The sequence below is a fragment of the Ottowia sp. genome (genome assembly GCF_035325765.1).
In the GTDB taxonomy this organism is placed as follows: Bacteria; Pseudomonadota; Gammaproteobacteria; order Burkholderiales; family Burkholderiaceae_C; genus Ottowia.
In genome coordinates, this window is sequence record NZ_DAOKZG010000006.1 from 57,247 (window position 1) to 101,258 (window position 44,012).

The following is a 44,012-nucleotide window of genomic DNA, read 5'->3' on the forward strand; positions in this document are numbered from 1 at the left end:
TTCAGGAACCAGTGCATGGTGCGGGTCGTGAGCACGAAGATGCTGGCCAGGCCCTGGGTGCGCGCGCGCTGCTCGATGCGCTTCAAGACCTTCTCGCCGTCGCCCTGGCCCTGGCTTTGCGGCGACACGGTGAGCGCCGCCATCTCGCCGGTCCTGGCCTGCGGGTAGGGATAGAGGGCGGCACAGGCAAAGATCACCCCGTCATGTTCGAGCACCGTGTAGTTGCCGATGTCGCGCTCGATCTCGGTGCGGTTCCTCTTGACCAGGGTGCCGTCCTTCTCGAACGGCTCGATCAGGGTCAGGATGCCGCCGACGTCGTCCGACGTCGCTTCGCGCAGGCTCTCCAGCTTCTCGTCCACCACCATGGTGCCGATGCCGTCGTGCATGTAGATCTCGAGCAGCACCGCGCCATCGGTGGCGTAGGGTAGGATGTGGCTGCGCTCGACGCCGTGCTCGCAGGCGTTGACGCAGTGGCGCAGGTAGTAGCTGGCATCGGTTGGCTGCTGCGGCGGTGCCAGGCGCGTCAGCAGCGCTCGCGCCTCGGCCAGCGGGATCTCGGTGTCGATCGGGTTGTCGTCGCCGGCGGGTTCCTGCGGGCGCAGGCGGATGCCCGGACGCTCGGTCAGGAACATCAGCTTGTCGGACTGCAGGGCGATCGCCACCGAGGTCGCGACCTCCTCCATCGAGAGGTTGAAGGCCTCGCCCGTGGGCGAGAAGCCGAACGGCGAGATCAGCACCATGGCGCCCGCATCGAGCGCGTGACGGATGCCGGCGGCATCGACCTTGCGCACCACGCCCGTGCTCTTGAAGTCGATGCCGTCGATGATGCCCAGCGGCCGCGCCGTGATGAAGTTGCCCGAGATGATGCGCACCGTCGAGCCGGCCATCGGCGTGTTGGGCAGGCCCTGGCTGAAGGCGGCCTCGATCTCGAAGCGCAACTGGCCGGCGGCCTCCTGCGCACAGTCGAGCGCGACCTCGTCGGTGATGCGCAGGCCGTGCGCGTAGTGCGCCGGGTGCCCCTTGGACTTGAGCTGCTCGGTCACCTGTGGGCGAAAGCCGTGGATCAGCACCACCTTGACGCCCATGCTCTGGATCAGCGCCAGATCGGTGGCGATGCCGGCCAGCTTGCCGGCTGCAATCGCCTCGCCCACCATGCCGATGACAAAGGTCTTGCCCCGGTGCATGTGGATGTAGGGCGCGACCGAGCGAAACCAGGGGACGAAGGTGAAGTCGAAGACAGTGGACATGCCGGGCGGGGTTGCAGAGCGGTGCGGGTGCGGCGCAGCGTCGAAGTGTAAGGCGGCGCCGCACGGCCGACCGGGCAGGCGCCAGTCCGATGCGTGACAGCGTGGCGCGCCCCTTGCCGCCATGCTTGCGCGGTGCGCCCCACGGCGCTTCTGGGTGGTTGACCAGCGATGTTCCTGCGCTTGCGCCAGCTCTGCCTCGTCGCCGAGCAACTCGATCCCGTCATCGCGGATCTCCGTGCGGTGTTCGACGTGCCGGTCTGCCACCGCGACCCGGCAGTGGCCTGCTTCGGCCTCCACAACGCCCTGGTGGCGCTGGGCCCGGGCTTCGTCGAGGTGGTGGCGCCGCTGCGCGCCGGGACTACGGCGGGTCGTTACCTGGAGCGGCGCGGAGGCCCGGGCGGCTACATGGTGATCCTCGAGACCGACGACCTCGGCCACTGGCGTGGGCACGTCGACGCGCTCGGCGTGCGTGTGGCGGCAGCGCTGGCGCAGGGGGACTACGAAGGCTTGCAGCTGCACCCGCGCGATACCGGCGGGGCGTTGCTCGAGATCAACACCACGCGTGGCAACAGTGCCGACCCGTACGGCCCGTATGGGCCCGCCGGCGTGCACTGGCAGGACAGCGTGCGCACCGGCCGGGTCCGGGCCATCACCGGCGCCGTGCTGCATGGCCGGGATCCGGCTCGCCTGGCGCAGCGCTGGGGCGAGATCCTGCAGCGACCGGCGCGGCTGGGCGCGGACGGCTGGCAGCTGGCACTCGACAACGCCGTGCTGCGCTTCGTCGAAGCGACCGAGGGCCGCGGCGAGGGACTCGGCGCCATCGAGATCGATGCCGTCGACGTTCCGGCCATCATCCGAACGGCGCGGGCGCGCGGTTGCGACGCGACCGAGCGCGGCGTCGTCGTTGGGGGCGTCGTGTTTCGCTGGCGCGCCGAGCGATGACGGGGCGCGACTTCCCGTCTTCCAGGTACTCCGCCGATGCCGCGACGCCCCGGGCTGGATGGATGAACCGCACGTGCCGGCGCCGACCCCGGGCCAGTCCGAACGGTGCAGCGCCCGTGCCGCCGCGCACGGACACCACGCTTTGCACATCGCCGACCACCCGGCCCTCCGCGAGGCACCATGAACCCCCAGGAAATCACCACCGAGCAAAGCGGCCACGTGCTCACGCTCACCCTCAATCGGCCCGAGCGCGTGGACGCCGGTGCTGGCGTCCGAGTTTCGCCGCGCGATCGAGCGACGCCGGCGTTACCGGTGAGATCACCGCCGATGACCCGCAGGTCAGTGTCCCCGCGCCCGTGGCAGCGGGGCTGCAAGCCAACCACCAGCACCGCTTCAGCTGGCTGCTGCGCACGGGCGAGCCGATCTTTGCCGCGATCAACGGGCCGGTGGCCGGTATCGGCCTGTGCATGACGCTGTTCTGCGACTTCCGCACCATGGCCGAGGGTCACAAGCTCACCACCGGACTTGGCCAGCCGCGGCCTGATCGCGGGGCATGGCGCGTGGTGGATGCTGCCGCGGCTGACCGGCCCGGCCCACGCCATGGATGTGCTGTTCAGTGCCCGCAAGGTGGCGACCAACGTGGTCGCGGGCGGCCAGGCCATCGCCGTGGCCTGCAACCGATCACCGGCACGACCGTGGAGGTCGACGGCGGGACGACCGTCGACGGGGAGTGACGGGCACGCGGGCCGGTTGACGGCGCCCCGCCATGCCGCCTTGCCCTTCCCGGCGCGCAATGGAGCAGGGCGCGCGCACCCTGCTGGAGGGCGCGGCGCGGAGGCGCGTGCACCGGATCGCTCTGCCCCGTGAAGCCGACCGTCAACCGGGCGACCGTCGGGTCGCCGCCAGGCGCCGATAGACGGTGGCGCGGCTCAGGCCCAGCGCCCTGGCGGCCTCGGCCACGCGGCCGCCGGCGTCGCGCACGGCCTGATGGATCAGTTCGGTTTCCAGCGTCTTGAGGGATGGACGCGATGCTGGCCCGCGGTCCGGCCGCGCCTGGGTGGCCGACGCGTGCGGTGGGCTGGCCGGCTCGGCGGCGACCTGCAGGCGCAGCCCGGACCACAAGGGCACCGTGCGCACTTCGCCGCGGCGCGCCAGGTCGAACAGTTCCATCCACGGCAGGGCGAACAGCGCTTCGGCGTGCAAGGCCTCATGCGCCAGGGCGTGCAGCGCGGGCAGCATCTGGCGCGCCGTCTGGTTTGCACCCGTCACGCAGCCTTCGGCGTCCAGGCACAGAAGGCCGTCGTCCACGCCGCCGCCGCTGACCTGCCAGCCTGCCGGCCAGGCCAGCCGCAGGCGCAGGCGGTGCGGCCGCGCCAGCACCAGCGCGTCCTCGATCTGGCGCGCCGATTGGGCCACCAGGTGCCGGAGCTCCGGGCGCTCGGGCGCTTCGACCCCCGTGACATCGACCATGCCGACGCACTGGCCGGCCGGATCGAACACCGGCGCGCCGGCGCAGCTGTAGATGCTGGTGCCGTGGAAGAAGTGCTCGCCCCGGTGCAACCAGACCGGGACGCGCTCGCCCAGCGCGGCGCCGATCGCGCTGGTGCCGATGCTCCGCTCCGACAGGTCCACGCCGATACGGGCGATCGCCTGCACGTGGCGGTCGTGGCGGTCGATCGCGCCAGCCGTCTCCAGCACGCGGCCCTGGGCGTCGGTGAGCAGGGCGAAATAGCGGATCGGGGCCACCGCGCTCGCGAGCTGGCGCAGGCTGGACTGGGCGGCTGCGCGCAGTTCGCCGTGGGATTCGCTCGCGTGCGCGGCAGCGGTGCGCGAGACGTGCTCGAGCGCAAAGGATTCGTCCGGGCGCGCTCCACGCGCAAGGCAGCGGCGCCAGCTCTCGATGATCCAGCCGCGGTCGCTCCAGAGGCCATCCACCATGGCCATCGGCTGCGGGCCATCGGAGAACACCGCACGGCGCACGCGCGCGATCTCATCGAGCCTGGCGTTGTTCCTCATGCCTGTCGTCACGGATATGGGTCGTGGCTGAATGCTGCCCGCTTGTCTCAAATTGAGAATTCTTGTCTGCGCCGGGATGAACTCAGGATTTCCCCCGAATCGATGCTTCGGCACGCCCCTGAAGAATAAGCCAATTCGTCCACCCGACCTTTTTGCTACACCAAGGAGGCGCTTGCAATGAGAGCTGGGTTTGTGTCGGCCGCCGGAAGGCCCGTCCCGGACTGGATGCACGGCGCGGCGCGTCTGCCGCGCCAGCGCCGCCAGGCGGTGCTCGCAGCCGCAAGCCTGGCTTGCTGGGTGGGGCAGGCTTGCGGGCAGGCGCCGGCGCAGCCGCCCGACAGCGCGCCCAGCCTGCCCGAAGTGACGGTCACGACGCCCGCCGGCGCGGTCCCGAGCTTCGAGCTTGCGGGGTCGGCCGACCGGGTGGAGGGCGAGGCGCTGCGCGAGGACCGCCTGCAGGTCAACCTGTCCGAGGGCCTGGCCGGCGTACCCAGCCTGCAACTGCTGAACCGCTCCAACTACGCGCAGGACCTGCAGTTGTCGATCCGCGGCTTCGGCGCGCGCTCGACCTTTGGCGTGCGTGGCGTGCGCCTGTACGTCGATGGCATCCCGGCCACGCTGCCCGACGGACAGGGCCAGACCTCCAACATCGACCTCGGTTCGGCGGACCGGGTCGAGGTGCTGCGCGGGCCGTTCTCGGCGCTCTACGGCAATTCATCGGGCGGTGTCGTTCAGGTGTTCACCGAGGAAGGGCGCGGCCCGCCCGCGCTCGATGTATCCACGGCCGTGGCCAGCCATGGCACCGGGCGGGCGGGCTTCAAGCTGGGCGGCAGCAACGGGCGCCTGAGCTATCTCGTCAGCGCCAGTCGCTTCCACACGGACGGCTGGCGCGCGCACAGTCGCGCCGACCGCGAGTTGTTCAATGCCAGGCTCGGCCTGGACCTGGGCGGCGGTGACAAGCTGAGCCTGGTGGCCAACCATGTGACCGTGCGCGCCCAGGATTCGCTGGGGCTGAACGCGCAGCAACTGCGCACCGACCCACGCCGCGCCAGCGCCGCGCTGGCGGACCAGTACGACACCCACAAGGACGTCGAGCAAACCCAGTTCGGTCTGACCTATGAAGGGCGCCTGGGCCACGCCAGCGCGCTGCGCCTGATGGCGTACGTGGGCCGGCGGGACATGCTGCAACTGCTGGCGATCCCGGTCGCGCCGCAGCGCAACCCGACGCATTCCGGCGGGGTGGTTGGCTTCGTGCGCGACTACGCGGGCGCCGATGCCCGCCTGAGCACGCGCGGCGACCTGGCCGGCCGGCCCTGGGACCTCGTTGCCGGGCTGGCCTGGGATGACCTGCGCGAGCGGCGGCGCGGCTACGAAAATTTCATCGAGAGCGGCGGGCAGACGGAGCTGGGCGTGGTGGGTGCGCTGCGGCGCGACGAGCGCAATCGGGTCAACAACCTCGACCCGTACCTGCAGGTCGGCTGGCGGCCCGCGGAGCCCTGGCGACTGGAGCTGGGCCTGCGCCGCAGCAGCGTGCGGTTCTCGTCACGCGACCACTATATCGTCGGGGCGAACGGCGACGACAGCTACGCCGCACGCTACCGGAAGCTGCTGCCCACGGCCGCGCTGCGCTGGCAGCCGAGCCGCGACCTGGCCGTGTACGCCGCCTTCGGCCGCGGCTTCGAGACGCCGACGCTGAACGAACTGGCCTACCAGGCCGGTGGCGCGGGCGGCATCAATGCCGAACTGCGGCCGGCGCGCAGCAACAACCTGGAACTCGGCCTGAAGGCCCGGCTGGGCGGCGGCCTGCTGACGGCGGCCGTGTTCCAGACCGGCACCCGGGATGAGATCGTCACCCTCGCCAATGTCGGGGGCCGTTCCACCTACCAGAACGCCAGCCGCACGCGGCGTCGCGGGCTGGAGCTGTCCTGGCAGCACGAGACGGCGCGGCACTGGCGCACCCAGATCGCCTATACGCTGCTGGATGCGACCTATCGTGCATCGTTCTGCGCGCCCGCGCCGTGCACGCCCGCCAGCCAGGTGGCCGCGGGCAATCGCATCCCCGGCATCGCGCGCCAGGTGCTGTATGCGAACGTGGGCTGGATGCCGCCGGAGGGTTGGCATGCGGGCGCGGAGTTGCGCGTGCTCTCCGGCATCCATGCCGACGACCGCAACAGCGCCCGCGCGCCCGGCTACGGCCTGGTCTCGCTGCACGCGGGCTACCGGCGCCAGCTCGCCCGCTGGCGCCTCGCCGTCTTTGTCCGGGTCGACAACGCGCTCAATCGGCGCACCGTCGGCTCGGTCATCGTCAATGAAGGCAACGCGCGCTACTTCGAGCCGGCACCGGGACGCAACTGGGTGCTGGGCCTGAGCGCCGTGCATGCCTTCTGACCACGGCCATTGCCACCCCTTCCAACCCGACCGAGGAGACACCGATGAGACGCTTTACCATCCCCGCTGCGCTGGCCAGTGCCGGCCTGCTGCTGGCCTGCGCGCCCACCGTGACGCAGCACAGGCAGGCCGCGCAGGTCGATACCCGGTTCATCGAGGCCAACGTGGCGCGTGGCACGCCCGAATGGCCTGCCGTCGGCCTGGACCACGGCGAAACCCGCTTCAGCCGCCTGGACCAGATCAACACCGGCAACGTCGACCAGCTCGGCCTGGCGTGGTCCTACAACCTCGAAAGCACGCGCGGCGTCGAGGCCACGCCGCTGGTGGTCGACGGCGTGATGTATGTCAGCGCCGCCTGGAGCGTGGTGCACGCGATCGACGCGCGCACCGGCCAGCGACTCTGGACCTTCGATCCCGGCATCAACAAGGAGGCCTGGGGCTACAAGGGCTGTTGCGACGTGGTGAACCGCGGCGTTGCGCTGTGGAAGGGCAAGGTCTACGTGGCAGCCTTCGATGGCCGGCTGATCGCGCTCGACGCCGCCAGCGGCAAGCCGGTCTGGCAGCAGGACACCTTCGCGGGCCAGAAGGGCAGCTACACCATCACCGGCGCGCCGCGCATCATCAATGGCAAGGTGATCATCGGCAACGGCGGCGCCGAGTACGGCGTGCGCGGCTACGTCACGGCCTATGACGCCGAGACCGGCAAGCAGGCCTGGCGCTGGTTCGTCGTGCCGGGCGACCCCGCCAAGCCGTTCGAGAACGCCGCCATGGCCCAGGCCGCCAAGACCTGGGATCCGGCCGGCAAGTGGTGGGAGGTGGGCGGCGGCGGCACCGTCTGGGATTCGATGGTGTACGACCCGCAGCTCAACCTGCTCTACATCGGCACCGGCAACGGCTCGCCCTGGGCGCGCGCCAAGCGCAGCCCGGCCGGTGGCGACAACCTCTACCTGGCCTCGATCGTCGCGCTCGATCCCGACACCGGCGAATACAAGTGGCACTACCAGGAGACGCCGGGCGACAATTGGGACTTCACCTCGACCCAGCCGCTGATCCTGGCCGACCTGAAGATCGAGGGCAAGCCGCGCAAGGTGATCCTGCACGCGCCCAAGAACGGCTTTTTCTTCGTCATCGACCGCACCAACGGCGCGTTCATCTCGGCCAAGAACTTCGTCGACGTGAACTGGGCCAGCGGTTATGACAAGCAGGGCCGGCCGATCGAGAACCCGGCGGCGCGCGACGGCAGCCAGGTGTTCGACATCCGGCCCAGTGCCTATGGCGCGCACAACTGGCATCCGATGTCGTTCAACCCCCAGACCGGCCTGGTCTACCTGCCGGCGCAGCACGTGCCACTGGGCCTGGTCGACGACAAGAACTGGAAGCCGAACCAGCCGGTACCGGGCGTTGCCATGCCGGGCCGCGGCTGGAACCTCGCGCGGAGCCCGAGCGGCTCGACGACCCAGCCCATGGGCCGGCTGCTGGCCTGGGACCCGGTGGCGCAGAAGGAAGCCTGGCGCGTCGAGTACATCTCGCCCTGGAACGGCGGCACGCTGACCACGGCGGGCAACCTGGTGTTCCAGGGCACGGCCGACGGCCGCATGGTTGCCTACGATGCCACCAACGGCAAGAAGCTGTGGGAGACGCCCACCGGTACCGGCGTGGTGGCCGCGCCTTCCACCTACCTGGTCGACGGCAAGCAGTACGTCTCGGTGGCGGTCGGCTGGGGCGGGGTGTACGGCCTGATGAACCGGGCTTCGGAGCGCCAGGGGCCCGGCACGGTGTTCACCTTTGCGATCGGTGGCAAGGCCAAGGCGCCGGACTTCGTCGCCTACCGCAATACCCGCCTGCTGCAGGGCGTCAAGTACGATGCCGCCAAGGCCCAGGCCGGAGGCGCCGTCTACCTGGCCAACTGCCTGTTCTGCCACGGCGTGCCGGCGGTGGACCGGGGCGGAGCGATTCCCAACCTGGGCTATTCCGATGTCTCGGTGATCCAGAACCTGGACCGCTACGTGTTCGATCGCGCGTCCGCCGAACGTGGCATGCCCAACTTCAGCGGCCAACTGACGAAGGATGACGTCGAAGCGCTGAAGGCCTTCATCCAGGGCACGGCCGACTCGGTGCGCACCGCGAAGAAGTGATGAGCCCATCGGTCGCCCGGCCCGGGCGGCCTCCTGCTTGGCGCCGGCGTCCGGGTTGGCCGCTGCGGGTGGCCGGGGCGTGCCCGACCCCGCCTGCCGAGACCCGGGCACGTCTCAATCTGAGAATATTCGAGCTCTCCGGGAGAAAACCAGGGTTTGTCCTAGGTGCAAGACCGCCACTTGTTTCAAGAATAGAAAAGTTTCCCCATCCACCTTCAACCCCCATGACAAGGAGACGCCCGCGATGAAAGTCGAGCTCAAGGTCAATGGCCAGGCGGTGACCGCCGACGTGCCACCCAACACGCTGCTGGTGCAGTTCATTCGCGAGCACCTGCGCCTCACGGGCACCCACGTGGGCTGCGACACGGCGCAGTGCGGCGCCTGCACGGTGCTGGCAGACGGCCGCTCGATCAAGTCCTGCAACACCCTGGTCGCCCAGATGCAGGGAGCCGAGATCACCACCATCGAGGGCGTGGCCGCTGCCGACGGCACGCTGCATCCGGTGCAGGCCGCCTTCAAGGAGCAGCACGGCCTGCAGTGCGGCTACTGCACGCCCGGCATGGTGATGAGCACGATCGACCTACTGAAGGATCATCCCAAGGCGAGCGAACAGGAGATCCGCGAACTGCTCGAGGGCAACCTGTGCCGCTGCACGGGCTACCAGAACATCGTCAAGGCCGTGCAGGCCGCCCAGCAGGCCATGGGCGCCTGAGGCCAACGAGAAGGAGACACACCATGGGTGCCAACGAATTTGCCAAGCTGCCGCACATCGGCGAGTCGATGAAGCGCAAGGAGGACGTGCGCTTCCTCACCGGCGTGGGCAACTACACCGACGACGTCGTCCAGGCGAACCAGAAGTACGCCGCCTTCGTGCGCTCGCCGCACGCGCACGCCATCATCAAGGGCATCGACACGGCTGCTGCCGCCGCCATGCCGGGCGTGGCGCGCATCTTCACCGGCAAGGACATCGAGGGCAAGATGGGCGGGCTGCCCTGCGGCTGGCTCATCAGCAACCCCGACGGCTCGCCGATGAAGGAGCCGATGCACCCGATCCTCGCCATCGGCAAGGTGCGCTACGTCGGCGACCATGTCGCCATGGTCGTCGCCGATACCCAGGAGCAGGCCAAGAACGCCGCCGAGGCGGTCGAGGTCGACTACGAGGTGCTCGGCGCCGTGATCGACATGAAGAAGGCCAAGGATGGGCCGGCCCTGCACGACGAGGCGCCCGACAACCACTGCTACAAGTGGACGCTGGGCGACAAGGCCGCCGTGGACGCGGCGTTCGCGTCGGCCGCGCATGTCACGAAGCTGGACATCACCAACAACCGGCTGATCCCCAACGCGATGGAGCCGCGCGCCGTCAACGCCAGCTACAACCGCGCCACCGACGAGTCCGTGCTCTACGTGGCCAACCAGAACCCGCACGTCGAGCGCCTGCTGATGACGGCCTTCGTGCTGCAGTGGCCCGAGCACAAGGTGCGGGTGATCGCGCCCGACGTCGGCGGCGGCTTTGGCTCCAAGATCTTCCTGTACGCCGAGGACGTGGCCGCCACCTGGGCCGCCAGGCAGCTGAACTGCGCCGTCAAGTGGACCGCCGAGCGCAGCGAGTCCTTCGTCAGCGACGCACACGGGCGCGACCACGTCACGCATGCCGAAATGGCGATGGACAAGGACGGCAAGTTCCTGGCCATGCGCGTGCACACCGACGCCAACCTGGGCTCGTACCTGTCCACCTTCGCCTCCAGCGTGCCGACCATCCTGTACGGCACGCTGCTGGCGGGCCAGTACACCACGCCGCAGATCTACGTGGAGGTGGATGGCTGGTTCACCAGCACGGCGCCGGTCGATGCCTACCGCGGCGCGGGTCGCCCCGAGGCCGCCTACCTGATCGAACGCCTGGCCACGCGCTGCGCCTGGGAGATGGGGCTGTCCCAGGACGAGATCCGCAAGCGCAACTTCGTCACCCAGTTCCCCTACCAGACGCCGGTGGCGCTGCAGTACGACACGGGCGACTTCCATGCCTGCATGAACGAGTCGCAGAAGCTGGCCGACGTGGCCGGCTTCGAGGCGCGCCGCAAGGCGAGCGAGGCCAGGGGCCTGAAGCGCGGCATCGGCTACTCCAGCTACATCGAGGCCTGCGGCCTGGCGCCGTCCAACATCGCCGGGGCCCTGGGCGCGCGCGCCGGCCTGTTCGAGGCTGGCGAGGTGCGGGTGCACCCCACGGGCAGCGTCACCGTGTTCACCGGTTCGCACAGCCACGGCCAGGGGCACGAGACCACGTTCGCCCAGGTGGTGGCGGCACGCCTGGGGATCGACCCGAGCCAGGTCGACATCGTGCACGGCGACACGGGCCGCATCCCGTTCGGCATGGGGACCTACGGCAGCCGCTCGCTGGCGGTGGGCGGCTCGGCCATCATGCGGGCGCTGGACAAGATCGAGGCCAAGGCCAAGAAGATCGCCGCGCACCTGATGGAGGCCTCGGACGCCGACATCGAATTCTCCGGTGGCGAGTTCAAGGTCAAGGGCACGGACAAGAAGATCCCGTTCGCCCAGGTGGCGCTGACCGCCTACGTGCCGCACAACTACCCGCTCGACAAGCTGGAGCCGGGCCTGAACGAGACCGCGTTCTACGATCCGACCAACTTCACCTATCCGGCCGGCACCTACATCTGCGAGGTCGAGGTCGATCCGCAGACGGGCGTGGTGCGCATCGACCGCTTCACCACCGTCGACGACTTCGGCGTCATCATCAACCCGATGATCGTCGAGGGCCAGGTGCACGGCGGACTGGCGCAGGGCATCGGTCAGGCGCTGCTGGAGCACGGTGTGTACGACCCCGATTCGGGCCAGCTGCTGACCGGCAGCTACATGGACTACCCGATGCCGCGCGCCGACAATTTCCCCGAGTTCAAGCTCGGCCACGTCTGCACGCCCTGCACGCACAACCCGCTGGGCAGCAAGGGCTGCGGCGAGGCCGGCGCCATCGGTTCGCCGCCGGCGGTGATGAACGCGGTGCTGGACGCGCTCGCCGGCCTGGGCGTGAAGGACCTCGACATGCCCGCCACCCCGAACCGGGTGTGGCAAGCCATCCAGAACGCCAAGGCCTGAAAGGAGCAGTCACATGTACGCATTCACCTACGAACGCCCCGCGACCCAGGCTGACGCGGCGAAGCTGGCCAAGGCCGGCGGCAAGCTGCTGGCCGGCGGCCAGACCCTGCTGGCCTCGATGAAGCTGCGCCTGGCCGCGCCCGAGCAGCTGGTGGACCTGGGCGCCATCCCCGAACTGGCCGGCATCCGACGCGAAGGCGGGCAACTCGTCATCGGCGCCATGACGCGCCATGCCGACGTGGCCGCCAGCGCCGAGGTGCGCAGCGCGATCCCGGCGCTGGCGCAGCTGGCCAGCCTGATCGGCGACAAGCAGGTGCGCCACATGGGCACCCTCGGCGGCTCGGTCGCCAACAACGACCCGGCGGCCGACTACCCGGCCGCCTTGCTGGCACTGGGCGCGACCATCCACACCACGGATCGCCAGATCAAGGCCGACGACTTCTTCCAGGGCCTGTTCGCCACGGCGCTGGAGGAAGGCGAGCTGATCACGGCCGTGAGCTTCCCGATTCCCAAGCGCGCCGCCTACGCCAAGTTCGCCCAGCCGGCTTCGCGCTTCGCCCTGGTCGGCGTGTTTGTCGCACAGTCCGATGGTGGCGTGCGCGTCGCCGTGACCGGAGGTGGCAACGGCGTGTTCCGCCATGCCGGCATGGAGGCGGCACTGGCGCAGAACTTCTCGGCCGATGCGGTCAAGGGAGTGGCGACCGACGAAAGCCAGATGTCGAGCGACCTGCACGGCAGCAGCGCGTATCGCGCCCACCTGGTCGGCGTGATGGCCGGACGCGCCGTGGCTCAGGCGCTGGCCTGACATCGGGCGTACCATGGCCCCAGGGCCGTCCGGCAGCGGATGGCACTGGGGCCTCGCGCTTTGCGGGCGGGCAGGTGGCGCCTCATCGGCGCATCCTGGCCCGTGCCCCTTCATTTCATTGCGTCTCGAATGCCCATGCCTGTACCTTCCGCGCCCGCGGCACCTGTCTCATTTGCCTCGATCGACGCCTTGATGGCCGCGCTCGAGGCCCAGGGCTACTTCCCCGACCGGCGCCTGGCCACGGCGGTGTTCCTGGCGCTGAAGCTGCAGCGACCGCTGCTGCTGGAAGGCGAGCCCGGGGTCGGCAAGACCGAGCTCGCCAAGACCCTGGCGGCCGTGCTGGGGCGCGAGCTGCTGCGGCTGCAGTGCTTCGACGGCCTGGAACAGCGCGAGGCACTCTATGAATGGAACTACGCCGCCCAACTGCTGCACCTGCGCGCCGCGGAGGGCAGGGCGCCCACGGCCGAGCTGGAACAGGAGGTCTATCAGCCGCGCTACCTGGTGCGTCGGCCCCTGCTGCAGGCGCTGCAGGCACCCGAACCCGGCGCGCTCCTGCTGATCGACGAGGTCGATCGTGCCGACGAGCCGTTCGAGGCCTTCCTGCTCGAATACCTGGGCGAATACCAGGTGAGCATCCCGGAGCTCGGCACGGTGCGGGCGGCCGTGCCCCCGGTCACCATCCTGACCAGCAACCGCACGCGCGAGCTCAACGACGCGGTCAAGCGCCGCTGCCTGTATCACTGGCTCGACTATCCCGAGCGCGAGCGCGAACTGGCCATCGTGCGCGCCCTGGTGCCCGAGGCACCGCAGGCGCTTGCGGCGCAGGTCGCGGCGTTCGTGCAGCAGTTGCGCAGCACGCCCTACGGCGGTCAGTTCCAGCGCGCACCCGGCATCGCCGAGACGGTGGAATGGGCGCGCGCCCTGGTCGCGCTGGACACCGTCAACCTCGACCCCGAGGTGGTGGTGGACACGGCGGGCATCCTGTTCAAGCAGCGCGACGACGTTGCAGCACTCGACCAGGCGCTGGCGGCCGAGGCCCTGCAGGCGGCGCGTGCGGCGGCCTGATCCGGGTGGTGCGGGAAGGAATCCGAGCATGACGCAGGAGCCCGGCGCCGCAGCCGCAAGCGCGGTCCCGCGCGTGTCGCAGCTGGGCGATGCACGTCGCGGCAAGCTGGCTGGCAACCTGAGCGCCTTCGGCCGGACGCTGCGCCGTGCCGGCGTGCGCGTGGACGCGGCGCGCATGGCGCTGGCACAGCAGGCATTGCAGCACGTCGGGTTGACGCACAAGGCCGACGTCGGCGCGGCACTGGAGGCCGTGCTGGTCAGCCGCGAGCAGGACCGCGCGGTGTTTCGCGAACTGTTCGACGCCTTCTTTCGCGATCCGGACCTGGCGCACAAGCTGCTCGCTCAGATGCTGCCGACCGCCGAAGGGCGGGCCAACCCGAGCCCGCAGCGCCCGCGCGTGCGCGAAGCGCTGGCGCCGCCCAGGGCGCGCCCGCCCGGCGAGGCGGCCAAGCCGGACCAGGAAATCGACCTTGATGCCGCCATGACGGCGAGCGAACTGGCGCGCCTGAAGTCGGCCGACTTCAATCAGCTCAGTGCCAGCGAATACACCCTGGTCGAACGCCTGGTGCGCGACATTCCGCTACCGCTGCCGACGGTGGCGGCGCGCCGCACGCGCGTCGGCAGTCGCGGCGCGCGCATCCACTGGAGCCGCACGCTGCGCGGCGCGGCCCAAAGCGGCGGCGACGTGATGGTGCTGCGCCGCCTGCAGCGGCGTCGCCAGCCGCTGCCGTTGCTGGTGCTGGTGGACGTGTCAGGCTCGATGGAGCGCTATGCGCGCCTGCTGCTGGCCTTCCTGCACGCCGCCACCGGGCGCGTGCGCGTGGGTGGGCAACGCATCGTGCTGCGGCGCGACGTGTTTGCCTTCGGCACGCGCCTGACCGATCTGAGCGCCGCGTTTCGCCTGGCGGACACCGACGCCATGCTGGTCGAGGCGGGGCGCGCGATCCAGGACTTTGCCGGCGGCACGCGCCTGGGCGAATCGCTGGCCACGCTGCGTGCTCGGCACGTGCGCCGGCTCGTGGGCCGCCGTACCCTGGTGCTGATCGTGAGCGACGGCCTGGACACCGGCGAGCCCGAGCTGCTGGCACGCGAACTGGCCTGGCTGAGGCTCCATTCGCGCCGCATCCTGTGGCTCAATCCCTTGCTGCGCTTCGATGCCTACGAGCCGCTCGCGCGCGGCGCCGCCGTGCTGCACCGCGCCGCCGACGGCATGCTGGCGGTGCACAACGTGACCAAGCTGAAGGAGCTGGCCAGCGCCATTGCCAGCCTGATGAAACAGTAACTTGAGAGGAGTGAACCCATGGACATGCAAGGCAGCCGCCAGCTTGCAGTGACCCAGCAACAGGCCTGGGACGCGCTGAACGATCCCGAGGTGCTCAAGGCCTGCATCCCGGGTTGCGACAGCATCGAGGCGACGGGCGAGAACGCCTATGCGCTCGTGAACGCGATCAAGATCGGCCCGGTGTCGGCCAGGTTCAAGGGTTCGATCCAGCTCGCCAACGTCAACGCGCCCACCAGCTACACGCTCAACTTCGAGGGCAACGGCGGCGCTGCCGGCTTCGGCAAGGGCAGCGCCGACGTCACGCTGACGCCGAGCGACGCCGGCTGCGAACTGGGCTACACGGTCACGGCCACGGTGGGCGGCAAGATCGCCCAGGTCGGCCAGCGCCTGATCGACGGCGTCGCCAAGTCGATGGCCGAGAGTTTCTTCAAGCGCTTCGACGAGGAAATGCAGGCGCGCCATCCGGCGCCCGCCGAAGCGGCAGCGGCGCCGGTGCAGGCCCCTGTGCCCAGTGGCGGCATTCCAGCCTGGGTCTGGATCCTGGTCGCCATCGTCGTCATACTGGCCATTGGCTACGCATTGCGCTGAACATCGCATCGGCGCGCGGGAACACCGGACCGCGTCGCAGAACCAAGGAGTTATCGGCATCGAGCGAAAGGAGTCGCGACATGGAAAACCTGGACGTCACCGTATTGCGCGCGCTGCGTGACTGGCGCCAGGGCGGCCGGCAGGCCGTGCTGGCCACCGTGGTGCGCACCTGGGGTTCCTCGCCGCGGCCGATCGGCTCGATCATGGCGCTGCGCGACGATGGCGCGGTGATGGGCTCGGTCTCCGGCGGTTGCATCGAGGACGACCTGATCGCGCGCTACCGCAACCCGGACGCCGCCGATGCCCTGCCGCACAGCGGGCCGCCGCAGTTCGTCAAATACGGCGTCACCGCGGACGAGGCGCACCGCTTCGGCCTGCCATGCGGCGGCACGCTGGAGGTCCTGCTGGAGTTCGACCCCGAGGCCGACCAGCTGGTGGCGCTGCTCGAAGCCCAGGAGCGTGGACGCCTCGTGCACCGGCGCGTCCGCCTGGCCGATGGCCATGTGACGCTGGAGCCGGCCGAAGTGCCGGCCGACCTGATCCTGACGCCGACCGAGCTCGTCAATACCTTCGGCCCGGTGTACCGCATGCTGATCATCGGTGCCGGCCAGATGAGCGAGTACCTGGCGACGATGGCGCAGTTCTGCGGCTTTGCGGTCACGGTGTGCGATCCGCGTGACGAGTACCGCAGCTCCTGGAGCGTGCCCGGCACGCGCGTGGTCTCGTCCATGCCGGACGATACGGTGACCGAGATGCAACCCGACGCCCGCACCTGCGTCGTGGCGCTCACGCACGATCCAAAACTCGACGATCTGGCACTGCTGCAGGCGCTCGACACCCCGGCCTTCTACATCGGTGCCATCGGCAGTCGGCGCAACAACGCCGCCCGCCACCAGCGCATGATCGAGCACCTGGGCCAGACCGAGGAATCGCTCCGGCACCTGCGCGGCCCGATCGGCATCTACATCGGCAGCAAGACGCCGCCGGAGATTGCTGTCAGCGTGATGGCCGAGATCCTGGCCGTGAAGAACGGCGTGCCGCTGCCGCGTGACATGGACGTGGCCTACGTGAAGGACCAGCAGGGGCTGCTCGCCTCCGAGGCGGTGTGCCTGCTGCCGCGGGCCGAGCAGGACGCAACGGTTGACGGCTGAGGTTCGCCCAGCCGGCGCGGCGGCCGACCCCGGCCCGATTGCCGCGGTCGTGATGGCGGCGGGTGCGGGGCGCCGCTTCGGCTTTCGGCCCAAGTGCCTGCTGCGGCGCGACGGCGAGGCGCTGCTGGCACGCCAGTTGCGCCTGCTGGCCGAGGGCGGGGTGGGGCGCCAGCAGGTCGTGCTTGGCCACCACGCGTCGGACATGGTGCCCCTGTTGCAAGCGCTGCGAAGCGAGCCGCGGCACGCCGGCTTGGCCTGGACGGTCAATCCCGCGCCGGACGAAGGTCCCGGCTCCTCGCTGCGCTGCGCGCTGGCGGCGCTGCCGGCCGATCTGGAAGGGGTGCTCGTGCTGCTGGGCGACCAGCCACTGCTCGAGGTCGGCGACATCCGCGCCGCCTTGCAGGCGTGGGACGCGCGCGCCCCGGGCATCGAACTGGTGCTGCCGGTCCATGCCGGCGAGCCCGGCCATCCGCTGGTGTTCGGTGCGCGGGCGCGGCAAGCCGTCATGGCCGCCTCCGGCGGCGCGGGCCTGCGCGAATGGCGCCGTGCCCACCCCGACCAGGTGCAGGCCCTGGCAGTCGACCACGCGCGCTGCACCACCGACCTCGACAGCGAGGAAGACCTGGCGCGGCTGGCAGCCCGGCAGGGCGTGGCACTGCTTTGGCCGCCCGAGCTGATCCGACCCGTCCAGTGATCCCGCCCGGGTCGTGGCCCGATCCCTCGAGTCGGAAGCTGCGAAACCGACGTGGCGTTTCATGTTGTCAGGTGCCTGGGACGAGCCCCGTCGCGGCACGGATCGGCGCATTCCGCCGCGGTTTCCAGGGTGAACGAATCCGGTGTGGCCGAGAGGGCCGTCAAGACCTGTCCGGGCGAGGCGCGAAGCGCCGCAACGGCCTCAGCCATTGCTCCGCCCTGTGTCTCGCGTTTGCGAGGCGACCGTCACCGGGGACCGGTTCAGCGCTGCCCCGATTTCCCGGTGCAGTCTCGCCAAAAAAGAGGGCCCTTGCGGGCCCTGTACCTTTGGAGGAGGTAAAAGCAGAATTCGGTTGCGCCGCCGGCCAGTGCCTGGCGTAGTGTTTCAGATGTTGCCAGATGCCGGAAATACCTCGGTCGACGGCAGCGGTGCCGGCGCCAGCGCGCCGCCCAGGCGTGGCACGGTGTCGTGCAGCACGGCCGGCGCAGGCGCGTCGGCCTCGTCCCGCGCCGGGGATGAGGCCGCCAGCAGCGCTGGCACGCGCGCGTGCAGGGCCCGGCGCGCGCCATTGAAGCGCGCCTTCCAGTAACGCGTATTCATGCTTTCGATGCGCACCGTGGCGCCGCGGCGTGGGGCATGGATGAACTGGCCATCGCCCAGATAGATGCCAACGTGGCTGTAGGCGCGGCGCAAGGTGTTGAAGAACACCAGATCGCCCGGCCGCAACTCCTCCTTGCCGATCTTGTCCGTCGCGGCCGCCTGTTCGACGGCGCGGCGCGGCAGCAGCAGGCCCAGGGCCTGCTCGAAGGTCGTGCGCACGAAGCCGCTGCAGTCGAAGCCGGTGTCCGCGGAGTTGCCGCCACGCCGGTAGGGAACCCCCAGGAACTGCATTGCGTTGCGCACCAGTTCGTGCGCGTGGTCGGTCGCCTGGTGAATCGCCTGCCCCAGTTGCGGCGCGGCGCTGGCGTGCGCGGGCGCCGGCATCAGCCGACCTGACGCTGGTTCGGCGTGTGCCAGTGGCAGGCTGGCGCTCAGTGCGATCGAGATGAAGAGGATCCTGCGCATGTCCCGAGAGTCGAGAGGAGTTCGGGTTCGCCAGCACGCTGGCCGCGAACCCCGGACAACGCTCGAAGACGGTGCCCAGCTGTTGCTTTCCGGCTGCAAGAGCCTTGCTGCCGCGAAGCATTGTAGTGTAGGGGTCGAAACGGGACAATGGGGCGCAGGCCCCCGATCTCTCGGGGGTTGATGCCGTGCAAGGCGGCCGAGGTTGGGCATGAGACGGACATGGCTGGGGCGTCGATTGATGCGGGCGGGTGTGATCGCCGCGCTCGCCGTGCCCTGGCTGGCAGGCGGGGCGCAGGCGGCGCCGCGGGTCGAGACGGTGGCCGGTGGCCTGGAGCACCCCTGGGCCGTGGCCTTCCTGCCGGCCGGGCGCTTCCTGGTCAGCGAACGGCCGGGTCGCCTGCGCGTGATCGAGGCCGACGGCCGCCTGGGCGCGCCGCTGCAGGGCCTGCCGCCGATGGCTGCCGGAGGCCAGGGCGGGATGCTCGACGTCGTCACCGACAGCGACTTCGAGCGCAATCGCACGATCTACTTCTGCTATTCCGAGCCAGGGCCTGGGGGCAGCAATGGCACGGCACTCGCGCGGGCGCGGCTGGGTGCCGACCTGAAGGAGCTGGAAGCGTTGCAGGTGATCTTCCGCCAACACCCCAAGGTTGCCAGCCGTCTGCATTTTGGCTGCCGCATCGTCGAGCGGCGCGTGGACGGCAAGCCGGACGGCACCCTGTGGCTGACCCTCGGCGAGCGCTTCTCGCGCCGCGACGCGGCGCAGCAACTCGACAACCACCTCGGCAAGATCGTGCGCGTGGGCAAGGACGGCCAGGTGCCGGCCGACAATCCGTTCGTCGGTCGCGCCGACGCCTTGCCCGAGATCTGGAGTCTCGGCCACCGCAATGGCCAGGGTGCGACCCTGGCGCCGGACGGCGCGTTGTGGATGACCGAGCACGGCCCCATGGGTGGCGACGAGATCAACCTGCCCGAGCCCGGCCGCAACTACGGCTGGCCCGTGGTGAGCTTCGGCGTCAACTACGACGGCAGCCCGGTGGGGACGGGTGCCAGCGGCCAGCCGGGCATGGCGGCGCCGCTGCATCACTGGACGCCGTCGATCGCGCCGTCGGGCCTGGCCTTCCTGGCCAGCGACCGTTACGGCCCCGCGTGGCGGGACAATCTGTTCGTCGGCTCGCTGAAGTTCCAGTACCTGGCCCGGCTCGAACTGCGGGATGGCCGCGTGGTGGCCGAGCACCGGCTGCTGGAGGATCTGGGCCAGCGCATCCGGGACGTGCGCCTGGGCCCCGACGGCCTGCTCTACGTGGTCACCGACAACGCGGACGGACGGCTGCTGCGACTGCTGCCGTGACGAACCGGGCGCGGGCGCGAAACCGTGGCCCGAGACCCGGGCACGGCCGGCACGCGGGCATTACTTGAAGCCGACGCGATCCAGCATCTGCTGCACCTGAACCTGATGCGGGCCGACCGAGGCCACGGGGATGGTCTCGGCCTTGAACTCGCCGCTGCCGCCGGTCATGGCCTTGAGCGCCGGGTTGTCGGAGGTCACGCCCTTGGCCACCGGCCACTCGTTGTTGCCGTTGGCGAAATAGTTCTGCGCCGTCGGGCTGGCCAGGTATTCGAGGAACTTGATGGCACCTTCGACGTTCTTCGAATGGCGCGCCACGGCAGCGCCGCCGATGTTGACGTGCGTGCCCCAGCTCGACTGGTTGGGGAACACCACGCCGACCTTCTCCGCCACCTGCCGATCCTCCGGCTTGCTGGAGCGGATCAGGCGCGCCAGGTAGTAGCTGTTGGTGACCGCGATCTGGCATTCGCCGGTGGCCACCGCCTTGATCTGGTCGGTGTCGCCGCCCTTGGGCGACCGCGCCATGTTGTCGACCATGCCCTTCAGCCAGGCCTCGGTCTTCTCCGGGCCCATGTGCTCGAGCATGGCGCCGAACAGGCTCAGGTTGTACGGATGCGAGCCGCTGCGGATGCATAGCTTGCCCTTGTTCTTCGGGTCCGCGAGCTCCTCGTAGGTGTCCACGTCCTCCCGCTTGACGCGCATCTTGTCGTAGACGATGACGCGGGCGCGCGTGGAGAAGCCAAACCAGGGAATGCCGCCGTCGGCATCCGGATGCGCGCGCAACTGGGTGGGAATCGCCTCTTCCAGCACCTTCGAGCGGATCGGCAGGAACAGGCCGTCGTGCTCGCCGCGCCACAGGCGCGCCGCATCCACCAGCAGGATCACGTCGGCCGGCGAGGCACTGCCTTCCGCCTTCAGGCGCGCGATGATGCCGGCATCATCGGCGTCGACGCGGTTGATCTTGATGCCCGTGGTCTTCGTGAAGTCGCTGTAGAGCTGTTCGTCGGAAGCGTAGTGGCGCGCAGAGTAGAGGTTGATGGCGGGTTCGTCGGCATGCACGGGACCGGTGAACAGGGCGGCCGCGAGCGACAGCGTCGCGGCCAGCAGGCGGGTGGAACTCATGGGAGACCTTCTGGGAAACGAGGGGGGTCCGATCGGATCGGGCCGCCATGATAACGCAAACGAGAATCGTTCGCATTGTTGGGAGCGATGGATCCGTCCTGCGCCGACCCCGGACAAAAAAAAGGGCCGGTCTTGCGACCAGCCCTTGAAGGGATCCCTGAACCTGTGCGGTGTCGAAAGGATCCGAGGAGACAACCGGTTGGAGGACCGTGTCGGATCACCCAATGGGAAGAGCATTGCAGATGACATGCCATGCCCTTTTCATTGAGGCCTGACCCATTTGGGCCAGGCATCGGGAAACGTCCGGTGCGAGCCGGCGGCAGCGCGCTGGGGCGCTACCGCCTGCCTGCATCAGCGCTTCTTGCTGGCGGTCGTGGCGCTCTTGGCGACGTTGGTCGCGCTGGCGGCCACGGCGTTGAAGTTCGCCTCGGCCATGTCGGTGGCCTGCTTGACGGCCTTCTGCACCGACTCGAACGCGTTGTTGGCAGCAGCCACGGCGCTCTTCATCATCGCCACGGCGGTGTCCGAGCCAGCCGGTGCGTTCTTGGCGGCAGTGTCGACCATGTTGGCGAACTGGGCCTGGCTTTCCGCGACCTTGGCTTCGAAGGTCTTGCTGAACTCGCTGGTGGTGCCAGCGGCGATGTCATACAGGTGGCGGCTGTAGGCGGCCGTCTTCTCGGCCAGCGGCTGCAGCATGCTGGCTTGCAGGGCCAGCAGTTCCTGCGCGTCGCGCACCGACAGCAGGGCGTTGGCGTGCTCTTGCGACTCGGCCAGCGCGGCCTTGGCGGCCTGCAGGTTCAGCTCAACCAGCTTCTCGACGCCTTCGAAGGCCTTGTTGGTCAGGCCGTTGAGGGTGTCCAGGTTGGCCTTCTGGGCGGCCAGGAATTGGTCAGGGGTCAGCATCATGAAGTCTCTCCAGGGATCAGTGGTGGAACAGGTACTACGTTTCTCTGCCACACTGCTTCAGTTGTTTATGTTGCAGTGCAGCATGAGTTGAATTCTATGGATTCCGGGCCACAAATCAAGCTCTTTTGCTGCGGTGCATCAAATTTAGATGCACCTTTCTAACTGCGCTGCTCGCCCGGCGTCGCGCGGGCGCCGGGACGTGCCGCAGCGAGCCGCTGGCAGAATCGGGCCGATGAACGCCACCGCCCGACCGCAGCCCGGGATGCGCAGTCACTATCGCGCGTTTCGCCCCATCACCACGCGCTGGATGGACAACGACCAGTACGGCCACGTCAACAACGTCGTCTACTACGCCTGGTTCGACACCGCGGTGAACGCCCACCTGATCGAGCATGGTGCGCTGGATCCCGCGCACGGCAGCACGATCGGCTTCGTGGTCGAGACCCAGTGCCATTACTTCGCGCCGCTGGCATTTCCGCAGAACGTCGAGGCAGGCATCCGCGTGGCGCACATCGGTGCATCGAGCGTGCGCTACGAGGTGGGCCTGTTCGCCGAGGGGGCCGAGACGACCGCCGCCAGGGGGCATTTCGTGCACGTCTACGTGGATCGCACCACCCAGCGTCCCGTGGCGCTGCCATCGGTGCTCAGGAAGGTATTGGAGGAGTTGCTATGAACCAGTTGCATGCCGCCATCGCGGATCCCGCCAGCGTCGACGCGGCGATCGAGAATCGCTACTGCGTGCGGGCGTTCCGGCCCGATCCCGTGCCGCGCGCGATCCTGGAGGAGATCCTGCGCGTGGCGAGTCGCGCGCCCTCGGGCAGCAATGCGCAGCCATGGCGTGTCTACGTGCTGCAGGGCCGGTCGCGCGATGCGCTGGTGGAGCAGGTGTGCCAGGCCTACGACGCCGCATACCACGACCCCGAGCAGGCGGCGCGCTACCAGGAGGAATACGACTACTACCCACGCCATTGGGTCGAGCCTTACCTCGGGCGGCGGCGCCAGAACGGCTGGAGCCTGTACGGCCTGCTCGGCATCCGCAAGGGCGACAAGGACGCCATGCATGCCCAGCACCGGCGCAACTTCCGCTTCTTCGATGCACCGGTGGGCCTGATCTTCACGGTCGACCGGGTGATGGGGGAGGGCTCGCTGATCGACTACGGCATGTTCCTGCAGAGCATCATGGTGGCGGCGCGCGCGCGCGGCCTGCACACCTGCCCGCAGGCTGCCTGGAATTTCTACGGCAGCATCATCCTGCCGCATGTCGGTGCCGGTGCCGATGAGAAACTGGTGTGCGGCATGTCGCTCGGCTGGGCCGACGAGCAGGCGCCGGTGAACAGCTTCTGGAATCCGCGCGAGCCGGTCGAGTCGTTCACGCACTGGCTCGATTGAGCCGCGACGACCACGCTACACTGGGCGGAGCACGCCAGGCCCAGCGCGCGCGCCAGCCGCAGTGCACAGAGGAAGACAAACGCGCCATGATCATCGAGAGCCTGCTCGACACCGACCTGTACAAGTTCACCATGATGCAGGCCGTGCTGCATCAGTTCCCCGGTGCCCAGGTCGAGTACAAGTTCAAGTGCCGCACGCCCGGCGTGGCGCTTGCGCCCTACATCCACGAGATCCACGACGAGTTGCGGTCGCTGTGCAGCCTCGGTTTCTCCGAGGACGAGCTGGCCTACATGCGCGGCCTGCGCTTCATCAAGAGCGACTTCATCGACTTCCTGGGGCTGTTCCGGCTCAGCGAGCGCCACATCACCCTGACCCCGCTCGACACGGGCGAGATCGACATCCGGGTGCGTGGGCCGTGGTTGCACACCATCCTGTTCGAGATCCCGGTGCTGGCCATCATCAGCGAGGTCTACTTCCGCAACACCCAGCCGGGGCTGGACCTGGGCGAGGGGCGGCGGCGCCTGGCGGCCAAGATCGATCTGCTCAAGGCGCCGGACCTGGCCGAACTGCGGATCGCCGACTATGGCACGCGGCGGCGCTTCTCGCGCGCCTGGCAGCGCGAGGTGCTCGAGACCCTGCGGCAACGCCTGGGCAGCGGCGAACAGGGCGGTCAGCTCACCGGCACCAGCAATGTGCTGTTCGCCAAGGAGCTGGGCCTGCGCCCGATGGGCACGATGGCGCACGAGTACCTGCAGGCCTGCCAGGCGCTCGGGCCCCGGCTGCGCGACACCCAGGTGTTCGGCTTCGAGAAGTGGGCCCAGGAATATCGCGGCGACCTCGGCATCGCCCTCTCGGACGTGTATGGGATGAATGCCTTCCTGCGCGACTTCGACATGTACTTCTGCAAGCTGTTCGACGGTGCGCGCCACGATTCGGGCGACCCCTTCGTCTGGGGCGAACGCATGATCGAGCACTATCGGGCCAATCGCTGCGACCCGCGCACCAAGACGCTGATCTTCAGCGACGCGCTCACCGTGCCGCGCTGCATCGAGCTGTTCCGGCGCTTCCACGGTCGCATCCAGGTCGCCTTCGGCATCGGCACCAACCTGACCAACGACGTCGGGCCCGAGGCACTGCAGCTGGTGCTGAAGATGGTGCAGTGCAACGGGCAGCCGGTGGCCAAGATCTCCGACGCGCCGGGCAAGACGATGGTCGAGGACGAGGGCTACCTGGCCTACCTGCGCCAGGTGTTCGATCTGCCGGCGCCGCCGGAGCCCAGCAGCGGCCCCGTGCTGCGGCAACCGCCGGCGATGATCATGTCCAAGCCCTGATGCGGTGACGATCGCGCCCTGAGGAACGAACCGCAAACGAGAGGAAGAGCGAACGCCATGCCGCCAGCCACGAACAAGTTGCGCCGAGCGCGCGCGGGACGCACCGCCGCCGGGCTCCTCCTGCTGGCGCTGGCCACCCCGGCCAGCGCCGCCGAGTTCGATGGCAGCCAGCTCGCGTTCTGGTGGGCCGTGCCCTTCATCGGAATCCTGTTGTCGATTGCCGTCTGGCCGCTCGCGGGCCCGCGCTTCTGGCACCATCATTTCGGCAAGATCTCGGCGGCCTGGTCGCTCGCCTTCTTCATCCCGTTCGGCCTCATGTTCGGCCTGCGGATGGCGGGTGCCGGCCTGGTGCACGCGCTGCTGGCCGAATACATCCCCTTCATCCTGCTGCTGACGGCGCTGTTCACGGTATCGGGCGGCATCTACATCCGCGGCAACCTGAAAGGCACGCCGCTGCTCAATTGCGCGATCCTGCTGGTCGGTGGCGTGCTGGCCAGCTTCATGGGCACCACCGGCGCCTCCATGCTGCTGATCCGCCCGCTGATCCGCGCCAACGACGACCGGCGCTCGGCCGCCCACGTGGTGATCTTCTTCATCTTCATCGTCAGCAACATCGGCGGCTCGCTCACGCCGCTGGGCGATCCGCCGCTGTTCCTCGGCTTCCTCAAGGGCGTGCCGTTCTTCTGGACCGTGGCGCACCTGCTGCCGGACACCGTCTTCCTGATCGCCGTGCTGCTGGTGCTGTTCTTCCTGCTGGACAGCTATCTCTACCGCAAGGAGGGCGTGCGACCGGTCGACCCGACCCCCAGCGACGAGCGCTTTGGCTTCGATGGCGCGGCGAATTTCGCATTGCTGGGCGTGGTGGTCGGCCTGGTGCTGATGAGCGGGGTGTGGAATCCGGGCATCGTGTTCGACATCTATGGCACGCCAGTGGCCCTGCCGAGCCTGGTGCGCGACCTGGGCATGGTCGTGGTGACACTGGTCTCGCTGGCCATCACGCCCGGGGGCGTGCACGAGAGCAACCAGTTCAGCTGGGCGCCGATGCAGGAGGTGGGCATCCTGTTCGCCGGCATCTTCCTGACCATCATCCCGGTGATCGCCATGCTGCAGGCGGGCGTCGATGGTCCGTTCGGGGCGGTGGTGCGCGCGGTCACGCGTGCCGACGGCTCGCCCAACCCGGCGATGTATTTCTGGGTCACCGGCACGCTGTCGTCGGTGCTTGACAACGCGCCGACCTACCTGGTGTTCTTCAATACCGCGGGCGGCAACACCGCCGAGCTGATCGGACCGCTGGAGACCACGCTGGCGGCGATCAGCGCCGGCGCCGTCTTCATGGGCGCCATGACCTACATCGGCAACGCGCCCAACCTGATGGTCAAGGCGATCGCCGAGGACCAGGACGTCAAGATGCCCAGTTTCTTCGGCTACATGCTCTGGAGCTGCGGCATCCTGCTGCCGCTCTACGCGCTGCAGACCTGGCTGTTCTTCCGTTGAACCGAATCCGATCCGGGTCGAATTTTCCATGCGCATCGACCACGCTCCGCTGCTGATCGACCTGGCCGGGCCGACGCTGTCGGCGGCCGATCGCCGGCGCCTCGCGCACCCGCTGGTCGGCGGCGTCGTGCTGTTCGGGCGCAACTGGCAGAGCCGGGCCCAGTTGACCGCGCTGTGCGCCCAGGCCCGGCGGCTGCGGCCGGACCTGTTGATCTGTGTCGACCACGAAGGCGGGCGGGTGCAGCGCTTTCGCACCGACGGCTTCACGGCGCTGCCGCCGATGCGGCGCCTGGGCGAACTCTGGATGCGCGACGCCATGCGCGCGCAGGATGCGGCCACCGCCTGCGGCCACGTGCTGGGCGCCGAACTGCGTGCCTGCGGCGTCGACCTGACGCTGGCGCCCGTGCTGGACCTCGACTGGCAGGACGAGGCCGCTGCGCCGGCACCGGCGCGGGCTGTTCCTCGAAGGGGCGCGGCAAGTCCAGGGTGGCCCGGCACTTCGCGCTCCGGCGTCATCGGCGACCGCGCCTTCCATGCGGACGCACGCGTGGTCACGATGCTGGCCAAGAGCCTGATGCACGGCCTGCTGCAGGCCGGCATGGCCCACTGCGGCAAGCATTTCCCGGGCCACGGCTTCGCCGCCGCCGATTCGCACACCGATGTGCCGCGCGACCGGCGCACGCTGGCTGCCATCCTGCGCGACGACGCCGCTCCGTATGGCTGGCTGGCCACGGTGCTGCAGGCCGTGATGCCGGCGCACGTGATCTACACCCGGGTGGATCGCCGGCCCGCCGGATTTTCGCCGCGCTGGCTGCAGGCCGTCCTGCGCCAGCGGCTGGGCTTTGCCGGAGCCATCATCAGCGACGACCTGAGCATGGCAGGCGCGCGCAGCATCGAGGGGCGCACCGTGACGCCGCTCGAGGCGGTGCGGGCGGCGCTGGACGCCGGCTGCGACCAGGCGCTGCTGAGCTGCCAGGCGGCGGGAGAAGCCGGCGGTGCCGTGATCGACGAGGTCATCGACGGGCTGGCCCGGGCGCACGACGGTGGCCGCTGGCAGCCCCAGCCGGGCAGCGCCGGGCGGCGCCTGGCCTTGCTGGGACGTGGCGCGGCGCCGGATTGGGCGCTCCTGATGCGCGCGCCGGCGTATCGGCACGCGCTCGAACGCCTGCCGTGAACTTGGCGCCCGGATGCGGCTCCAACCGCCCATGAATCAAATGCCCTTCGGATACCTTACGCCACCTTCCGGCACGCCCGCCGGCGGTGGACTCGAACGCCTGCTGCGCCGCCTCGCCGGCTGGGCGGCGTGGGCCATGCTCGCGCTGCTCGGCCTGGTGTTCCTCGCCAGCCTGCTGATCTGGCTGGTGGTGATGGTGGTGTTCAGCCTGGTGTCCAGCCTGGTCACCGGCCGGCCGGCCACCGTGACCCTGCTCTGGCAGCGTTACCGCGACCTGGCGCGCCGGCGCTGGCCCCAGCACCCCGGCGGTGCGCCCGAGTCCAGCACGCCGCGCGCCGACGCGGCCCAGGCGACTGGCGCGTCCATGGACACCGGCGTGTCGGATGTGCGCTGGCGCGACGTCCCGCGGGAACGGGGCGGGGCGGACGATTCGTCGCGGCCCTCCTCGTGAGCCCCCTGACCCCAGAAACGGCCGTTGACCGCTTGCGACCTTCTCCAAACCCGCATGGCCATGGACGTTGGCAGCTTCTTTCCCGCTCACCACACTTCGGTGAGCACGCTACACGCCCGCCAGCACCACTCTCGGCGCGCCATGCGTCGTTGATCGTCCTTGCAGGCACGAGCCTGCCGCGTCCTCTCGCCTCGCCTGCCATGCCGATAGCGGCACTGGCGAACGCGTCCAACTGCCGTTTCCAGGCTGAATTGATGGGTTGGCGCGCTTGATTGGCAGGCGCGGGAGTCTCGCTTCGCGCTGGATCGCGGGGCAGGATGGATGGGGTCTCTGGGGGCGATGTGGTCGAGGCCGGGACATGCGCCCGATCTCCGCGCTCAGATACCAGATATCCCGCAACGATCGGCGACAAGCGGTCGCCAATGTCGCTCAGGTCTCCTTGCGCAAGGCCGGAAACAGGATCACGTCGCGGATGCTCGGGCTGTCGGTGAGCAGCATCATCAGCCGGTCGATGCCGACTCCGCAGCCGCCGGTCGGCGGCATGCCGTATTCGAGCGCGCGGATGAAGTCGGCGTCGTAGAACATCGCCTCCTCGTCGCCCGCGTCCTTGGCACTGGCCTGGGCGGCGAAGCGGGCGGCCTGGTCCTCCGCGTCGTTCAGCTCGGAAAAGCCGTTGGCCATCTCGCGGCCGGTGATGTAGAGCTCGAAGCGCTCGGTGACCTCGGGGCGCGCGTCGTTGGCGCGCGCCAGCGGGCTGATCTCGGTCGGGTGCTCCATGATGAAGGTCGGCTGCCACAGGTGTTGCTCGACCGCCTCCTCGAAGTACATCACCTGCAGGCTGGCCAGGCTGCGCTGGCCGAGCTTGTCGCGGGCCTCGCTCAGGCCCAGCTTCTTCAGCCGTGCGATCAACGCGGCGGGATCGTCCACGCCGGCGCCGATGTCGGTGTGGGCGGCGATCGCCTCGCGAATGGTCAGGCGCGCGAAGGGTCGCTCCAGGTCCACCGGCTTGCCCTGGTAGGCGAGCTGCAGCGTGCCGGTGGCACTGCGGGCGGTGTCGCGAATCAGCGCTTCGGTGAAGTCCATCAGGTCCTGGTAGTTCCAATACGCCGCGTAGAACTCCATCATCGTGAATTCAGGGTTGTGGCGCACGCTGATGCCTTCGTTGCGAAAGCTGCGGTTGATCTCGAACACGCGTTCGAAGCCGCCGACGATCAGGCGCTTCAGGTACAGCTCGGGCGCGATGCGCAGGTACATGTCCTGGTCGAGCGCGTTGTGGTGGGTGACGAAGGGCTTGGCGTTGGCGCCGCCGGGGATCGGGTGCAGCATCGGCGTCTCGACCTCCATGAAGCCGTGCCCGGCCATGAAGTCGCGCATCGTCCCGAGCGTGCGGCTGCGCAGCGCAAAGCGCGCCCGCGTCGTCTCGTCCATGATCAGGTCGACGTAGCGCTGGCGGTACTTGAGTTCCTGGTCCTGCACGCCATGGAACTTGTCGGGCAGCGGGCGCAGGCTCTTGGTGAGCAGGCGGATGCGGCGGGCCTGGATCGACAGTTCGCCGGTGGGCGTCTTGAACAGGTGGCCCTCGACCGCCACGATGTCGCCCAGGTCCCAGTGCCGGAAGGCCGCGTAATCGGCTTCGCCGACGTCGGCGCGCGTCACGTAGATCTGGATGCGGCCGGTGGCATCCTGCAGGGTGGCGAAGCTGGCCTTGCCCATCACCCGCTTGAGCATCATGCGGCCGGCCACGCTCACCTCGACCGGTCGGCCGGCCGCCAGCTCGGCCTCGAAGGTCGCGCCGTCGGTTGCGCCGTGCGCCTGGAGCAGCGCGGCAGCGCGGTGCGCGGGCTTGAAGTCGTTCGGAAAGGCGATGCGGCCGGTTGCGGCCTGTCCCTCGCGCAAGGCCCTGAGCTTCTCGCGTCGCTCGGCAATCAGCTTGTTCTCGTCGGGGTCCGCGATTGCGGAAGGGGCGGTGGGCTGGGTCATGGCGTGGACAAACCGGCGCTGTGCCGGGGCGCGCCTGCATGCAGGCAAACCTGAGATTCTAGGCGGAGCCGGCATGGCCAGCCCGGCGCGCCGCGGGGCCGCCTCATCCGGCGTCGCCGTCGATGCCGGCGCGCTCCAGCAGGTCGCTCACCAGTTCCAGCCGCAGCAGCGGGCTGTCCAGGCCCAGAAGGCGCTGCTTGAGGGCGAGCGGCAGCGGCAGCAGTTCGCACCAGCGATTGGCCACCCAGCCGCAATCCTCGAAGTGTTCGCTGCCGGCCGTGGGGACGGGCAGGGTGGACGGTCCGCGCCGCAAGCCGGCGTGGACGCGGCGCAGCGCCTGGGCCGTGTGCTCCAGGTCGCTGGGCACGGGCAGGGCCGGCTCGGGAGGCAACACCGTGACGTCGGCGATCCACAGCCCGTGGCGCAGGCGCTCGCTGTGGTCGATGCGGAAGCGCTCGGTGCCTCGGCACTCGATCAGCAGCAATCCCGGCTGGACCTGTTCCAGCGCGTCGATGTGCGCGAGGGTGCCGATCGACTCGAGGTGCTCGAGCGGAGCACCGGGATGGCGCACTTCCTGCCCCTGGCGCAAGGCGACGACACCGAACGGTGCTCCCGTGCGCTGGCACTTGCCGACCAGGTCCAGGTAGCGCACCTCGAACACGCGCAGCGGCAGTCGGCCACCGGGGAACAACACCGTGCCGAGCGGGAACAGGGGCAGCGAGTGGAGCGTGCGGTCGGTCATGGCGCGGCGTCCCGCCGGCGCCGGGCGCAGCGCGTCGGCGGAGCGTGACGCTATCATCGCACGCGTGTCTGGATTCGGCTCGGCGCTGCGGCGAGCTGCAGCGCCGAGGAGCTCAACCCATGCTTTATGAAATCCTGACCTTCCTGGTCGAGGTCGCTGTCACCCTGGTCGGCGGCGCCTGCCTGCTGCGCCTCTACATGCGCTGGCGCCGCATGTCGCTGGCCAACCCGGTCGGCCGCCTGGTGCTGGCCTTCACCGACTGGCTGGTGCGTCCCCTGCAGCGCGTGCTGCCCGCACGCGGCAGCTTCGACCTGGCCAGCCTGCTGGCGGCCTGGCTGCTCAAGCTGCTGCAGTATGCGCTGCTGATGCTGATGCTCGGGCTGCCCGGCTGGGGCCTGTTGCCGGTGCTCGGGGTGCTCGGCGTGGCACGGCTGGCGGTGTCGGTGGCCAGCGCCATCATCATCATCGCTGCCGTGCTGTCCTGGACCGGGCAGCGCACGCTGATCACCGACGTGCTGCAGAGCCTGGCCGAGCCGATGCTGGCGCCGCTGCGCCGGCTGCTGCCGCTGGTCGGCGGCATTGACCTGTCGCCCCTGCTGGCGCTGGTGCTGCTGCAGGTGGCCGGCATCGCGGTCGGCTCGCTGCAGGCCCAGCTGCTGGGCAGCACCGTCGTGCTGGGCACCGGCTGAGAGCCTGGGAAAAAAACGCCTGGCACCCGCCCTGGCCGCCAAGACGCGCCCGCTCGTCGTTGCAGATGCTCGCCGCAGCGCGGGCCATGGCTGCGCCTTGCGTCTGGATCGGACGCGTCTTGACAACCCTTTCGGGCGCCATCGATTCATTCACGGGACCTGAGGCCGGCGCGGCCGTGCCGCGCTATTGCACCGCGTCGGCGGGCTGGCGCTGCAGCATGGCGAGGATGGCGGCGATGCGCTCGCGCAACTGGCGCCGGTCGCAGATGAAGTCGACCGCACCCTTGTCCTGGAGGAATTCGGCGCGCTGGAAGCCCTCGGGCAGCTTCACGCGCACCGTGTTCTCGATCACGCGCGGACCGGCGAAGCCGATCAGCGCCTTGGGCTCGGCGATCACGACGTCGCTGACAAAGGCGAAGCCGGCCGAGACGCCGCCCATCGTGGGGTCGGTCAGCACGCTGATGTAGGGCAGGCCCTTCTTGGCCAGGCGCGTCAGCGCCGCGTTGGTCTTGGCCATCTGCATCAGGCTGAACAGGCCTTCCTGCATGCGCGCGCCGCCGGTGGCGGTGAAGCAGATGAAGGGCACCTTCTGCTCGATCGCGGTGTGCACGCCGCGCGCGAAGCGCTCGCCCACCACCGAGCCCATCGAGCCGCCCATGAAGTCGAATTCGAAGGCGGCCGCCACCACGCTGATCGAGCGCACGGCGCCGCCCATGACGACCAGGGCGTCGGTCTCGCCGGTGTTCTCCATCGCCTCCTTGATGCGCTCGGGATACTTGCGGCTGTCCTTGAACTTGAGCGCGTCCACCGGCACCACTTCCTGCCCGATCTCGTAGCGACCCTCGGCGTCGAGGAAGCCGTTCAGGCGTTCGCGCGCGCCGATGCGGTGGTGGTGGTCGCAGTGCGGGCAGACATTCTGGTTGTGCTCCAGGTCGGTCTTGTAGAGCACGGTCTCGCACTGGGGGCACTTGATCCACAGGCCCTCGGGCATCTGACGGCGCTCGGCGGCGTCGGTCGGTTGGATCTTGGGCGGCAGCAGCTTTTCCAGCCAGCTCATCGGATGAACTCCTCGTTTGATAGCGCGATTATGCGTCCAGCGCCGCGCGGATCGGACGCAGGAAGTCGATCGCCGCGGCCACCACGCGCTCGTGCGGCTGCGTCTCGATCTGCTGGATCAGGCGGCTGCCGATCACCACGGCGTCGGCGACGCGGCCGATGGCGGCCGCCGTGCGCGCGTCGCGGATGCCGAAGCCGACGCCGACCGGAATGTGGACGTGCTGGCGGATGCGCGGCAGCATGGCCTCGACCTCGCCCAGGTCCAGCGCACCCGAACCGGTGACGCCGCGCAGCGAGACGTAGTAGACGTAGCCGCTGGCCACGCGCGCCACCTCCTGCATGCGCTGCTCGGTCGAGGTCGGCGCCAGCAGGAAGATCAGGTCCAGCCCGGCAGCCTGCAGGCTGGCCGAGAACTCGGTGCATTCCTCGGGCGGGTAGTCCACCACCAGCACGCCGTCCACGCCGGCGTCGGCCGCATCGCGCACGAAGGCGCCGGAACCGTGCGCGAGGTCGTAGCGCTCGATCGGATTGGCATAGCCCATCAGCACCACCGGCGTCGCCGCATCCCGCGCCCGGAAGGTTCGGACCATGGCCAGCACCTGGGCCAGGCCGATGCCCAGCGCCAGCGCGCGCTCGCCGGCCTTCTGGATCACCGGGCCGTCGGCGCTGGGGTCGGAGAACGGCACGCCCAGCTCGATGATGTCGACGCCCGCCTGCACCATGCCGTGCATCAGGGCGGGCGTGATGTCGGCGTAGGGAAAGCCGGCCGTGACATAGGGGATCAGTGCCTTGCGGCCCTGGGCCTGCAGCGCGGCGAGGGTGGCCTGGATGCGGCTCATGCGCGTGCTCCCTTGACGACGTGGCCCCGCATCGACGGACGGTCGAAGAAGTCGGCGCCTTCCAGGTCGGCGACGGTGCCGATGTCCTTGTCGCCGCGGCCCGACAGGCACACCAGGATCGACTGTTCGGGTCGCATGGTGGGCGCCAGATGCATGGCGTAGGCCATGGCGTGGCTGGATTCCAGCGCTGGAATGATGCCCTCGGTGCGGCACAGGTGATGGAACGCGGCCAGCGCCTCGGTGTCGGTCGCGCCCACGTATTCGGCGCGCCCCGTGTCCTTGAGCCAGGCGTGCTCGGGCCCGACGCCGGGATAGTCCAGGCCGGCCGAGATGCTGTGGGTTTCGGTGATCTGGCCGTTCTCGTCCTGCAGGATGTAGGTGCGGTTGCCATGCAGCACGCCCGGGCTGCCGCGCTGCAGGCTGGCCGAGTGGCGGCCGCTGTCCAGCCCCTGGCCGGCGGCCTCGACCCCGATCAGGCGCGTCCTCTCGTGCGGGATGTAGGGGTGGAAGATGCCCATCGCGTTGCTGCCGCCGCCGACGCAGGCGATGACCGCATCCGGCTGGCCGGCGGCCAGGTTCAGCTCCGCCAGCAGCGCCGGCATCTGCGCCAGGCACTCCTGGCCGATCACGCTCTGGAAGTCGCGCACCATCATGGGGTAGGGGTGGGGACCGGCCACGGTGCCGATGATGTAGAAGGTGTCATCGACGTTGGCGACCCAGTCGCGCATGGCTTCGTTGAGCGCGTCCTTGAGCGTGCGGCTGCCGCTTTCCACCGGCACCACGGTGGCGCCCAGCAGCTTCATGCGGTAGACATTGGGGCTCTGGCGCCGGACGTCCTCGGCACCCATGTAGACCACGCATTCCAGGCCGTAGCGCGCGCAGATCGTGGCCGTCGCTACGCCGTGCTGACCGGCGCCGGTCTCGGCGATGATGCGCCGCTTGCCCATGCGCCGCGCCAGCATGGCCTGGCCGATCACGTTGTTGATCTTGTGCGCGCCGGTGTGGTTGAGATCCTCGCGCTTGAGGAAGATCTGCGCGCCGCCGAGCTCGCGGCTGGTGCGCGCGGCGTGGTAGATGGGCGATGGGCGGCCCACGTAGTGCGCCAGTTCATAGCGGAATTCGGCCTGGAACTCGGCATCGTGCTGGTAGCGCCCGTAGGCTTCCTTCAGCTCGGTGATGGCGTAGGTCAGCGTCTCGCTGACGAAGCTGCCGCCGTAGCGGCCGAAATGCCCGCGCGCATCGGGCTGGTGGTATTCGTTCATGGGTTCGGGTGTCTCGCAAGGAGCGCGTCGACCGCGCGCACGGCGGCGACGAACTCGTGAATCCTGTTGGCGTCCTTGATGCCCTGGGTGGGCCGGCCATCGGCTCCGATGGCTTCGACGCCGGATGAAACGTCAACCGCGAGCGACCACCCGCGGCCCTGCAACTCGCACAGGCCGGCGCTCACGTTTGCAGGTGTGAGTCCACCAGACAAGACGAGGTGAGCAGGAACGCTTGGTGGCAGCCGTGACCAATCGAATGTCCTTCCACCGCCGCCGAAACCCTCCACATGGGCGTCGAGCACGATGGCACTGGCGGTGCAAAAGTCGCGTGCGAATTCTAGCAAGTCGAAGCCGCCGTCGGCCGGTGTCGGTATTCGCGCAGCGCGCCAGTAGGGGCGTCCGCAGCGGCGTGCCACGGCGCTGCAATCGGCGGCGCCCTCGTCGCCGTGGAACTGCAGCACCGCGCCCGGCAGCAATGCGCAGTCCTGCGCGATCTCGTCGGCGTCGGCGTTCACGTACAGCAGCACCGGCGTCACCATCGGCGGCAGGCGGCTTGCCAGCCGCGCCGCCTGTGCGGCCGTCACGTAGCGTCCACTGGGCGGGTAGCGCACGAAGCCGATGGCGTCGACGCCGGCGGCCACCGCCGCGTCCACGTCCGATTCGCGCGTCAGGCCACAGATCTTGATGCGCGTGCGCGCAGCCGTCACCCCGCCGCTGGGCCGTCCCAAGGCGGGGTGGGCCCCCTCGGGGGGCAGCGCACCATGCGCAGCAGGAAGCGTGGGGGCCGTCACCCCGCCGCTGGGCCGTCCCAAGGCGGGGTGGGCCCCCTCGGGGGGCAGCGCACCATGCGCAGCAGGAAGCGTGGGGGCCTGTACCTTCCTCATGGCAGCCAATCATAGGCCGCCGTGCGCTCGGGCAACCCCCATTCGGGTGCGTAGACCGGACCGAGAAAGTACAAGCCGTCCGGGGCGAAGGTGGGTGCCGCCGCGTCCCGGTGGCGCGCCTGCAGCACCTCGCGCAGCCAGTCGGGGCGCTGCAGGCCCTGGCCGACCTGCACCAGGCAGCCCATGAGGTTGCGGATCATGTGGTGCAGGAAGGCATTGGCCTCGAAGTCAAAGCGCCAGTAGGCGCCGCACTGGCGGATCGTGACGGGAGCCAGGGTCTTGACCGGCGTCAGGGCCTGGCACGAACTGGCGCGAAACGAGCTGAAGTCGTGCTCGCCCGTCAGGTGGCGCGCGGCGGCGCGCATGGCGTCGCCATCCAGCGGCCGGAAGCTCCAGCCGACGCGTCCGGACTCCAGGCTGGGACGCACCGGCGATTCGAGCAGCAGATAGGCGTAGCGCCGCGCGCGCGCACTGGCACGGGCGTGGAAGGCCGGCGGCACCGTTTGCGCCCACTGCACCGCAATGTCCGGCGGCAGGAAGCGGTTGGTGCCGCGCACCCAGGAAAAGGCGGCGCGCTCCAGCGTCGTGTCGAAATGCACCACCTGCATCAGGGCATGGACGCCGGCGTCGGTGCGGCCGGCGCACAGGGTCGGCACGCGCTGGGTGGTGAACTGGGCGAGGGCGTGCTCCAGCCGGTCCTGCACGGTCTGCCGGCTGGGCTGGCTCTGCCAGCCCTGGTATGCCGTGCCACGGTAGCTCAGGCCCAGTGCGATGCGCGCCATGTCGCTATTCTGAGGGTGCCGCGGGCCGGCCGCAGCCGCCACCGCCGCTTCGCGTTCGAGAAGGCGGCGAGCGACGCCGGCTCACGACGGCACGCGTGACGACTGGCGCGTCATCGAAGCGCAGCGCGGCCATCGGTCATGCCCCACGCGAACGCGCGCCCGCATCCCATCCAGAGACGCCGGCGCCACGGAGGGCGCCGGACGGTCGAACGTGAAGCCGCTGGCTCAGAGTTCGGCCAGGAAGCGCTCGGCCTTGATCTTGAGCGCCCCGCTGGCCTCGGCCACCACTTCCTGCGCCAGGCTGCGCGCGCCCTCGACGTCGCCGATGCTGCGGAACTCCTGGGCCAGCGAAAGCTTGGTCGACAGCGGGTCGTCGTCGGCGTCCTCGGGTTGCTCGGTGTGGATGTCCGACCCCGAGCGCGAGTCCGGATCGACGGCGAGGGCGCTCATGTCGAAGTCGATCATGCCCGAATCGCCCACTTCGATGTCGCCCAGCGCGGCAGGCGCAGACGCCGGAGCCGGCGATTGCGTCGGCGGCGTGAAGTCCATGCCCAGGTCCAGGTCGACCGGGTCGTTGCTCAGTGCTGCGGATGCGGCGCTCATGCCGGCTGCCGTCGCGGCTGCCAGTGGCACCGTACTGGCCGTGTCCGCCGAACTGGTGTCCGGCAGGGGGGGCAGGGGTGCCTCCCCGGTCTCGGCGGTGCCTGCCAGATCCAGGTCGAGCGGCGCGCGGCCGGTGCTTTCCGGCTCCTTGCTCAACACCACCGTCGCGGTCTGCGGTTCGGTGTCGGCGCCGAACTGGCGTCCCTCGGGGGCCGGGCCGGTCTTGGGCCGCGGCTTGCCGCCCGGCTGGTACATCGGGTTGTTGGCGTCCAGTTCGGCGCCCAGGCTGGCGATGGCCTGCCACTCGGGGCCTTCACCCTGGGTCACCTCGTAGGCCTCGGTGGCGATGGCATCCAGCGCGCGCATGTCGCGCCGCTTGGCGTAGATTTCGGCCAGCTTGCGGTGCAGCGAGAGCCGGCGCGGATGCACCAGCAGGGCTTCCTTGAGGATCTCCTCGGCCTGCATGTCGCGCCCATAGGCGAGGTAGACATCGGCCTCGGCGACCGGATCGACGTCGCCGGCGGCATCGAGCTGGCTGGGCGAATACGACATCGACGACGCGCCGGTGCGGCTGATGCCTTCCTGCGTGTTGACGCGCTGGCCGCCGCTGGCGCCAAAGAACGAATCGGGCTGCATGCGGCTTTCGATGAACTCGCTGTCCATCGAGGCTTCCTGCTTCTTGCGCTGGCGCGAGCGGTAGAAGCCCAGACCCGCCAGCAGGGCGATCAGGGCTGCGCCGCCTACCGGCAGGAGCGGGTTTTCCATCAGATCGTCCAGGAACGATGGCGTGGCCGCCGGTGCGGGTGCGGGCGCAGGAGCCGCCTGAGCCGGTGCCGGCGCGGGCTTTTCTTCCTCGGCCGGGGCCGCGGGCTCGGCCACGGCACTTTCGCTGGCCGGGGCGCCATCGGTCGGTGCGGCCGCGCCGTCGCTCGCGGGCTGCACGTCGGTGGTGCTGGCGCTATCGGTGGTCGCGGCGGCGGGATCGGTGGTCGGGGCCGCGCTGCTTGCTGACGTGTCGTCCGCCGCGCTCGTTGGGGTGCTGCTGGCCGCTGCGTCGGCCGCGGCGCTGGCCTCGGCCGGCGGCGTCGGCGCGGTTTCGGCGGCGGGCGTGCTGCCGGCCACCGGCACCTCCAGGCCACTGCCGGTGGGCACACTGCCGGTTGTCGCAGCGGCGGGACTGCTCGCTGCCGACGACTGCAGGCGCTCCAGTTCGCTCAGGTTCTTGCTCAGCTCGGCGACGCGATCGGCCTGCTCCTGGGCCTGGCGCGACAGCGCGGCTTCGGATTCCGTGCCTGCGGCCCCGCCGCCTGCCTTGGACACCGTGAGCCGGTCCGCCGGGGCGGGTGCGGCCTGGGTTTCCTTGACCTCGGCCTGCACGCTGCCGGTAGCGCTGCGGCCGGCCGCGGCGGTGCTGGCTTCGGCGGCGGGCGCGGCACGCGCCAGGCCGCTGCGATAGGTCTGGAAGTCGCGGCTTTGTGCCAGCACCAGGCGGCGCGCGTCAGCGCGCGAGACGGCCTGAGCCTGCTCGGCGGTGGGCAGCTGGACCACGGCACCGGCCTTCACCAGGTTGATGTTGCCCCGGATGAAGGCCTGCGGGTTCGCCTGCAGCAGCGCGATCAGCATCTGGTCGAGCGAGGCGCCCGCGACCGCGTGGCGCCGCAGGAGGCCGGAGGCGGTATCGCCGCGCTGCACGGTCACCTGGTCGCCGCCCGGGGCGGGTGCCGTCACCGGGGCCGGCATGGAAGCCGCGCGCCGGCGCGCGGCCGGACGGCTGGCGGGTGCCGGCGTGATCTGTTCGGCCGTGGCCGGCTGCGCCTGCGGTGCCGCGGCCTGGGCCGGCGTCGCCACCACGGCTGCCGCGGGCGCATGCTGTGGCGGATCGATCAGCATGGTGTAGTCGCGCACGATCTTGCCGGTCGCCCAGCTGGCCTCGATCACCAGGCCCAGGAAGGGTTCGTTGACCGGTCGGTCGCCCACCACGCGCAGGTAGGCCTGGCCGTCCGCGCGCCAGTGCAAGGTGACGCGCGCGCCCGCCAGCGCGGCGTTGTAGTCGACCCCGGCGGCGCGGAAGCTCTCGGGCGAGCCGACCGTGGCCTGCAGGCTGGATGCTTCTTCCGAGGAAATCTGCGGAATCACGATCTCGGCGCGCAGCGGCTCGCCCAGCGCGGAGCGCACCGTGACGGCACCCAGGGCCAGCGCCTGCGCACTCAGATGGGTACCCATCAAGGCGATCACCGCCGCCGAAGCCAGCAGGGCCTGCTTCAGCGCGGGTCGGCGGGCCGTTCCCAGGGGTCCAGTCGATCCGTCACGGATCAGGGCAGTCGTTTTCGGCATAGAAGGTCGGGCAGGGCGGATTCCTGCCGATGCAAAGGTCTGGATCGACGTTAGCAGCAAGCGGTTGGACTGACAAGCTGAGACACCGTATACCTAAGCTAACAAGTTCACAGTTCGCCAATCCGCGTCACGGATGTTGCCCCTTGACAACGGAAGCGGGCGCTCCACCAACGAGCCCGGGCGAAGCGGATGAAGCCGACGTGGCCGCGAGGGCCGGCAAAACCCGCGCGGTCAAGCCTGAGCGCCGTGGCCCCAGGGGCCACCTGGGTGCCGCGGGGCGGCACGAAGAGCAAGACCGGTTTCCGGCTCATCCGCACCCCGCAGCCGCGACTCGGGCCGCGGCGAGCGTGTGCGGCGCGGAGCAGGCGGATCCTGGCGGTCCGGGCGGGCATGCGGGCTGCGCTCGAACCCGCTCAGGCCTCCAGCAGAATGCGCAGCATGCGGCGCAGGGGCTCGGCGGCCCCCCACAGCAACTGGTCGCCGACGGTGAAGGCCCCCACGTATTCCGGGCCCATGGCCAGCTTGCGGATACGACCGACCGGGATATCCATGGTGCCGGTGACGGCCACCGGAGTCAGCTCGCGCATCGTGGCCTCGCGCGTGTTCGGCACCACCTTGACCCAGTCGTTGTCGGCCGCGATCAGGGCCTCGATGTCGGCCACCGGCACGTCCTTCTTCAGCTTGAAGGTCAGCGCCTGACTGTGGCAGCGCATCGCCCCCACGCGCACGCAGAAGCCGTCGACCGGAATGGCTGGCTGGCCCGTGCCCTGGCCGAGCCCCATGATCTTGTTGGTTTCGGCCATGCCCTTCCATTCCTCGCGCGACATGCCATCGCCCAGGTCCTTGTCGATCCAGGGGATCAGGCTGCCGCCCAGCGGCACGCCGAAGTTGGCGGTCTCGCTGGCCGACAGCGCGCGCTGGCGACCGATCACCTTGCGGTCGATCTCCAGGATGGCGCTCTTCGGGTCGTCCAGCATGTTGCGCACCTCGGCGTTGAGCGTGCCGTACTGCTGCAGCAGTTCGCGCATGTGCTGGGCGCCGCCGCCCGAGGCGGCCTGGTAGGTCTGGGTGTTCATCCACTCGACCAGGCCCGCCTTGTAGAGCGCCCCCACCCCCATCAGCATGCAGCTGACGGTGCAGTTGCCACCGATCCAGTTGTTGCCGCCCTTCGCCAGTGCGTCCTGGATCACCGGCAGGTTGACCGGATCGAGGATGATGACGGCGTCGTCGTTCATGCGCAGCGCCGAGGCCGCGTCGATCCAGTGGCCGCTCCAGCCGGCGGCGCGCAGCATGGGGTACACCTCATTGGTGTAGTCGCCGCCCTGGCAGGTGATGATGATGTCGCACTGCTTCAGCGCCTCGACGTCGTGGGCGTCCTTCAGGGTGCACTCGTTCTTCGCCATCTCGGGCGCGCTGCCGCCGGCGTTCGAGGTCGAGAAGAAGATCGGCTCGATCAGGTCGAAGTCGCGCTCTTCCTTCATGCGGTCCATCAGCACCGAGCCGACCATGCCGCGCCAGCCGACCAAACCCACTACCTTGCTCATTTTTCAGCCCTTTTCTGGTCCATTTGAGAAATGTCCGCGCCGGACTGGTCCACTGGCTCGTCTGGCCAGGAAGGGCGCACGACGAGCCAGGCTGGATCAGCCGGTCGTCTTCTTGGTGATGACTGCGCGCACGGCCACGCCAGCCAGGGTGGCGGCGCTGTTCCGGGAACACGGGCGGGCGGCAGACATGCCTGCAATTGTAGCGGAGCCGGCCGATCTGGACAGGGCGCTGGCTGCATCCGACGCTCTCGCTTACATTTCGCGTGGAGCATTCACCACATCCGCAGATGGCCGCAGCGTCCCCCATCAGCAAGGCGCGCCTCGAAGCGCTGTCGGACGGCGTCTACGCCGTGGTGCTGACGCTGCTGGTGCTCGAACTCAGATTGCCGCCGCTGCCGGCATCCTCCGGCAGCGCGCTGGATGCCGCCCTGCTGGCGCTGCTGCCCAAGGCCCTGGTCTGGATGCTGAGCTTCTGGGTGGCGGCGCTGTTCTGGCTGGCGCAGGGCCGCGTGTTGCGCCAGAGCGGCGAGCCGGATCGCATCGCCCTGCTGATCGAGCTGGGCCACCTGGCGCTGGTCACGCTGCTGCCGTTTTCCAGCGCCGTGATCGGCGAGCACGGCGACCAGGTCGGCGCGGCGCTGCTCTACAGTCTGCACCTGGCCCTGCTGGCCGCGCTGTCGCAGCTGCGCGTGACGCGGCTGCTGCGCCACCCGGAACTGCACGCCGAGGCTTTCGACACCCCCGGCATTCGTGTCCAGGCGCGGCGCGGCTGGATCGTGCTCGTGTGCGCGCTGGCGGCGGTCGCGCTTGCCTTCGTGATCCCGGGCTGGAACATGCTGGCCATGCTGGGTGCGCTGCTGCACCCACCCCGGCCGCGCGGGTCCAGCACCGCTTCGCACCGGCACTGAGCCCGCCGCTGCGCCCGGCGATCAGCCCAGCGCCTGCACCACCGCGTCGCCCATGGCGCGCGTGCCGACGCGGGTCGTGCCCTCGCTCGCGATGTCGGGCGTGCGCAGGCCCTGCGCCAGCACGGCCTTGACGGCGGCCTCGATGCGGTCCGCGGCCTCGCCCTGGTCGAGCGAGTAGCGCAGCATCATCGCCGCCGACAGGATGGTGGCCAGCGGGTTCGCCAGGTCCTTGCCCGCGATGTCGGGCGCGCTGCCGTGGCTGGGCTCGTACAGGCCCTGCCTGCGGTCGTTCAGGCTGGCCGAGGGCAGCATGCCGATCGAGCCCGTCAGCATCGCGGCCTCGTCGCTCAGGATGTCGCCGAACATGTTGCCCGTGACGATGACGTCGAAGGCCTTGGGCGCGCGCACCAGCTGCATGGCGGCGTTGTCGACGTACATGTGCTCCAGCGCCACGTCCGGGTAGTCCTTGTGCACCTCGACCACCACGTCCTTCCAGAACTGGAAGGTCTCCAGCACGTTGGCCTTGTCCACGCTGGTCACCTTCTTGCCGCGCTGGCGCGCCGCATCGAAGGCCACGCGCGCGATGCGCTCGATCTCGGGTCGCGAGTAGCGCATGGTGTCGAAGGCTTCCTCGGCACCGGGGAAGTGCCCGTCCACCGCCGTGCGGCGCCCGCGCGGCTGGCCGAAGTAGATGTCGCCCGTCAGTTCGCGAATGATCAGGATGTCCAGCCCCGCCACCAGCTCCGGCTTCAGGCTGGAGGCGTGCGTGAGCTGCTCGTAGCAGATCGCGGGCCGGAAGTTGGCGAACAGCCCCAGGTGCTTGCGCAGCCCCAGGATCGCCTGCTCCGGCCGCAGCGCGCGCTCCAGCGTGTCGTACTGCCAGTCGCCGACGGCGCCGAACAGGATCGCGTCGGCCGCCTGGGCCAGCGCCAGCGTCGCCTCCGGCAGCGGATGGCCGCTGGCCGCGTAGGCGGCGCCGCCGACGGGTGCCGTTTCCATCTCGAACTTCAGGTCCAGGGCGTTCAGGACCTTGACCGCTTCGGCGGTGATTTCCGGGCCGATGCCGTCGCCAGGGAGGATTGCGATTTTCATGATTTTTAATATTTGACTGTTGATTATCTGAGCGTGATTGGTCAATGTTAACGTCGTATTTGTCCTCGATCCTACATTGACTATGGTGCTATCCAAGACGGACGCAGCACATTATTCAATTGGCTTATCAAAATAAGAAATTACCGTATGGCCTAAATTTTTTAAATTCTCTGAATTAAACAAATAGTCCGTAAAATATATTCTCATTCGTATTGACATAGAGATTATTTTTCTTGGTGCTGTTTCAATATCAGGAGAAAGAGATAAAAAACCAATCCGATAAAAAAGCCAAAGAAAATTGATATTGGGAAATCAAAACGCCAAGGATTCTTGCTGTAAAACCATATTTCCCATTCGGTTGGTATTGTTAGACCGCAAATTATGGGATGTTTATTTAAATAGGATCCACAATCAAACAATCCGTAGATTATCCAGTTGTTAAAAATTGTCGTTATTATATCATAAATGAATGCGGCGCATATACCAATTATCATAGATGATGATGTGATTATCCCCTTCGTCAATTTTATTTCTCTTATAGCAATTAATATTTTCATGATCGCATATTTTGTTGACATATAGGGATGGTCTGCGCAATGCGGATTGAGTTGTGTTGATGCTATCTGATCGAGTAGGGCGCATACCGTGGCGGGTCCGGTTGGCCGATTGGTTAGGCATCGCCTCATCGAGCGACTAGTGTTGACACGTACAACTCCGCCCACTTCAAGGCTTCAAAAACGAGGGGGCGGAGGATTGGCTTTGAACCGTGTACATCGCCCATCTTCGACCTGAGAGTCTGCATGATGTAGGCCCCTTGGTTCATGGCTCCCTCATAGTTCTTCCGGAACGGAACGATCTCTTCTTCTGGCCAACCAAGGTCTCGAAGCTGCGCCTCAAGTGATGGCATGACCCCGCGAGCGGCACTGGCCTTCTTGCACCGCTCTTGGAATGACGCTTGCGCTGGATCCCCGAGGCCTTCCTCAAGATAGACAGCAGCGGTGGCCGAGTCGACGGCTCCGCACGCTGCTGAGATTGCGCCGGTGAGGTCGCCGTCTCGAAATCGCGTTGCAGCCTTCCGTAGGTCATTGTGGCTGACGGGCGGAGCCTCCTCAATGTCGCCAGGATCAAATACCTGCAACGGCGCGAGAGTCCCTTCGGCGTAAGACCACCCCAGTCGAGCAAGTAGTTCAGCGAGCCGATCCGCTAAGCGCGGACAACGCCGGAGCACCTCCTCGATTGTGAGTACGACAAAGCGGCTCTTGGCGCCCTCGTCCATTCTGCCGACGACCCCATCGACGGCAGTCATCAACTGACCCTTCGTCGCACCCTTGTCGGACTTCTGGTCGAGGTGAGCCAAGGCCGCAAGATCCACTCCGGCAAGGCCTACCATTTCCTTGATGTCGGAAAATGTGAACTCTTGGAGGCACGCACGCACCGGCGGCCATGAATGGGCGAGGGAGGGCATAGTGGGTGTTCTCCGGTGCCGAACGTGTGAGTTCAGGGGTGCGCCGCCGGTAGGCGAAACGTCCTTTGCGACGATGGGCTAGGGAAACCCTGAACAACCCACCTTTTCAGTCCACCGAGGCGTAAAGTTGT

Annotated in this window: 37 protein-coding genes (1 of these 37 running past the window's edge); 21 read left to right on the top strand and 16 right to left on the bottom strand. The window is 68.9% G+C overall.

Translation table 11 applies throughout. The annotated features are described in order from the left end of the window. Nucleotides 1-1,247, bottom strand: the 5' portion of a protein-coding gene (gene argA, locus PKA16_RS03970; RefSeq protein ID WP_324400624.1) for an amino-acid N-acetyltransferase. The gene continues 100 nt to the left of window position 1, outside the view; only the first 1,247 of its 1,347 coding nucleotides appear in the window; it begins with the start codon at nt 1,245-1,247; its stop codon lies beyond the left edge, outside the window. Nucleotides 1,248-1,415: 168 nt separating this feature from the next. On the opposite strand from argA, the gene PKA16_RS03975 reads away from it, so the two are divergent. Together PKA16_RS03975 and PKA16_RS03980 are read left to right on the top strand one after the other, a co-directional pair. Beyond that, a complete protein-coding gene (locus PKA16_RS03975) occupies nt 1,416-2,189 on the top strand; it encodes a VOC family protein (protein WP_324400625.1) in 774 nt (257 codons plus the stop codon). 356 nt (nt 2,190-2,545) lie between these two features. Further along, the gene (locus PKA16_RS03980; RefSeq protein ID WP_324400627.1) at nt 2,546-2,923 is read left to right on the top strand and encodes a hypothetical protein; all 378 of its coding nucleotides are present in this window, start codon (nt 2,546-2,548) and stop codon (nt 2,921-2,923) included. Nucleotides 2,924-3,065: 142 nt separating this feature from the next. On the opposite strand, the gene PKA16_RS03985 is transcribed toward PKA16_RS03980, so the two are convergent. After that, nucleotides 3,066-4,205: a helix-turn-helix domain-containing protein gene (locus tag PKA16_RS03985; RefSeq protein WP_324400629.1), complete on the bottom strand. Its 1,140-nt coding sequence runs from the start codon at nt 4,203-4,205 to the stop codon at nt 3,066-3,068. Between the two features lie 177 nt (nt 4,206-4,382). On the opposite strand from PKA16_RS03985, the gene PKA16_RS03990 reads away from it, so the two are divergent. The 10 genes from PKA16_RS03990 to PKA16_RS04035 all read left to right on the top strand — a co-directional run bounded on the left by PKA16_RS03990 (nt 4,383) and on the right by PKA16_RS04035 (nt 17,421). Then, on the top strand, nt 4,383-6,593 hold the full coding sequence (locus tag PKA16_RS03990) for a TonB-dependent receptor (RefSeq protein ID WP_324400631.1): 2,211 nt from the start codon (nt 4,383-4,385) through the stop codon (nt 6,591-6,593). Between the two features lie 44 nt (nt 6,594-6,637). Beyond that, the gene (locus tag PKA16_RS03995) at nt 6,638-8,728 is read left to right on the top strand and encodes a PQQ-dependent dehydrogenase, methanol/ethanol family (RefSeq protein ID WP_324400633.1); all 2,091 of its coding nucleotides are present in this window, start codon (nt 6,638-6,640) and stop codon (nt 8,726-8,728) included. 244 nt (nt 8,729-8,972) lie between these two features. After that, complete coding sequence (locus PKA16_RS04000) at nt 8,973-9,440, top strand: (2Fe-2S)-binding protein (RefSeq protein WP_324400634.1); 468 nt, start codon at nt 8,973-8,975, stop codon at nt 9,438-9,440. A 23-nt stretch (nt 9,441-9,463) separates the two neighbouring features. Beyond that, nucleotides 9,464-11,836, top strand: coding sequence for a xanthine dehydrogenase family protein molybdopterin-binding subunit (locus PKA16_RS04005; protein WP_324400636.1), 2,373 nt, complete (start codon nt 9,464-9,466; stop codon nt 11,834-11,836). Nucleotides 11,837-11,849: 13 nt separating this feature from the next. Further along, nucleotides 11,850-12,641, top strand: a complete 792-nt coding sequence (locus PKA16_RS04010; protein WP_324400638.1) for a xanthine dehydrogenase family protein subunit M — start codon at nt 11,850-11,852, stop codon at nt 12,639-12,641. Nucleotides 12,642-12,776: 135 nt separating this feature from the next. Beyond that, on the top strand, nt 12,777-13,706 hold the full coding sequence (locus PKA16_RS04015) for a MoxR family ATPase (protein ID WP_324400641.1): 930 nt from the start codon (nt 12,777-12,779) through the stop codon (nt 13,704-13,706). Nucleotides 13,707-13,734: 28 nt separating this feature from the next. After that, nucleotides 13,735-14,988, top strand: coding sequence for a VWA domain-containing protein (locus PKA16_RS04020; protein ID WP_324400643.1), 1,254 nt, complete (start codon nt 13,735-13,737; stop codon nt 14,986-14,988). 18 nt (nt 14,989-15,006) lie between these two features. After that, nucleotides 15,007-15,576 (top strand): carbon monoxide dehydrogenase subunit G, encoded by a 570-nt coding sequence (locus PKA16_RS04025; protein ID WP_324400645.1) that lies wholly within the window; start codon nt 15,007-15,009, stop codon nt 15,574-15,576. Between the two features lie 80 nt (nt 15,577-15,656). Continuing rightward, a complete protein-coding gene (locus PKA16_RS04030; RefSeq protein ID WP_324400647.1) occupies nt 15,657-16,727 on the top strand; it encodes an XdhC family protein in 1,071 nt (356 codons plus the stop codon). Beyond that, a complete protein-coding gene (locus PKA16_RS04035) occupies nt 16,717-17,421 on the top strand; it encodes an NTP transferase domain-containing protein (protein ID WP_324400649.1) in 705 nt (234 codons plus the stop codon). Before PKA16_RS04030 ends, PKA16_RS04035 begins: the two co-directional genes overlap by 11 nt. A gap of 384 nt (nt 17,422-17,805) precedes the next feature. Here PKA16_RS04035 and PKA16_RS04040 read toward each other — a convergent pair whose 3' ends face one another. Further along, nucleotides 17,806-18,486: a C40 family peptidase gene (locus PKA16_RS04040; RefSeq protein ID WP_324400651.1), complete on the bottom strand. Its 681-nt coding sequence runs from the start codon at nt 18,484-18,486 to the stop codon at nt 17,806-17,808. Nucleotides 18,487-18,724: 238 nt separating this feature from the next. Between PKA16_RS04040 and PKA16_RS04045 the strand changes: the two genes are divergently transcribed. Further along, the gene (locus PKA16_RS04045) at nt 18,725-19,837 is read left to right on the top strand and encodes a PQQ-dependent sugar dehydrogenase (protein ID WP_324400696.1); all 1,113 of its coding nucleotides are present in this window, start codon (nt 18,725-18,727) and stop codon (nt 19,835-19,837) included. 60 nt (nt 19,838-19,897) lie between these two features. Here the strand turns inward: PKA16_RS04045 and PKA16_RS04050 are convergent, their stop codons facing one another. Continuing rightward, nucleotides 19,898-20,956: an extracellular solute-binding protein gene (locus PKA16_RS04050; protein ID WP_324400653.1), complete on the bottom strand. Its 1,059-nt coding sequence runs from the start codon at nt 20,954-20,956 to the stop codon at nt 19,898-19,900. 351 nt (nt 20,957-21,307) lie between these two features. Next, entirely contained in the window at nt 21,308-21,862 is a 555-nt protein-coding gene (phaP, locus tag PKA16_RS04055; protein WP_324400654.1) for a TIGR01841 family phasin, read from the bottom strand. Nucleotides 21,863-22,094: 232 nt separating this feature from the next. Between phaP and PKA16_RS04060 the strand changes: the two genes are divergently transcribed. The 6 genes from PKA16_RS04060 (at nt 22,095) to PKA16_RS04085 (ending at nt 27,701) form a co-directional block, all read left to right on the top strand. After that, on the top strand, nt 22,095-22,535 hold the full coding sequence (locus tag PKA16_RS04060) for a thioesterase family protein (RefSeq protein WP_324400656.1): 441 nt from the start codon (nt 22,095-22,097) through the stop codon (nt 22,533-22,535). Continuing rightward, entirely contained in the window at nt 22,532-23,251 is a 720-nt protein-coding gene (locus PKA16_RS04065; RefSeq protein WP_324400658.1) for a nitroreductase, read from the top strand. The genes PKA16_RS04060 and PKA16_RS04065 overlap by 4 nt, the downstream gene beginning before the upstream one ends. A gap of 86 nt (nt 23,252-23,337) precedes the next feature. Continuing rightward, entirely contained in the window at nt 23,338-24,582 is a 1,245-nt protein-coding gene (pncB, locus tag PKA16_RS04070; RefSeq protein ID WP_324400660.1) for a nicotinate phosphoribosyltransferase, read from the top strand. 57 nt (nt 24,583-24,639) lie between these two features. Then, the gene (locus PKA16_RS04075; RefSeq protein ID WP_324400662.1) at nt 24,640-26,076 is read left to right on the top strand and encodes a sodium:proton antiporter; all 1,437 of its coding nucleotides are present in this window, start codon (nt 24,640-24,642) and stop codon (nt 26,074-26,076) included. A gap of 28 nt (nt 26,077-26,104) precedes the next feature. Then, nucleotides 26,105-27,250, top strand: a complete 1,146-nt coding sequence (gene nagZ / locus PKA16_RS04080; RefSeq protein ID WP_324400664.1) for a beta-N-acetylhexosaminidase — start codon at nt 26,105-26,107, stop codon at nt 27,248-27,250. Nucleotides 27,251-27,290: 40 nt separating this feature from the next. Continuing rightward, on the top strand, nt 27,291-27,701 hold the full coding sequence (locus PKA16_RS04085) for a hypothetical protein (RefSeq protein WP_324400665.1): 411 nt from the start codon (nt 27,291-27,293) through the stop codon (nt 27,699-27,701). A gap of 429 nt (nt 27,702-28,130) precedes the next feature. Here PKA16_RS04085 and lysS read toward each other — a convergent pair whose 3' ends face one another. Together lysS and PKA16_RS04095 are read right to left on the bottom strand one after the other, a co-directional pair. Continuing rightward, nucleotides 28,131-29,681 (bottom strand): lysine--tRNA ligase, encoded by a 1,551-nt coding sequence (gene lysS, locus PKA16_RS04090; protein ID WP_324400667.1) that lies wholly within the window; start codon nt 29,679-29,681, stop codon nt 28,131-28,133. A 103-nt stretch (nt 29,682-29,784) separates the two neighbouring features. Then, on the bottom strand, nt 29,785-30,423 hold the full coding sequence (locus PKA16_RS04095) for an LON peptidase substrate-binding domain-containing protein (protein ID WP_324400670.1): 639 nt from the start codon (nt 30,421-30,423) through the stop codon (nt 29,785-29,787). A gap of 119 nt (nt 30,424-30,542) precedes the next feature. On the opposite strand from PKA16_RS04095, the gene PKA16_RS04100 reads away from it, so the two are divergent. Next, entirely contained in the window at nt 30,543-31,112 is a 570-nt protein-coding gene (locus PKA16_RS04100) for a YggT family protein (RefSeq protein WP_324400672.1), read from the top strand. A gap of 184 nt (nt 31,113-31,296) precedes the next feature. Here PKA16_RS04100 and accD read toward each other — a convergent pair whose 3' ends face one another. From accD to asd, 7 genes are all read right to left on the bottom strand, one after another. Beyond that, nucleotides 31,297-32,169 carry an acetyl-CoA carboxylase, carboxyltransferase subunit beta gene (accD, locus tag PKA16_RS04105; RefSeq protein WP_324400674.1) on the bottom strand — a complete coding sequence of 291 codons (873 nt, stop codon included), beginning with the start codon at nt 32,167-32,169 and terminating at the stop codon, nt 31,297-31,299. A gap of 28 nt (nt 32,170-32,197) precedes the next feature. Beyond that, nucleotides 32,198-33,007 (bottom strand): tryptophan synthase subunit alpha, encoded by an 810-nt coding sequence (trpA, locus tag PKA16_RS04110; RefSeq protein ID WP_324400676.1) that lies wholly within the window; start codon nt 33,005-33,007, stop codon nt 32,198-32,200. Beyond that, nucleotides 33,004-34,269 (bottom strand): tryptophan synthase subunit beta, encoded by a 1,266-nt coding sequence (trpB, locus tag PKA16_RS04115; protein WP_324400678.1) that lies wholly within the window; start codon nt 34,267-34,269, stop codon nt 33,004-33,006. Before trpB ends, trpA begins: the two co-directional genes overlap by 4 nt. Continuing rightward, a complete protein-coding gene (locus tag PKA16_RS04120) occupies nt 34,266-35,153 on the bottom strand; it encodes a phosphoribosylanthranilate isomerase (protein ID WP_324400680.1) in 888 nt (295 codons plus the stop codon). The genes trpB and PKA16_RS04120 overlap by 4 nt, the downstream gene beginning before the upstream one ends. Beyond that, nucleotides 35,150-35,935 carry a tRNA pseudouridine(38-40) synthase TruA gene (gene truA / locus PKA16_RS04125; RefSeq protein WP_324400682.1) on the bottom strand — a complete coding sequence of 262 codons (786 nt, stop codon included), beginning with the start codon at nt 35,933-35,935 and terminating at the stop codon, nt 35,150-35,152. Before truA ends, PKA16_RS04120 begins: the two co-directional genes overlap by 4 nt. A gap of 225 nt (nt 35,936-36,160) precedes the next feature. Next, a complete protein-coding gene (locus PKA16_RS04130; RefSeq protein WP_324400684.1) occupies nt 36,161-38,761 on the bottom strand; it encodes a FimV/HubP family polar landmark protein in 2,601 nt (866 codons plus the stop codon). 524 nt (nt 38,762-39,285) lie between these two features. Next, nucleotides 39,286-40,416 (bottom strand): aspartate-semialdehyde dehydrogenase, encoded by a 1,131-nt coding sequence (gene asd / locus PKA16_RS04135; RefSeq protein ID WP_324400685.1) that lies wholly within the window; start codon nt 40,414-40,416, stop codon nt 39,286-39,288. 287 nt (nt 40,417-40,703) lie between these two features. On the opposite strand from asd, the gene PKA16_RS04140 reads away from it, so the two are divergent. After that, nucleotides 40,704-41,324 (top strand): TMEM175 family protein, encoded by a 621-nt coding sequence (locus PKA16_RS04140; protein ID WP_324400687.1) that lies wholly within the window; start codon nt 40,704-40,706, stop codon nt 41,322-41,324. A gap of 21 nt (nt 41,325-41,345) precedes the next feature. On the opposite strand, the gene leuB is transcribed toward PKA16_RS04140, so the two are convergent. Both leuB and PKA16_RS04150 read right to left on the bottom strand, forming a co-directional pair. Beyond that, nucleotides 41,346-42,416 (bottom strand): 3-isopropylmalate dehydrogenase, encoded by a 1,071-nt coding sequence (gene leuB, locus PKA16_RS04145; RefSeq protein WP_324400689.1) that lies wholly within the window; start codon nt 42,414-42,416, stop codon nt 41,346-41,348. A gap of 682 nt (nt 42,417-43,098) precedes the next feature. After that, nucleotides 43,099-43,881, bottom strand: a complete 783-nt coding sequence (locus PKA16_RS04150) for a hypothetical protein (RefSeq protein ID WP_324400691.1) — start codon at nt 43,879-43,881, stop codon at nt 43,099-43,101. Between the last annotated feature and the right edge of the window lie 131 nt (nt 43,882-44,012).

Coding starts and splice junctions, on each gene's coding strand:
- PKA16_RS04130 (WP_324400684.1), bottom strand. CDS start 38,761: ATGGGTACCCATCTGAGTGCGCAGGCGCTGGCCCTGGGTGCCGTCACG.
- PKA16_RS04050 (WP_324400653.1), bottom strand. CDS start 20,956: ATGAGTTCCACCCGCCTGCTGGCCGCGACGCTGTCGCTCGCGGCCGCC.
- PKA16_RS04065 (WP_324400658.1), top strand. CDS start 22,532: ATGAACCAGTTGCATGCCGCCATCGCGGATCCCGCCAGCGTCGACGCG.
- PKA16_RS03985 (WP_324400629.1), bottom strand. CDS start 4,205: ATGAGGAACAACGCCAGGCTCGATGAGATCGCGCGCGTGCGCCGTGCG.
- asd (WP_324400685.1), bottom strand. CDS start 40,416: ATGAGCAAGGTAGTGGGTTTGGTCGGCTGGCGCGGCATGGTCGGCTCG.
- PKA16_RS04005 (WP_324400636.1), top strand. CDS start 9,464: ATGGGTGCCAACGAATTTGCCAAGCTGCCGCACATCGGCGAGTCGATG.
- accD (WP_324400674.1), bottom strand. CDS start 32,169: ATGAGCTGGCTGGAAAAGCTGCTGCCGCCCAAGATCCAACCGACCGAC.
- PKA16_RS04025 (WP_324400645.1), top strand. CDS start 15,007: ATGGACATGCAAGGCAGCCGCCAGCTTGCAGTGACCCAGCAACAGGCC.
- PKA16_RS04030 (WP_324400647.1), top strand. CDS start 15,657: ATGGAAAACCTGGACGTCACCGTATTGCGCGCGCTGCGTGACTGGCGC.
- PKA16_RS03990 (WP_324400631.1), top strand. CDS start 4,383: ATGAGAGCTGGGTTTGTGTCGGCCGCCGGAAGGCCCGTCCCGGACTGG.
- PKA16_RS04015 (WP_324400641.1), top strand. CDS start 12,777: ATGCCTGTACCTTCCGCGCCCGCGGCACCTGTCTCATTTGCCTCGATC.
- trpA (WP_324400676.1), bottom strand. CDS start 33,007: ATGAGCCGCATCCAGGCCACCCTCGCCGCGCTGCAGGCCCAGGGCCGC.
- PKA16_RS03975 (WP_324400625.1), top strand. CDS start 1,416: ATGTTCCTGCGCTTGCGCCAGCTCTGCCTCGTCGCCGAGCAACTCGAT.
- PKA16_RS03995 (WP_324400633.1), top strand. CDS start 6,638: ATGAGACGCTTTACCATCCCCGCTGCGCTGGCCAGTGCCGGCCTGCTG.
- nagZ (WP_324400664.1), top strand. CDS start 26,105: ATGCGCATCGACCACGCTCCGCTGCTGATCGACCTGGCCGGGCCGACG.
- PKA16_RS04120 (WP_324400680.1), bottom strand. CDS start 35,153: ATGAGGAAGGTACAGGCCCCCACGCTTCCTGCTGCGCATGGTGCGCTG.
- PKA16_RS04060 (WP_324400656.1), top strand. CDS start 22,095: ATGAACGCCACCGCCCGACCGCAGCCCGGGATGCGCAGTCACTATCGC.
- PKA16_RS04040 (WP_324400651.1), bottom strand. CDS start 18,486: ATGCGCAGGATCCTCTTCATCTCGATCGCACTGAGCGCCAGCCTGCCA.
- PKA16_RS04000 (WP_324400634.1), top strand. CDS start 8,973: ATGAAAGTCGAGCTCAAGGTCAATGGCCAGGCGGTGACCGCCGACGTG.
- phaP (WP_324400654.1), bottom strand. CDS start 21,862: ATGATGCTGACCCCTGACCAATTCCTGGCCGCCCAGAAGGCCAACCTG.
- PKA16_RS04010 (WP_324400638.1), top strand. CDS start 11,850: ATGTACGCATTCACCTACGAACGCCCCGCGACCCAGGCTGACGCGGCG.
- PKA16_RS04150 (WP_324400691.1), bottom strand. CDS start 43,881: ATGCCCTCCCTCGCCCATTCATGGCCGCCGGTGCGTGCGTGCCTCCAA.
- PKA16_RS04085 (WP_324400665.1), top strand. CDS start 27,291: ATGCCCTTCGGATACCTTACGCCACCTTCCGGCACGCCCGCCGGCGGT.
- leuB (WP_324400689.1), bottom strand. CDS start 42,416: ATGAAAATCGCAATCCTCCCTGGCGACGGCATCGGCCCGGAAATCACC.
- lysS (WP_324400667.1), bottom strand. CDS start 29,681: ATGACCCAGCCCACCGCCCCTTCCGCAATCGCGGACCCCGACGAGAAC.
- PKA16_RS04020 (WP_324400643.1), top strand. CDS start 13,735: ATGACGCAGGAGCCCGGCGCCGCAGCCGCAAGCGCGGTCCCGCGCGTG.
- pncB (WP_324400660.1), top strand. CDS start 23,338: ATGATCATCGAGAGCCTGCTCGACACCGACCTGTACAAGTTCACCATG.
- trpB (WP_324400678.1), bottom strand. CDS start 34,269: ATGAACGAATACCACCAGCCCGATGCGCGCGGGCATTTCGGCCGCTAC.
- PKA16_RS04095 (WP_324400670.1), bottom strand. CDS start 30,423: ATGACCGACCGCACGCTCCACTCGCTGCCCCTGTTCCCGCTCGGCACG.
- PKA16_RS04045 (WP_324400696.1), top strand. CDS start 18,725: ATGCGGGCGGGTGTGATCGCCGCGCTCGCCGTGCCCTGGCTGGCAGGC.
- PKA16_RS04140 (WP_324400687.1), top strand. CDS start 40,704: ATGGCCGCAGCGTCCCCCATCAGCAAGGCGCGCCTCGAAGCGCTGTCG.
- PKA16_RS04075 (WP_324400662.1), top strand. CDS start 24,640: ATGCCGCCAGCCACGAACAAGTTGCGCCGAGCGCGCGCGGGACGCACC.
- truA (WP_324400682.1), bottom strand. CDS start 35,935: ATGGCGCGCATCGCACTGGGCCTGAGCTACCGTGGCACGGCATACCAG.
- PKA16_RS04100 (WP_324400672.1), top strand. CDS start 30,543: ATGCTTTATGAAATCCTGACCTTCCTGGTCGAGGTCGCTGTCACCCTG.